General features: G+C 66.8%; 46 protein-coding genes and 5 tRNA genes (1 of these 51 only partly in view). 31 read left to right on the forward strand and 20 right to left on the reverse strand.

Annotated features, from left to right (window positions below):
* Positions 1–111: 111 nt before the first annotated feature.
* Positions 112–1149 (reverse strand): aldo/keto reductase, encoded by a 1038-nt coding sequence (locus ACYQ2W_RS04920; protein ID WP_459863821.1) that lies wholly within the window; start codon positions 1147–1149, stop codon positions 112–114.
* Positions 1150–1450: 301 nt separating this feature from the next.
* Positions 1451–3649, reverse strand: a complete 2199-nt coding sequence (locus ACYQ2W_RS04925; RefSeq protein WP_459863823.1) for a cyclic nucleotide-binding domain-containing protein — start codon at positions 3647–3649, stop codon at positions 1451–1453.
* A gap of 275 nt (positions 3650–3924) precedes the next feature.
* Here ACYQ2W_RS04925 and mgtE point away from each other — a divergent pair, with 275 nt between their 5' ends.
* Positions 3925–5325 (forward strand): magnesium transporter, encoded by a 1401-nt coding sequence (mgtE, locus tag ACYQ2W_RS04930; RefSeq protein ID WP_459863825.1) that lies wholly within the window; start codon positions 3925–3927, stop codon positions 5323–5325.
* 151 nt (positions 5326–5476) lie between these two features.
* Here mgtE and ACYQ2W_RS04935 read toward each other — a convergent pair whose 3' ends face one another.
* From ACYQ2W_RS04935 to ACYQ2W_RS04945, 3 genes are all read right to left on the reverse strand, one after another.
* Positions 5477–5689, reverse strand: a complete 213-nt coding sequence (locus ACYQ2W_RS04935) for a hypothetical protein (RefSeq protein ID WP_459863827.1) — start codon at positions 5687–5689, stop codon at positions 5477–5479.
* Between the two features lie 94 nt (positions 5690–5783).
* Complete coding sequence (locus ACYQ2W_RS04940) at positions 5784–6962, reverse strand: cation:proton antiporter (RefSeq protein WP_459863829.1); 1179 nt, start codon at positions 6960–6962, stop codon at positions 5784–5786.
* A 2-nt stretch (positions 6963–6964) separates the two neighbouring features.
* Positions 6965–8857, reverse strand: a complete 1893-nt coding sequence (locus tag ACYQ2W_RS04945; protein WP_459863831.1) for a hypothetical protein — start codon at positions 8855–8857, stop codon at positions 6965–6967.
* A gap of 137 nt (positions 8858–8994) precedes the next feature.
* Here ACYQ2W_RS04945 and ACYQ2W_RS04950 point away from each other — a divergent pair, with 137 nt between their 5' ends.
* Both ACYQ2W_RS04950 and ACYQ2W_RS04955 read left to right on the forward strand, forming a co-directional pair.
* Positions 8995–10143, forward strand: a complete 1149-nt coding sequence (locus ACYQ2W_RS04950) for a serine protease (protein WP_459863833.1) — start codon at positions 8995–8997, stop codon at positions 10141–10143.
* A gap of 168 nt (positions 10144–10311) precedes the next feature.
* Positions 10312–11175, forward strand: a complete 864-nt coding sequence (locus tag ACYQ2W_RS04955) for a phosphate/phosphite/phosphonate ABC transporter substrate-binding protein (protein WP_459863835.1) — start codon at positions 10312–10314, stop codon at positions 11173–11175.
* 42 nt (positions 11176–11217) lie between these two features.
* Here ACYQ2W_RS04955 and ACYQ2W_RS04960 read toward each other — a convergent pair whose 3' ends face one another.
* The 3 genes from ACYQ2W_RS04960 to mfd all read right to left on the reverse strand — a co-directional run bounded on the left by ACYQ2W_RS04960 (position 11218) and on the right by mfd (position 16944).
* Entirely contained in the window at positions 11218–12081 is an 864-nt protein-coding gene (locus ACYQ2W_RS04960) for a DUF4231 domain-containing protein (protein WP_459863837.1), read from the reverse strand.
* 8 nt (positions 12082–12089) lie between these two features.
* On the reverse strand, positions 12090–13415 hold the full coding sequence (locus ACYQ2W_RS04965; RefSeq protein ID WP_459863839.1) for a TIR domain-containing protein: 1326 nt from the start codon (positions 13413–13415) through the stop codon (positions 12090–12092).
* Between the two features lie 82 nt (positions 13416–13497).
* Positions 13498–16944, reverse strand: coding sequence for a transcription-repair coupling factor (gene mfd / locus ACYQ2W_RS04970; RefSeq protein WP_459863841.1), 3447 nt, complete (start codon positions 16942–16944; stop codon positions 13498–13500).
* A 626-nt stretch (positions 16945–17570) separates the two neighbouring features.
* Between mfd and ACYQ2W_RS04975 the strand changes: the two genes are divergently transcribed.
* A complete protein-coding gene (locus tag ACYQ2W_RS04975) occupies positions 17571–18170 on the forward strand; it encodes a hypothetical protein (RefSeq protein WP_459863843.1) in 600 nt (199 codons plus the stop codon).
* A gap of 136 nt (positions 18171–18306) precedes the next feature.
* Positions 18307–18501: a hypothetical protein gene (locus ACYQ2W_RS04980; RefSeq protein ID WP_459863845.1), complete on the forward strand. Its 195-nt coding sequence runs from the start codon at positions 18307–18309 to the stop codon at positions 18499–18501.
* A gap of 14 nt (positions 18502–18515) precedes the next feature.
* Here ACYQ2W_RS04980 and ACYQ2W_RS04985 read toward each other — a convergent pair whose 3' ends face one another.
* From ACYQ2W_RS04985 to ACYQ2W_RS05000, 4 genes are all read right to left on the reverse strand, one after another.
* Positions 18516–19793 carry a protein kinase domain-containing protein gene (locus ACYQ2W_RS04985; protein WP_459863847.1) on the reverse strand — a complete coding sequence of 426 codons (1278 nt, stop codon included), beginning with the start codon at positions 19791–19793 and terminating at the stop codon, positions 18516–18518.
* Complete coding sequence (locus tag ACYQ2W_RS04990; protein WP_459863849.1) at positions 19790–22492, reverse strand: class I adenylate cyclase domain-containing protein; 2703 nt, start codon at positions 22490–22492, stop codon at positions 19790–19792. Before ACYQ2W_RS04990 ends, ACYQ2W_RS04985 begins: the two co-directional genes overlap by 4 nt.
* Before the next feature lies 1 nt (position 22493).
* On the reverse strand, positions 22494–22883 hold the full coding sequence (locus ACYQ2W_RS04995; protein WP_459863850.1) for a hypothetical protein: 390 nt from the start codon (positions 22881–22883) through the stop codon (positions 22494–22496).
* 464 nt (positions 22884–23347) lie between these two features.
* Positions 23348–23434, reverse strand: a tRNA-Leu gene (locus tag ACYQ2W_RS05000).
* 117 nt (positions 23435–23551) lie between these two features.
* On the opposite strand from ACYQ2W_RS05000, the gene queA reads away from it, so the two are divergent.
* From queA to cysC, 5 genes are all read left to right on the forward strand, one after another.
* The gene (queA, locus tag ACYQ2W_RS05005; RefSeq protein WP_459863852.1) at positions 23552–24604 is read left to right on the forward strand and encodes a tRNA preQ1(34) S-adenosylmethionine ribosyltransferase-isomerase QueA; all 1053 of its coding nucleotides are present in this window, start codon (positions 23552–23554) and stop codon (positions 24602–24604) included.
* Positions 24605–25149: 545 nt separating this feature from the next.
* Positions 25150–26253, forward strand: a complete 1104-nt coding sequence (tgt, locus tag ACYQ2W_RS05010) for a tRNA guanosine(34) transglycosylase Tgt (RefSeq protein ID WP_459863854.1) — start codon at positions 25150–25152, stop codon at positions 26251–26253.
* A gap of 238 nt (positions 26254–26491) precedes the next feature.
* Entirely contained in the window at positions 26492–26830 is a 339-nt protein-coding gene (gene yajC / locus ACYQ2W_RS05015; RefSeq protein WP_459863856.1) for a preprotein translocase subunit YajC, read from the forward strand.
* A 70-nt stretch (positions 26831–26900) separates the two neighbouring features.
* Positions 26901–28760 carry a protein translocase subunit SecD gene (gene secD / locus ACYQ2W_RS05020; protein ID WP_459863858.1) on the forward strand — a complete coding sequence of 620 codons (1860 nt, stop codon included), beginning with the start codon at positions 26901–26903 and terminating at the stop codon, positions 28758–28760.
* Positions 28761–28868: 108 nt separating this feature from the next.
* Positions 28869–29444 carry an adenylyl-sulfate kinase gene (gene cysC, locus ACYQ2W_RS05025; protein WP_459863861.1) on the forward strand — a complete coding sequence of 192 codons (576 nt, stop codon included), beginning with the start codon at positions 28869–28871 and terminating at the stop codon, positions 29442–29444.
* A 28-nt stretch (positions 29445–29472) separates the two neighbouring features.
* Here the strand turns inward: cysC and ACYQ2W_RS05030 are convergent, their stop codons facing one another.
* The gene (locus ACYQ2W_RS05030) at positions 29473–30732 is read right to left on the reverse strand and encodes a thioredoxin family protein (protein ID WP_459863863.1); all 1260 of its coding nucleotides are present in this window, start codon (positions 30730–30732) and stop codon (positions 29473–29475) included.
* 133 nt (positions 30733–30865) lie between these two features.
* On the opposite strand from ACYQ2W_RS05030, the gene ACYQ2W_RS05035 reads away from it, so the two are divergent.
* Positions 30866–31606 carry an S-methyl-5'-thioinosine phosphorylase gene (locus tag ACYQ2W_RS05035; RefSeq protein ID WP_459863865.1) on the forward strand — a complete coding sequence of 247 codons (741 nt, stop codon included), beginning with the start codon at positions 30866–30868 and terminating at the stop codon, positions 31604–31606.
* Between the two features lie 210 nt (positions 31607–31816).
* Here ACYQ2W_RS05035 and ACYQ2W_RS05040 read toward each other — a convergent pair whose 3' ends face one another.
* Positions 31817–32746, reverse strand: a complete 930-nt coding sequence (locus ACYQ2W_RS05040) for an AEC family transporter (RefSeq protein WP_459863948.1) — start codon at positions 32744–32746, stop codon at positions 31817–31819.
* A 275-nt stretch (positions 32747–33021) separates the two neighbouring features.
* On the opposite strand from ACYQ2W_RS05040, the gene ACYQ2W_RS05045 reads away from it, so the two are divergent.
* From ACYQ2W_RS05045 to ACYQ2W_RS05085, 9 genes are all read left to right on the forward strand, one after another.
* Entirely contained in the window at positions 33022–33231 is a 210-nt protein-coding gene (locus tag ACYQ2W_RS05045; RefSeq protein ID WP_459863867.1) for a hypothetical protein, read from the forward strand.
* Positions 33232–33342: 111 nt separating this feature from the next.
* Entirely contained in the window at positions 33343–34116 is a 774-nt protein-coding gene (locus ACYQ2W_RS05050) for a 23S rRNA (adenine(2030)-N(6))-methyltransferase RlmJ (protein WP_459863869.1), read from the forward strand.
* A 315-nt stretch (positions 34117–34431) separates the two neighbouring features.
* Positions 34432–35082 carry a UvrY/SirA/GacA family response regulator transcription factor gene (uvrY, locus tag ACYQ2W_RS05055; protein ID WP_459863871.1) on the forward strand — a complete coding sequence of 217 codons (651 nt, stop codon included), beginning with the start codon at positions 34432–34434 and terminating at the stop codon, positions 35080–35082.
* 102 nt (positions 35083–35184) lie between these two features.
* A complete protein-coding gene (locus ACYQ2W_RS05060) occupies positions 35185–35823 on the forward strand; it encodes a uracil-DNA glycosylase (RefSeq protein ID WP_459863873.1) in 639 nt (212 codons plus the stop codon).
* Positions 35824–35871: 48 nt separating this feature from the next.
* On the forward strand, positions 35872–37716 hold the full coding sequence (uvrC, locus tag ACYQ2W_RS05065) for an excinuclease ABC subunit UvrC (RefSeq protein WP_459863875.1): 1845 nt from the start codon (positions 35872–35874) through the stop codon (positions 37714–37716).
* Positions 37716–38273, forward strand: coding sequence for a CDP-diacylglycerol--glycerol-3-phosphate 3-phosphatidyltransferase (pgsA, locus tag ACYQ2W_RS05070; protein WP_459863877.1), 558 nt, complete (start codon positions 37716–37718; stop codon positions 38271–38273). Before uvrC ends, pgsA begins: the two co-directional genes overlap by 1 nt.
* A 64-nt stretch (positions 38274–38337) precedes the next feature.
* Positions 38338–38413, forward strand: a tRNA-Gly gene (locus tag ACYQ2W_RS05075).
* Between the two features lie 91 nt (positions 38414–38504).
* Positions 38505–38578, forward strand: a tRNA-Cys gene (locus ACYQ2W_RS05080).
* A gap of 6 nt (positions 38579–38584) precedes the next feature.
* Positions 38585–38660: transfer RNA gene (locus tag ACYQ2W_RS05085), tRNA-Gly, on the forward strand.
* A gap of 175 nt (positions 38661–38835) precedes the next feature.
* Here ACYQ2W_RS05085 and ACYQ2W_RS05090 read toward each other — a convergent pair.
* The 6 genes from ACYQ2W_RS05090 to ACYQ2W_RS05115 all read right to left on the reverse strand — a co-directional run bounded on the left by ACYQ2W_RS05090 (position 38836) and on the right by ACYQ2W_RS05115 (position 44770).
* Positions 38836–38920: transfer RNA gene (locus ACYQ2W_RS05090), tRNA-Leu, on the reverse strand.
* A 119-nt stretch (positions 38921–39039) separates the two neighbouring features.
* Positions 39040–39540 (reverse strand): thiol peroxidase, encoded by a 501-nt coding sequence (gene tpx, locus ACYQ2W_RS05095; protein ID WP_459863879.1) that lies wholly within the window; start codon positions 39538–39540, stop codon positions 39040–39042.
* Between the two features lie 107 nt (positions 39541–39647).
* The gene (locus tag ACYQ2W_RS05100) at positions 39648–41072 is read right to left on the reverse strand and encodes a TrkH family potassium uptake protein (protein ID WP_459863881.1); all 1425 of its coding nucleotides are present in this window, start codon (positions 41070–41072) and stop codon (positions 39648–39650) included.
* Between the two features lie 58 nt (positions 41073–41130).
* Positions 41131–41484, reverse strand: a complete 354-nt coding sequence (locus ACYQ2W_RS05105) for a nuclear transport factor 2 family protein (protein WP_459863883.1) — start codon at positions 41482–41484, stop codon at positions 41131–41133.
* 314 nt (positions 41485–41798) lie between these two features.
* The gene (locus ACYQ2W_RS05110) at positions 41799–43490 is read right to left on the reverse strand and encodes a hypothetical protein (protein WP_459863885.1); all 1692 of its coding nucleotides are present in this window, start codon (positions 43488–43490) and stop codon (positions 41799–41801) included.
* A gap of 359 nt (positions 43491–43849) precedes the next feature.
* A complete protein-coding gene (locus tag ACYQ2W_RS05115; RefSeq protein ID WP_459863887.1) occupies positions 43850–44770 on the reverse strand; it encodes a LysR family transcriptional regulator in 921 nt (306 codons plus the stop codon).
* A gap of 242 nt (positions 44771–45012) precedes the next feature.
* Here ACYQ2W_RS05115 and ACYQ2W_RS05120 point away from each other — a divergent pair, with 242 nt between their 5' ends.
* The 11 genes from ACYQ2W_RS05120 to ACYQ2W_RS05170 all read left to right on the forward strand — a co-directional run.
* Entirely contained in the window at positions 45013–46431 is a 1419-nt protein-coding gene (locus ACYQ2W_RS05120) for a form I ribulose bisphosphate carboxylase large subunit (RefSeq protein ID WP_459863889.1), read from the forward strand.
* Positions 46432–46616: 185 nt separating this feature from the next.
* Positions 46617–46973 carry a ribulose bisphosphate carboxylase small subunit gene (locus tag ACYQ2W_RS05125; protein ID WP_459863891.1) on the forward strand — a complete coding sequence of 119 codons (357 nt, stop codon included), beginning with the start codon at positions 46617–46619 and terminating at the stop codon, positions 46971–46973.
* 224 nt (positions 46974–47197) lie between these two features.
* Positions 47198–48004, forward strand: a complete 807-nt coding sequence (locus tag ACYQ2W_RS05130; RefSeq protein ID WP_459863893.1) for a CbbQ/NirQ/NorQ/GpvN family protein — start codon at positions 47198–47200, stop codon at positions 48002–48004.
* A gap of 359 nt (positions 48005–48363) precedes the next feature.
* A complete protein-coding gene (locus ACYQ2W_RS05135; RefSeq protein ID WP_459863895.1) occupies positions 48364–50754 on the forward strand; it encodes a nitric oxide reductase activation protein NorD in 2391 nt (796 codons plus the stop codon).
* Positions 50755–50758: 4 nt separating this feature from the next.
* Complete coding sequence (locus tag ACYQ2W_RS05140; RefSeq protein WP_459863897.1) at positions 50759–51118, forward strand: hypothetical protein; 360 nt, start codon at positions 50759–50761, stop codon at positions 51116–51118.
* Positions 51115–51420: a hypothetical protein gene (locus tag ACYQ2W_RS05145; protein ID WP_459863899.1), complete on the forward strand. Its 306-nt coding sequence runs from the start codon at positions 51115–51117 to the stop codon at positions 51418–51420. The genes ACYQ2W_RS05140 and ACYQ2W_RS05145 overlap by 4 nt, the downstream gene beginning before the upstream one ends.
* 350 nt (positions 51421–51770) lie before the next feature.
* The gene (locus ACYQ2W_RS05150) at positions 51771–52205 is read left to right on the forward strand and encodes a Dabb family protein (RefSeq protein ID WP_459863950.1); all 435 of its coding nucleotides are present in this window, start codon (positions 51771–51773) and stop codon (positions 52203–52205) included.
* A gap of 409 nt (positions 52206–52614) precedes the next feature.
* Complete coding sequence (locus ACYQ2W_RS05155; RefSeq protein WP_459863901.1) at positions 52615–53460, forward strand: pirin family protein; 846 nt, start codon at positions 52615–52617, stop codon at positions 53458–53460.
* A gap of 196 nt (positions 53461–53656) precedes the next feature.
* Positions 53657–56344, forward strand: coding sequence for a hypothetical protein (locus ACYQ2W_RS05160; protein ID WP_459863903.1), 2688 nt, complete (start codon positions 53657–53659; stop codon positions 56342–56344).
* A 96-nt stretch (positions 56345–56440) separates the two neighbouring features.
* Positions 56441–56698: a hypothetical protein gene (locus tag ACYQ2W_RS05165; protein WP_459863905.1), complete on the forward strand. Its 258-nt coding sequence runs from the start codon at positions 56441–56443 to the stop codon at positions 56696–56698.
* A 68-nt stretch (positions 56699–56766) separates the two neighbouring features.
* Positions 56767–57501 carry the 5' end (the start) of an O-antigen ligase family protein gene (locus tag ACYQ2W_RS05170; RefSeq protein ID WP_459863907.1) on the forward strand. 1098 nt of this gene lie beyond the right edge of the window, so only the first 735 of its 1833 coding nucleotides appear in the window; the start codon lies at positions 56767–56769; the stop codon falls past the right edge of the window.

A 57501-nucleotide genomic window follows, 5' to 3' on the forward strand; every position in this document is an offset into this window, starting at 1 on the left:
ACTAGGCCTGCCTCTGGCATGCGGGCGATCTCCTGCAGCGCTGCAGGAGATCGTTGGGGCTTGCGGTATGTATCCGAGCGGACGGCGGCTTCGTTTCAGAGGGGCGAGTCGTTACGGTGCCGGATTGAAATAGCGCAGATGGAGTGCCTGGACATCCGCCTCCAGCTCCGATGTCCATGCCACCTCGTACGCATCGATGTCTTCGCACAACTGCTCCATGGTGGTGGCGCCGAGGATGGTGGAGGCGACGAACCAGCGGGAGTAGACGAAGGCCAGCGCCAGTTGGGTCGGGGTGAGACCGTGGGCGGCGGCCAGTTCGGCGTAGGCGGCCACCGCCGGTTGCACCGACGGCTTTTCGTAGCGCTGGGCGAAACCCTTGAACAGGGTCACCCGGCCCTTCGCTTCGGGATCGCGCAGGTATTTCGCGGAGAGCAGGCCGAAGGCGAGGGGGGAGTAGGCGAGCAGCGAGACCTGTTCGCGGTAGCCCACCTCCAGCAGGGCGGTCTCGTAGGTGCGGTTGAGCAGGCTGTAGGCGTTCTGCACCGTCGCCACCCGCGGCAGGCCGTGTTCCTCGGCCAGGCGCAGCGCCTGCATCACCCCCCAGGGCCACTCGTTGGAGAGGCCGACGTAGCGGATCTTGCCCTCCTGCACCAGCTCGGAAAGCGCCTCGAAGGTCTCGCGCAGTGGCGTGGCGTCGCGCTCCTTGGCCGGGTCGAAGAGGTAGCCGCCGAACATCGGTACGTTGCGCGCCGGCCAGTGGAGTTGGTAGAGGTCGACGTAGTCGGTCTGCAACCGTTTCAGGGAGTCTTCGATGGCGGCGCGCAGGTTGGTGCGGTCGAAGTCGAGGTTACCGCCGCGGATCCACGGCATGCCGCGGCCGGGGCCGGCGGCCTTGGTGGCGAGGATCACCGAGTCGCGGGGACGATCTTTCAGCCAGTGGCCGATGATGGTCTCGGTGCGGCCGTAGCTCTCGGCGCGCGGCGGGACCGAGTACATCTCGGCGGTATCGATGAAATTGATGCCGCGCTCCACGGCGTGGTCGAGCTGGGCGTGGGCCTCGGCCCGGTCGTTCTGGGTGCCGAAGGTCATGGTGCCGAGGCAGACGGCGGAGACGTTGAGGTCGGTGTGGGGGAGGGTGAGGTAGCGCATGGGGTGGGGCTCCCGGTGGGTGAGTGCAACCGAGGGAGGATAGCAGAGGTGGCGGGTCGGTCGGCGCTGCCGCGCCGACGGGAACGGAGGCACGGCGTTTCGGTTTTTCAGCGCCCTTTCCAAGTGCCGTAGGGCGGATTAGCGCAGCGTAATCCGCCAGGAGCGAAGGCACCTTCGCCGGAATCGGCTTCGATCCGGCGGATTACGCTGCGCTAATCCGCCCTACGTCCAACTTGTTCGGCGTGGTTTGTGGTGGCGTGGGGGCTGCTGCTTCCGTTCGCGTCGGCGCGGTAGCGCCGACCTACTCCTTCGGCAGTCTTCGGGAGAGGCTTTCGAGCATCTTCCACAGCACCACCGGGATCTCGTCGAGGGGGTAGTCGGTGACCTGGAGCAGGCGGGCGGGGGTGACGGCGCGGGCGTGGAGGGTGGGGACGCGGTTGGGAAAGAGGCTCTCTTCGCCGAACCAGTCGCCGGCGGTGAGGGCCTCCACTTCGCTGCCGTCGGGCCGCTCCAGGTGCAGTTCGCCCTCTTCCACCAGGTAGATGGCGCGACGTGGGGCGGGGCCGGCGGTGTCGCCGGGATTCATCTCCAGCGCGGTGGCCTGGGCGGCGATGCGGTTCAGCTGGGCGAAGGCGGTGCGTTCGCCCACCAGACGGTTGCGGCGCAGTGCGGCGACCCGTTCGACCCGGTGGCATAGCGTCTCCACCAGCCCCTCCTTCTCCACCACGAAGCGGAACAGCGCCAGCGGCATGCGCAGCACCACTACCGGGGAGAGGGCGCGCAGGGTGGCCACCGAGGGGGCGTCGTGGATCAGCGCGTACTCGCCGATCAGCGCGCCGGTGGAGAGTTCGTGGCGGATCCCGTCGTCGGCGCGCAGGTATTCGACGGTGCCGGAGATGATCATCTCGGCGTGCTGCGGCTGGCGACCGCGGCGCAGCAGGATGGCGCCGGCGTTGACCTCGGCCAGCGGGGCGTTGAGCAGGGTGTGCAGGTGGTGGTCGGGGACCTCCGGCAGCAGGGAACGCAGATGGTGGAAGGCGTGGCGGCGGCGGTAGTCCTGCTGGCTGGTGATCAGTGCCTCTTCGGTGCCGAAGGTGGCGCTGGAGCCGATCTCCCGCTCGCCGTCGGTGAGCGGGCGGCCGAGGTGGGCGAGCACCAGCCGTTGCGACGGGTCGTCGTAGAAGTCCTCGGCGCGGCCGTGGATCAGGCCGCCGCCGATGTCGAGCTTCTTCAGGTCGGCGTGGCGCTGGTAGTCGGCGAGGATGCGTTCGATGAAGGCGCGGGAGAGCGGTTCGGCGGTGCGCGCCGGATCGCCCATGCGTTCGAGGACCGGTTCGGCGGTGAGGTCCGCCCAGTGGGCGTAGCTGCGGTAGCCGTCGGGGCCCATGGCGTGGAACAGGAACAGGTTGTCCTCCACCGGGTGGGGGCCGTAGAGCGGCATCACCTCCAGGCCGTCGCAGTCGTTCCACTCGTCGAAGGCGAGGTCGCGCACCTCGAAGAACCGTTCGAACAGTCCCTCGTCGAAGCCGGTCAACGCGGCCAGCTTGCGGCTCACCGAGGCGCGCACCAGCGGGGTGGCGAAGTATTTGAGGCGGTGGCCGGCGCGCATCAGGGCGGCCAGTCCCGCGAAGTGGTCGTCGTGGGCGTGGGTGTGGAAGAGTCCCTCCACTTCGCTCAGGTCGATGCCGAGATGGAGCAGGATCTGGTCGATGTTGGGCGGGGCGTCGACCAGATAGCAGTGGCCCTGGAAGTAGAGCACGCTGGACATGCTCGGGCGGTGCATGTCCCAGCCGTCCCCTTCGCCGGTATGGACCACCGAGAAGTAGGCGCGCTCCACCTGGTGATGCTGGAGCGGGTAGGGGAGCTCGTAGCCGACCCCGGGGGGGAGGGTGAGGTCCACTTCGGCCTGTTCGCCGCCGAGGCGGAAGCGGAAGCGGTTGCGGCCGGTGCGTTCGACGCTCAGCCCCTCGCCGAGGTCGGCGGGGGCGCCGTCCTCGACCACCACGGTGTCGAGGAATTCGGCGGGTTCGCGGATCCGGCCGAAGGCGAAGGCGAGTTTGACGCGCATCATCTCGCGGGCGTCCTCCGGCGGGATGCCGGCGGCGCGGATCTCCTCCTCGTCGAGCAGCCCGTAGTTGCCGCGGTGGATGTAGGCGAGCTGGCGTCCGACCTGTTCGCGGGAGCCGATCAGCAGCGGCTTGTGGCCGCGGTTGTTGGGGTGGCCGGGGATCATCATTCCCTGGCGGTAGAGCATCTGCAGCACCGGGAATTCGGCGAGGTTGCCGAGCACGCCGTTCTGGATCGCCAGGTCGGAGAGCAGGATGGCGTTGGGGCCGGTCTCGGTGAGGGTCTCGCCGCGTCGCTCGGGGAGGATCAGGCCGCGCTTGCCGAGGTGTTTCACCACCTCCGCCGGGCAGCCGCAAAGGATCCGCAGATGGGGGCTCTCCAGCCAGTAGACCCCGGTGGTCACCTGGAGCAGGCGTAGCGGATGGTCGCTCATGTCAAGGGGCCTTTCCTCGCTGGAGGCCCGGATCGGACCGTTACGCACACTATAATCAAACTTCCCGGCGAGGACAGGAGCACCGGACTCGACAGCCGCCACGCGACGAGTAATTATCCTGCCCCGTACGGGGCCCGTCCCGGTTTGAAAATCTGTATGAACCGCAGATTTCGCAGATCGACGTCTTCCTGAATCTGCGTCGATCCGCGAATCTGCGGTTGAATCGATTTTTTGGACCCCTTCCCTATCTCCATCCCCATCAGAAGGAGCCGGCCATGGCCGCCGAGGAACCGACCCCGCTCGCCGAGGAGCCGACCCCCGCCGCGCCGGTGGAGGCGCCGAACATTCCCGAGCTGCTGGGCCAGGTGCTGGCCGACCTGAAGAGCGGCGAGGCGGAGGCGATCGCCGAGCGGGTGGAGGAGCTGCACCCGGCGGAGGTGGCCGACCTGCTGGAGTCGCTGCCGCCGAAGGAGCGCCTGGCGGTGTGGGAGGAGATCCCCGAGGCGCGCGATGGCGAGGTGCTGCCCCACCTCGGCGAGGAGGCGCGCGCGGCGATCCTCGACGAGATGGAGCAGGAGGAGCTGGTGGCCGCCGCCGGGATGATGGCGGAGGGGGACCTGGCGCTGGTCCTCGACACCCTGCCGGAGGCGCAGACCGAGCGGCTGTTGCAGGCCCTCGACGAGGATCACCGGGCGCGGGTCGAGCGGGTGCTCAGCTTCGAGGAGGGGAGCGCCGGGCGGTTGATGGTGAGCGACGTGGTCAGTGTGCGTGGCGACGTCACCCTGGCGGTGGTGCTGCGCTGGCTGCGCCGCCACCGCGAACTGCCGCCGCACACCGACGGGCTGATGGTGATCGACGAGGCGGGGCGCTACCTGGGGCGGCTGGCGATGGCCGACGTGGTCACCGGGGATGCCGATTCGCTGGTGGCCGAGGCGATGCAGGCGGGGGCCGACGTGGTGGCCGCCGATCTCGACTGGCGCGAGGTGTCGCGGTTGTTCGAGCGGCGCGACCTGGTGTCGGTGGCGGTGGTCGACGGTGACGGGATGCTGATCGGGCGGATCACCGTCGACGAGGTGGTGGACCTGATCCGCCAGGAGGCCGACGAGCAGATCATGAAGGGGGCCGGCCTGAGCGAGGAGGAGGACCTGTTCGCGCCGATCGTGCCGAGTGCCCGGCGCCGCGCGGTGTGGCTGGGGGTGAACCTGGCGACGGTGTTCCTCGCCTCGTGGGTGATCGGGCGCTTCGAGCATGCGCTGGAGCAGATCGTCGCGCTGGCGGTGTTGCTGCCGGTGGTGGCGAGCATGGGCGGCATCGCCGGCAGCCAGACCCTGGCGCTGACCCTGCGTGGCATGACGTTGGAGCGGATCGCCCGCTCCAACGTCGGCTGGCTGGCGCGCAAGGAGGTGGCGGTGGGGCTGCTCAACGGGGTGGCCTGGGCGGTGGTGGTGGGGCTGGTCGCCTGGGCCTGGTTCGGCGAGCGGGGGATCGGCCTGGTGATCGCCGCGGCGATGGTGCTCAATCTGGTGGCGGCGACCGCCTCCGGGGTGGTGGTGCCATTGACGCTGAAGCGGCTGGGGGTGGATCCGGCGCTGTCGGCGGCGGTGGTGTTGACCACGGTGACCGATGTGGTGGGGTTTCTCAGCTTCCTCGGGCTGGCGACGCTGTTTCTGTTGTGAGGCGGGTGGGGGCGTCGGGCGAGACCGCTCCCGGGCCTTGGTGGCGGTGGGTCTCGGAACGGGCGTCGGCGCGCGCGGCGCGCCCTATAGGGCGGTCTGCGGCCGCTGCGGCGTGTCGGTCGGCACCTGCGTTCGATTCAGCGGTGGGCGCTCAGCCCTCTTCGTCCTTCTTCTTTCCCTTGTCCGGATTACGGTCGGCCTCTTCGAGGGATTCGATGCAGCGGGCGACGTGCGCCTCCTGTTCGGCGGCGGGGACCTGTTCGACGCTGGCCGAGCGGGCGCACCAGCCGGCGTAGGGGGAGTCGGAGTCGGCCGCCTGGGCGGCGACGGCGACCAGCAGCAGGGTCAGGGGAAGCGCTCTCATCGGGGTCGGGCCTCGTGCGGAAAAGCCCCGTTTGTACGGTGACCGTCGCCCCCGTGGACAGCGAATCTTTTTCATTGACTCGAACGAAAACGCTTTACTCCGCCGGGCTGGCGTCGAGCCGCCCTTCGCGGGTCAGCGCGCGGGCCATGCGGATCCAAAGCGGACTGACCAGCAGCGACAGCGAGATCACCGCCAGTGCCAACTGGTAGCCGTTGTCGGTGATCAGCCCGCTCTGGTGGCCCACCGCGGCGAGGACGAAGCTGAACTCGCCGATCTGCGAGAGCACCGCGCCGGCATACAGCCCCTGGCGCCAGGTGTAGCCCAGGAGCCGCAGCAGCAGGGCGTTGATGAAGGTGTTGGTGAGCAGCACCGCGATCACCACCAGCCCCACCTGGAACCAGTGGCCGGCGAGGTAGTGGAGGTTCACCAGCATCCCCACCGAGAGGAAGAAGAGCGCCAGGAACAGTACCCGGAAGGGGTCGAGGGCGTGGTGCACCCAGCGGGTCTCGCGGGCGGCGGCCACCAGCATGCCGGCGGCGAAGGCGCCGAGCGCGGTGGAGAGGCCGAGCAGTCCGCTGATCAGGGCGAAGCCGAAGCAGATGCCGAGCGCGGCGAAGATCTGGATCTCGTGGTCGAGGCGCAGCCATCGGGCGAAGGGCAGGTGGACCGTCTCGCGGCGCACGATCCAGCCGAGCAGGGCGAGGAACAGGGCGCCGCCGATCAGCTGCATCGCCACCTCGCCGGGGTGGATCTCGCCGCCGCCCATCAGCGCGATGACGATCAGCATCGGGATCACGATCAGGTCCTGGGCGAGCAGGATGCCGATGATGTCCTGCCCCTCGCGGCTCTCCACCTCGCCGCTCTCCTGCAGCAGTTTGATCACCACCGCGGTGCTGCTCAGGCTGATCACGAAACCGATCAGTACGATGCGCCCGGCGCTCCAGTCGAGCCAGCTGCCGATCAGCGCCACGCTGGCGACGCTCAACACCACTTGCAGCAGGGTGCCGCCGACGGCGATCCGCCAGCCGGCGATGAGGCGCTTGGGCACCACCTCCATGCCGACGAAGAAGAGCAGCAGCACCACGCCGAGGGCGCCGATGCGGGCGACCAGATCGGCGTCCTCGATCAGCGCCAGGCCGAAGGGTCCGAGGATCACGCCGGCCAGCAGGTAGCCGACGACGTGGGGCTGGCGCAGCCGGCGCAGGATCAGCCCGACCAGGAACAGTCCCAGCAGGGTGGCGACGGCGGCGGGCATGGCGGGGTCCATGTGCATGGTTATTCGAGCAGCGCCTCGTAGCGCCGCAGCAGCTGGCGCGAGCGCTCCAGCTCGGCGTGCCAGCGCGGGTCGTCGGGCAGGGTCAGCGGCGGGCGGGTCTGCAGCGAGCTGACCGGGGCGGCGGTCGGGGTCGCGGTCGTGAGCATGCGCAGGCGTTCGGGGCGGGCGCCGTAGGCGCGGTGCAGGAAGTCGATCGCCCCCTCGCTCAGCTCCACCCGGTAGACGGTGACCAGGGTGGCGGCGAGCCGCTCGGCGGCGGCGGCGAGGTCGTCCTCCACCTCCGCCGCGGCGGCGGCGCCCCAGGCGGCCTTGGTCCGCGCGCTCAGGGTGGTCTCCAGGCCGAGCAGGTTGCTGGCGCTGCTGGCGTCGATGGCGCGCTGGATCTCCGGCCGGCTGATGTCGACGAACGGCTGCAGCGCGGAGGCCACCTCCATCGCCAAACCCTTGGCGATGGAGGGGGTGAGGGGGCGGTCGTGATCGCCGTGGCGGTAGACGATGCGGTCTCCGCGGCTGCGGATGCCGCGGGCGCGGAACAGGGCGACGATCGCCCGGGCCAGCTCCAGGCGCGCCTCGTCGTCCAGTCCGATCCGCCGCTCCACCACCTGGAGGCCGCGCCGTCGCGGGGCGGGGGCCACCACCTCGCGGGAGGTGTGGGGCTCCAGGGTGCGTCCCCACTTGTCGATGGTGTGGAGGAACACCGCGTGGCGCCGGCCGGCCTGCTTGGCGGCGCGCAGCATCGCCTCGTAGAGTTCGAGGGCGTCGCGCAGGGTGGCCAGCGAGCGGCGCAGCCGCGCCCGCTCGTCGCCGCCGCTGAAGGAGAGGCGCAGGCCGAGCCGGCGGACGGTGGCGTTGAGCTCGCCGATTCCCGCCTGGGCGCGCAGCAGCAGGGCGGTGGCGTCGAGGCCGCGGGCCGCCGCCTCGACCTCCGCCTCGTCGCTGTCGCCGAGCAGTGCCACCAGCGCCTTCAGCCGGCTGAGCACGGTGGCGTTGGCGATGCGGTAGAGGTTGCGCCGCCGCTCCAACTGGTCGGTGGCTTGGGCCAGCTCCCAGCGGCCGCGGTAGGTGAAGAGCAGCATCGGGATGTGCCGGCCGTTGATCAGCTCGCAGGCGAGCACCAGCATCTCTTCGGCGTCGAGCAGGGTCATCAGCCGCTCCTCCTCCTGCTCCATGGCGGAGAGGGTGCGCTCGATGAAGTTGCTGTCGCGGGGGACCCCTTCGTTGAAGGAAGGGGCGTGGCCGTTGAGCCGCTGGCGCAGCAGGGCGGCCACCTGGGGGGCCCACTCGGCGAGTGCGGCGATCACCGGCTGGGCCGCCTCGCGCGCCTCCTCGGCCAGCTCCCGCACCCGGCTGTGGAGGCCGGCCTGGCGGTAGATGTCGATCTTCGCCGCCTGTTCGGCCAGCGCGCGGCCCGCCCCCAGGTCCTCCACGGCGAGCGCCAGCGCCTCGCTGTCCAGATCCACCCGCTGGAGCAGCAGCCCCACTGCCTCCAGCCGGCGCACCTGCGGCTCCAGGCTCTCCAGGTGGAGGTCGCGCACCGCGGCGATCAGGTCGGGGAGACGGTCGACCACCTCCAGCAGCGCCTCCTCGGCCGCCTTGCGTCGCTCGCCGTAGGTGGCGCGGGTGAAGATGCCGGCGGCCAGGCCGACCACCCCGGAGACCACGGTGTAGTAGAAGAAGAACTGGAGGTTCTCGAAGGGGGCGAACCGGCCGTAGCCCAGGTAGTAGCCGAGGGAGGCGGCGAGGAAGGTGGCGGGGCCGGCGGTCCAGGCGAGTTTCAGCAGGGTGACCTGCCACGGCTCGGCGCGGGCGGCGCCGGCGATTCGGTCGAGCCACTCCGGGCCGTCGCGGTGGAGGGAGACCGAGGAGTCGGGGGTGGGCGAGGGGCGGCGCATCGGGGGGATTGTAGGGGGCGATCGGCGGGTTTTCACCCCACCGGCGATAGGGTGGGCGGAGGAGCCGCTTTTCGTAGATAATCGCCCGCCACTGGGAATCGTTTCCAGTCCATCCCTTATTCAGGAGTCCTCACCCCATGAAAAGCGTCCGTATCCTCGTTGCTGCGCTGTTCTCCGCCTCGCTGCTCGCCGCGCCGGCCCATGCCGACCGCCGCGTCGTCAATGGCCAGCCCGCCTCCACCACCACCTATCCGTGGATGGTCTCGCTGACCATCGGCGGCGCCGAGGGGGTGGGCTCCTTCGGCTGCGGCGGCAGCCTGATCTCCTCCACCTGGGTGCTCACCGCCGCCCACTGCTTCCTCAATGCCGACAACACCGCCGTGGATACCGCGCTCGCCGCCACCACCACGGCGCTGCTGAAGAGCGACGACATCGCGACCGTGGCCGCGGACGCGATTCAGCGCAGCGCCAGCCGGGTGGTGGTCCATCCCCAGTACGACCACGCCACCAACGACTACGACATCGCCCTGGTGGAGCTGAGCGCCGCGGTGGACGGGGTGATCCCGGTGACCCTGCACGGCGACGGCCAGCCGGCGCTGAGTGCCGGCACCGCCGCCATCGTCATGGGCTGGGGACTGACCAGCGACGGCGGAGAGGGTTCCGATACCCTGCTCCAGGCGAGCCAGCAGATCGTCGACAGCGACAGCTGCTCCACCGCCTATGGGGGCGGCATCACCGGCAACATGGTCTGCGCCAACGGCCTCAACGCCACCGACACCTCCGACACCTGTCAGGGGGACAGCGGCGGGCCGATGGTGATCGTCCATCAGGGTGACTACGTCCAGGTGGGGATCAGCAGCTTCGGCGCCTCCTGTGGCGACCCCGCCACCCCGGGGGTCTATGCGCGGGTCTCCGCGCTGGCCGACTTCATCCGCCAGTACGTGAGCGACGCCCGCTTCTCCAGCGGCGTCGAGGCGACCACCTCCGCCTGCGCCGCGCCGACCCTCGACGGGTCGCTGAACCTGACCATCCCCTGCCTGCAGTACGGCGACAACCAGTACCAGGCGACCCTCAGCGCTTCCACCTCGCCGTCGCTGCAGTGGCAGCTGAGCGCTGTTTCCGCCTCCAGTTGCACGCCGTCGTCGGCGGTCTGCGCCAGCGCCGACAGCCAGCTCAACCTGACCATCCCGGGCGTGCTCATCGGGGGGGCCGCATACCGGGCGGAGCTCGGCTACGCCGGTGCCGAACCCCTCCGTTGGAACTACCGCAGCCATACGGCGGAGTAGACGGCGCGCAGAAGGCGCTATCGGAGGCGTTCCGCGGCGGCTATGGTGTAGGTATCCGCATGCGGACGGGGGCCTCCGATGGAGCCTGCATTTTCCCGGGTGACGGACGGGCGGGCGTCGGTTTCAGGTGACGGATGGATGGGTTGAATGTCGGGTGTGACGAGACGGATGGTTCTGGCCGCGGTGCTGATGGTTCCGCTGGTTGGCTTGTGCGTTGGGGATGAGCCATACCGGGTCGGTGTCATCCCGCAGTTCAACCACGATGAGACCGTCGCCACCTGGGAACCGGTGCTGGAGGAGTTGGCGCGGCGCACCGGCCTCGCCTTCACCCTGGCGCCGAGCACGGGGATCCCGCAGTTCGACCGTCAGGTAGTGGAGGGGCGGTTCGACTTCGCCTACATGAACCCCTATCAGTTCATCACCGTGATGGATCGCGACGGCTACCACGCGCTGGTGCGCGACGGCGGGCGCGAACTCCACGGCATCCTGGTGGTGCCCACCAACAGTCCGATCCGCTCGGTCGAGGAGCTGGAGGGGAAGACCGTCGCCTTCCCGTCGCGGCGGGCGCTGGCCGCCTCGCTGTTGATGCGCGCAGACCTCGACAACCTCCTCAACGTCCACGTCCGCCCGGTCTACGTGCGCAGCCATTCCGCGGTCTACGACAGCGTGCTGCTCGGCTACGCCGCCGCGGGCAGTGGGGTGCTCTCCACCCTGCGTCGGCAGGGGCCGCGCGCCCAGCAGGTGCTGCGGGTGCTCTACGAGACCCGCGGCCTGCCGCCGCACCCGTTCGCCGCCCACCCGCGCGTGCCGGAAGCGGATCGCGAGGCGGTGCGCAGGGCCCTGGTGGCGATGGCGATGACCCGGGAGGGGAAGGCGCTGTTGGCGCGGATCCCCATCGAGCAGGCGATCAGCGCCTCCAACGACGACTACCGGCCGCTGGTGGAGTGGGGGTTGCGGCGCTATTTCCGTGAGGAAGAGGTTCCGAGCCGGGAGATGGATGAGGAGGGGGCGGGGGATGTCGCCGGCCAGTGAACTCCGCGAGAATGGAGGCCGCGCCGAGTCAGTGGGACGTGATCAGTGGGACGTCTGGCCCAGCTTCGCGTGCCAGTCCTGGTTCTGGTTGGAGATCACCACCTCGCAGGCATCGACCAGTTTGCAGATCTCTTCAGCCTTGGGTTCGTCCTCCCCGTGGTGGTCGAGCCATTCGTCTCGCAGATTCTGCAACTGGTCGGCGGTGGCGCGGTAGGCGATCTCCAGGTATTCGTGCCGCCCCGCGGCGAGGTGCGCCAGCAGGGCGGCGGCGATGGTCGACGCCACGGCGATCCACGGGCCCAAGGTGGGGATGTCGAGTACCGCGTTGGCGCTGCCGCAGGCGGTTCCAACCAGCATCAGCACGAGATGCGCCAGTTTGAACCGCTTGGCGGTTTCTCGGTGATCGCTGGCCTTTGGCCGGTAGTAGCGTTCGATCTGCTGACTTACCCGCTGGTTCAGGTAGTCGGTGGGGGTGAGGTCGTGGAGGATCGCTCGTGCCGGGAGTTCATCCGTTCGCGGTTCAACCGAAATATCCTTCACGGAATCCAGGACTGCCTTTTGTCTCTTACTGAGATGTTCCTCTCTCCCTTCTCCCCTGCAGGTCAGAAAACGGAAGATTTCCGACTTGATTGCTTCCGAGGCGGAGCGTGCGCGCAACCATGCGTGGAGGTGTTGGCTGTCCAGTTTGAGGCCGGCGACCACCGGCGATAGCGCGGCGGCCACTGCGGCGGCTACGCTCAGGGCCGCGGTGGTGAACTGCGCGCTCAGCACGCCCAGTGCCGCGGCGACCACGGTCAGCACCAGCACCACCAGGCGCCAGCGGTCGTACTCCCGCTTCAGTCCGTTGGCGGTCTCCGACCACTGCATCTGCAGCTTCCAGGCGGTCTTCAAGGTTTCGGGGGTCATCTCTGTGTTCACCCCAAAATGCTCATCAGTTCAGTGACGTCCGGTTTGTCGGGTAGCGCTTCGGCGATACTCGACAGGCCACGCAGGATGGATTCCTTCTCTCCCGCCGAAGGGTGGGCATGGCGAACCGCATCGAGCGCTTGGCGGGTTTGGTCGGTGATGCCGTGCACCGCCAGCAGCGCATTGGCTTTGGTAGCCAGTGCCCAGACGTTCTTTTCGTTGAGCCGGGAGACGATGTCGGCGGCCTGCTGAAAATACTCCCGCGCCGACTCATGTTCGCCGGCGGCGAGAAAGGCCTCGCCGGCCAGGTTGGCGAGATAATAGGAGTCCGGGTTGAAGCGGAGGGCACCCTTGAAGACCTCACCCGCATCGCGGTGGAGTCCGTTCTCCCGAAGCCATCGCCCCTCCAGTGCCGCGCATTCCGAGTTTCTCGATTTGGCCTGGGGGTCCAGTTCGTTGATCCGCTTGATGATGTTCCACGCCTCGTCCGAGTCACGGTCGTCCAGGTAGGCCTTGCCGAGCATCCGCAACACGTAGATGTCCCGGGGGGCCAGCCGACGAGCGAGCTTCAATTGGGCAATGGCCTGTTTGGTGTTGCGGGCCTTGAGGTAGATCTCGCCGAGACGGGCGTGGATGCGCAGGTCGATGGCCTGCGGTTCTCCCTCTTCCAAGCCGAAGGTGATGTCCATCCAGCGGTGGAGCTGTTCCACCTCGGACATCCGGTCGGCCTCGGCGATCTGGTCCAGGCGGTGGCGCCACTCCTCGACCACGTTGCCGGTAGGTAGTGCGGGGGCATTGAGCAGGGAGTGATCGACCGCTTTGAGATAGTTTGCGACGGCGGTGTCCAGATTGGATGTGGCGGCCCACATGGCATCACCCGCCAATGCACCGCTTTGGATAAGGCTGGTAGTCGTCTCTCGCAGCAGACGGGTGATGTCGTTTCTGTCGTCGCCGTTGAGGTATTGCGTCTTGGAGTCCCGGATTGGAGAAGGAATTTCGTCCGTGCGCAGTTGGTAGACCAGAGGTCGGACCTTGTTGACCCCTTTCTCTCCCTGCGCCACGGCGGCGCCGTAGACCGCGCCAGACTCCCACATGATCCAGGGCTTTTGTACCGAGTTGGGCGTGACCAGGATCAGGGCGATATCACAGCTATTTACTTGATTGACGATCCATTGGAACCAGTCGGCGCCGCTGGGGATGCCTCCCTCCATCGTGTTGCTGGTGGAGTAGTTGACACTGAGCAGCCCACCAAACACATCGCGAATGGCCTCACTCAGCGCGTCCGCAATGGGGGTGTCTCGGTGGGTAAGGCTGATGAATATCTGGTGTGCCATGGCGTCCATGCCCGGAGAAGAGGCCGGCAGGCAGTATATCCCATAGTACGTGAGCTGTGGAAAGAGGGGACGTTGTAACGGGTCAGGAAGCGGCGATCGTGTCGAGCAGCCAGTCGATCGCCCGCAGACGATCCTCGCGCCCCTCCATCGGGCCGAAGAAGCGCAGCTTCTCCTGGCCATCCAGCTTGTACTGCGCCGGCTGCGACTGGATCAAGCGGATCAGCTTCGCCGGGTCGATGGCCGGCTCGGCCTCGAACAGCAGCCGCCCCCCCTGCGGCCCTGCATCGATCTTCGTGATCCCCATCGGGGTCGCCTTCAGCTTCAGCTCGGTCACCGCGAAGAGGTTCTTGGTCTGCTCGGGGAGCAGGCCGAAGCGGTCGATCATCTCCACCTGCAACTCCTTCAGCGCCTCCAGGCTCTCGGCGTTGGCGATGCGCTTGTAGAGGATCAGCCGGGTGTGCACATCGGGCAGGTAGTCGTCGGGGATCAGCGCGGGGATGCCGAGATCGATCTCGGTGCCGTGGTGCAGCGGCTTCTCCAGCTCCGGGGTCCGGCCCGATTTGAGCGCCTTCACCGCCCGCTCCAGCAGTTCGGTGTAGAGAGAGAAGCCGATCTCGTGAATCTGGCCGCTCTGCTCGTCGCCGAGCAGCTCGCCGGCGCCGCGGATCTCCAGGTCGTGGGAGGCGAGCATGAAGCCGGCGCCGAGGTCCTCCAGGGACTCGATCGCCTCCAGCCTTTTGGCCGCATCGGCGGTGATCGAGCGCTTGTCGGGCACCACCAGGTAGGCGTAGGCGCGGTGGTGGGAGCGGCCGACGCGGCCGCGCATCTGGTGCAGCTGGGCCAGGCCGAAGCGGTCGGCGCGGTTGATGATGATGGTGTTGGCGGTGGGCACGTCGATGCCCGACTCGATGATCGTGGTGGCCACCAGGATGTTGAAACGCTGGTGGTAGAAGTCGAGCATTACCCGTTCGAGTTCCTGCTCACGCATCTGGCCGTGGGCGATGCGGATCGAGGCGTCGGGGACGATCTCGCCCAGCTCGCGGGCCACCTTCTCGATGTCCTCCACCTTGTTGTGGACGAAGTAGACCTGGCCGCCGCGCTTGATCTCGCGCAGACACGCCTCGTTGATCAGCGCCCTGTTCCACTCGCCGATGAAGGTCTTCACCGCCAGCCGCTTGGCCGGCGGGGTGGCGATGATCGAGAGATCGCGCATACCGGCCATCGCCATGTTCAGCGTGCGCGGGATCGGCGTGGCGGTCAGCGTGAGGATGTCCACCTCGGCGCGCAGCTTCTTCAACTCCTCCTTCTGACGCACGCCGAAGCGGTGCTCCTCGTCGATGATCACCAGCCCGAGGTTCTTGAACTTGACCTCCTTGCTGAGCAGCTTGTGGGTGCCGATCACCACGTCGACGGTGCCGTCGGCGAGCCCGGCGATCGCTTTGTCCTGGGACTTCTTGCCGCCGAAGCGGGAGAGGGATTCGATGCGGATCGGCCAGTCGGCGAAGCGGTCGCTGAAGTTCTGGAAGTGCTGGTTGGCGAGCAGCGTGGTGGGCACCAGCATCGCCACCTGCTTGCCGGAGTTGGCGGCGGCGAAGGCCGCGCGCATCGCCACCTCGGTCTTGCCGAAACCGACGTCGCCGCAGACCACCCGGTCCATCGGTTTCGGTGCGGCCAGATCGGCGAGCACCGCCTCGATGGCGCTGCCCTGGTCCTCGGTCTCCTCGAAGGGGAAGGCGGCCGCGAACTGGGCCAGCTCGTCGGCGGCCGGTTCCATCGATGTGCCGACGCGGGCGGCGCGGCGGGCGTAGAGGTCGAGCAGTTCGGCGGCGACGTCGCGGATTCGCTCGGCGGCCTTCTTCTTGGCCTTCGCCCACTGCTCGGTGCCCAGCTTGTGCAGCGGCGCCTGCTCCGGGTCGGCGCCGGTGTAGCGGCTGATCAGGTGGAGCGAGGAGACCGGCACGTAGAGCTTGTCGCTGCCGGCGTACTCCAGGGTGAGGTACTCGTTGACCATGCCGCCGGCGTCGATGGTCTGTAGCCCCAGGTAGCGGCCGACGCCGTGGTCCTCGTGGACCACCGGGGCGCCGACGGCCAGCTCGGTGAGGTCGCGCACCACCGCCTCGCCGTCGCGCCCGCGCGCCTTGCGCCGGCGGCGCTGCATCGCCCGCTCGCCGAACAGCTGCGACTCGGCGATCACCGCCAGCTCCTCGGTGACCAGCCCGCGCTCCAGCGGGGCGATGGTGATCGCCAGCCGCGCCTGGCCCGCGGCGAAGGCCGCCCAGTCCTCCACCGCCGTCGGCTTCAGCCCGTTGCTCCCCAGCAGCTCCAGCAGCGCTTCGCGCCGCCCGGCCGACTCGGCGGCGAACAGCACCCGCCCCGCGAACCCCTCGATGAAGTCGAGCAGCGCCCCCGCCGGCCGCGTCGCCCGCGCCTGCAAGGTCAGCTCCGTCGGTGCGCGGGTGGCGTAGTTCTCCCCGTCGCGCTCGATCTCCGGCCCCTGCCACTCCACCGCCGGAAAGCCGTTCCACCGCTCCACCAGCTCGTCCGCCCCGAGATAGAGCTTCGCCGGCTCCAACAACGGCCGCTCCAGGTCGTAGCGGTGTTGTTCAAATCGAGACTCGACCTGTTTCAGAAATTCCTCCGCAGCACGAATGACCTGCTCGGAACGCGCCACCAGCGCGTTCCGAGGAAGATAGTCGTAGAGGGTGTCGGTGGTCTCGAAGAAGAGCGGCAGGTAGTACTCGATGCCGGCCGGGGCGCGCGCCTCGCTCACCTCGCGGTAGATCGGCGACCGCTTCGGGTCCCCCTCGAAGGCGGTGCGGTAGGCGGTGCGGAAGCGGGTGGTGCCCGCCTCGTCGAGGGGGAACTCGCGCGCCGGCAGCAGGCGGATGGAGTCCACCGCCTCCAGGGTGCGCTGGTTCTCCGGATCGAAGGTGCGGATCGACTCCACCTCCTCGTCGAACAGGTCGACCCGGAAGGGCAGCGGCGAGCCCATCGGGTAGAGGTCGAGCAGCGAGCCGCGCACCGCGAACTCGCCGTGCTCCACCACCTGGGAGACGCACTGATAGCCGGCCCGCTCCAACCGCGCGCGCATCTCGTCGAGGTCGATCCGGTCGCCCCGGTCGAGGAGCAGACTGTGGGCCTCCAGGAAGCTGCGCGGGGCGACCCGCTGCATCAGCGTCGCCACCGGCACGATGAGGATGCCGCGCTCCAGCGACGGCAGCCGGTAGAGGGCGGCGAGGCGTTGGGAGATGATGTCCTGGTGGGGGGAGAAGTGGTCGTAGGGCAGCGTCTCCCAGTCGGGGAAGATCAGCACCGGCAGCCGCTCGCCGAGGTAGAAGCGCAGTTCGCTCTCCAGCCGATAGGCCTGCGCCATGTCGGCGGTGACCGCCACCAGCGGCCCGCCGTGGGCACGTGCCGCCTCGGCCAGCACCAGCCCCGGCGAGGAGCCGTAGAGCCGTCCCCAGCGTTTCAGGGTTCCGGCGGTGTTGGGGAGTGAAGGGTGGAACGGGTTGCGGTAGTCCGTGGTCATGGCGTGGCGGGTGGGTCGGTTGGCGGAGGGGCGCTATTGTACGGGGTTCGGAAGGCGTTTTTTACTCGCTCGTGATCGCTTCATTCGGAGTGGAGGAATTCACCATGAAGGGGAGAAAGGGTGGCACTGTGGGTTGTTTTCGTTGTTTTGTTCTCGTTCCTACGCTCCGCGTGGGAACGTCTTCTCTGACGCTCCGCGTGGGAACGTCTTCTTCGACGCTCTGCGTCGTGCCCAACGGGGGCACCGTTCCTGCAGTGCCCCGTCACCACCGGGACGCAGAGCGCCCAAGACGAGCGGTCGCGACGCGGAGCGTTGCAATCAGGGAGGAGGGTGGGCCTCGATCGGTGCGCCGTGGTGGCCGGAAGGGTAGGGCGATGCCGGGGTTGATCGTTCCCACCGAGCTCTCGTCGGATGCGTTGATAGCGGGTCTGGAAGGTGGTGAAGTGTCTCAATGCGCTGGCGGAGCCGGCTCAAAAGGCCGTTTGAGGGGAGTGCCCGGAGAGCGGAGTGAATTTGTTGGGGTCTGGCATCAATCGAGTGTTTGCTGTAGCATCTGCCGGTTCCGCAGGGTTGCTTCATAACACCCGTTTTGCACTTCCATTCCTTTCACTTATCCAGGAGAAAATATGTCCGAAATTGATGCGGAAATCCAGCTCAAAGTTTGGAAAGAACTCGCGATTAGCAAGCAAGTATTGATGAACGCGGCGACTGAGGCCTTGAAGCTCGAGAAAGACTGTACTGCGGAAGAGCTCAAGCAGGCGATCGAGGCGACCATCAAGCGCTGCTCCGAGGCCGAGCTCGAAGTCGGCAAGATCAAGGAGCAGGCCCGGCTCGAACTCGCGGCCGTGGAACAGAAGTTGGCGGAGAGCCGGCGAGCACTGGACGAGGTTCAGGCCAGCCTCTCCGAGGCGCGGGCGAACGAGCAGAAACTCGAGCAGCAGGTCATCAACGTGCGCGCCGACAATGAACGGCAACTGAAAAACCTCAAAGAGAGCTTGGCCGAGAAGGAGCGCGCGATCAAAGCGATCAACACGACGCTCTCTGACACGCCCGAGAACGTGGTGAAGAAGCTCAAGACGCTGCGGAAGCAGAAGATGGATGAGGCCGAAGCGCGCAAAAAGGCTACAGAGGCGCTGTCTGCCCTGCGTAAGGACAAGCAACAACTGGAAAAGAGCCTGAAGGAACTCCAGGCGCAGGATAAGTCCGAGGAACAGCAGGCCGCATAGACTTCAGTCGGTCAGATGGCTATGTCTCGTTGCAACGAACCCCGTTTTCGTGCCTTTTGAATTAGAGGATTGCACTCCTCAAGGGCCCGCGAAAGAATAACTTCCTGGCGTGCCATCTTTGGCAAAGATTAAGGGGTTGGCCGTCATCGACGGCCAACCCCCTTCTTTTTCCGTTCTGATCTCGGATCCGGAGAGTGGCGCGGTGAGCGTCAGGCTGAAGGATGCCGTGATCAAGGTGCTTGCCGCCTTGGATCTGGGCTTGTCCGTCATTGCCCGCCGCAAGGATGGGTTTGATCCGACAGCCTCCTGCGTCCCTTCGCGCCCCTCATGACTTGGTGGTGAAAATCAACCGCGGGCGATCTGCTCGGTGGAGCGGGAGAGGCGTTCGATGAGGGTCTCCAGGAAGACCCGCTGAAAACGGAACTGGGCGTTCATGGAGGCCTGCTCCATCAGCGAGGCGTTGACCTTGAGCAGCAGGGTGGAGCTGCGCGAGACCACGGTGGCGGTTCGCTTGGCCTTGGTCAGGTAGCCCATCTCGCCGAAACAGTCGCCGTGGCTCAGCACGCTGACCACGGTCTTTCCCTTGATCACCACCGCCTCGCCGACGGCGATGATGTAGAAGGCGTTCTCCACCTCTCCCTCGCTGATGATCCGCGCGTTGGGCTGGAAGGTGAGCCAGATGCCGGCGCGGATCACCTCTTCGATCTCCCCGTCGTTGAACTCCTGGAAGAAGCGCAGCGTCTTGAGGATGTTGAACTTCTCGCGGTCGGCGATGCTCGCCTCCTGCTGGCGCAGCGAGGTGAAGGCGCGGCTGAGGTCGGTGGAGAACTCCAGGGCGGTCTGGTAGCGCTCCTTCGGATCCTTCTCCATGGCCCGGTCGACGATGTTGATCAGCACCCCGGGGATCTCCCGGCGCAGGCTCTTCAGCGGGGCGTAGTCTTCGTTGACGATCTGGTAGAGCGTGGCGTGGATGCTCTCGGCAAGATAGGGGCGGTGTCCCGACAGCAGTTCGTACATTACCGCGCCGAGGGAGTAGAGGTCGCTTCGGGGGCTGGCCGGTTCACCCTTGATGGTCTCCGGCGCCATGTAGGCGGGGGTCCCCTGCATTCCCTCCTCCGGGGTGGGGTCGACGGAGAGGCGCGCGATGCCGAAGTCGAGCAGTTTCGGCACTTCCTCCTCGCTGAGGATCAGGTTGGCGGGCTTGATGTCGCGGTGGATCACCCCCTTGCCGTGGGCGTAGTGCAGTGCCCGGCAGCACTTGAAGATGGTGTCCACCACCTTCTCCATGGGCAACAGGGTATCGGGCTGGGCGAAGCGGTCGAGGGTCTTGCCCTGCACGTACTCCATGACGATGTAGCGCATCTGCCCCTCGATTCCGGCGTCGTGAATACCGACGATGTGGGGGTGGATCAGCTGGCCGGCGATGTGCGCCTCGTTGAAGAAGGCGGTGAGGTAGCGACGTGCCTGTTCACGGTCCTTGGAGAGTTCGAGACGGGCAATCTTGATCGCCACCCGCCGCTGCAGAAAGGGGTCGAATCCCTCGTAGACCACTCCGGCGGCACCCCGTCCGAGCATCTCTCGCAACTCGTATTTGGCGATCTTGCGCGGGGGCGCCTCGCTCACCCGACAGCCTCCGCCAGCTTGCGGTCGAAGGCGCGTTTGAAACGCAGGTAGTGGAGGCTTTGCAGCGCATCGGCGCTCTCGGCGCCCAGCAGCGAGGGGGGGGCGTCGACACTCTCCAGCCGAGGGTGCGCGGGAAGGTGCGGCAGCGACGGCAGGGTTTGGGTGAGCGCGTTCAAGGTGGGGCCTTCGATGATCTGTTCACCGCAGTATAACGTATAGGCGTACCCCTCCTCGGTCGCCTGGACCATCAGCTGCACGCCATTCCCTTCGCCTTCGCCGCCGGCACCGGCGTCCTCGGGACGGGCGGAGAAACCGCCTGCCACCCCGGTCAGCCGGTAACACTCCAGCTCGCCGGTGAAGGGGCGGTGGGATTGATCGCTCCAATGGAGCTCGTCGTCGTCCAATTCGCCATGGGCGAGGGGGCGCCAGAGGAAGAGTCGGCGCAAGGTGTCGGTGAGAAAGCGGTGGTAGCCGCGGTATTCGCCCGCGTCTGCCGCCGCGGTCTGGAACAGGCTACCCCGCTCGTCGAGGATGTAGAGCAGCGCCTTGCCGTCGTCACCCTGCCGATAGAGCTGTACCACCCCCGGTTTGACGTTGCGCAGGATGGTGGGGAGTGGGGTGCCGCGCAGGGCCTGGGGGTCCACCGCCCAGCGCACGTGACGCTCGCGGGGAGCGCCGAGGGTCTGCATCAGTTTGGGGACGCCCTCGACATGGCGGCTGACCGCGCGCGTCTGCTCGATGCTGATCAAGGCGTGGCCGCGGCCGAGACCGAGAATGTAGCCGGGGAGGGTGGTCAGGGGGCGGCCGGAGGCCTGCTCGCTCACCGCGTTGAACAGCTCCTCCATGCGCCGGCTGATCAGCGTGCCCTGGGCTGCGGAGAAGCAGAAGGCGGCTACCGTCGGGGGGGCGGGTAGGGCGGCGTTGGCGATGCCGTTGAGGAAGTGTTTCAGCGTGGCGAGCAGTGCCGAGCGTCCGTCGAATCGGTGGATGAATACCTCGCCCCAGGTGGTGACGGTGACCAGGTCGACGGTGGCGATGAGATTCTCCTGCAAGGCACCGAAGCGTAACGGGTCCGCCTGGTCGCTGATGACCTGCTGGTCGCCGCGGGAGAGCAGTGAGGCGCTGGTGGTGCCGAAATTGACGAACAGCGCGTGGATCGACGGTAGGCTGGGGTTGCTCAGCTCGGCCGGTTCCGGTGTGGCGGGGCGGCCGCCGGGGAAGAGGCGTTGCAGTGCGGTCAGCGCCCCCTGCATCTCTCGCGGACCCAGCTGGGTGCGGCCGGGGTGGAGGGCAAGGGTGGTGGTACCGTCCACCAGACCGTTGAAATAGGCCCAGGCCAACAGCTCCAGGGCGCCGCTTCCCTCTTTCAGGGGCGGGAGTTCGGCGTCGGGTTTGGCCAGGCCCTGATGGAGTCGCCATGGCTGGTGGCCGTGGTCGCGGTTGCAGAAGGAGAGGGCGCCCTGGGTGAGGTCGCCGGCCAGCCCCGGGTTGATCCACTCCACCCGTCCTCCGCGGGGGTCGAAGGCGGCGTAGAGGCGGCGGCCGAGGATGATCAGCTCCATCGGATCGATCCGCGCCCGCTCCGCTTCCCGCTGGGCCGCTTCGGTGATCACGCCATAGGCTCGGCTCACCGATGCGGCCACCCGGCGCGCCTGGTCGCGAATCGCGGTGAGCGGCGACTCCGGCCCGTTGGTCCGTTGCGGATCGAGGCGCTGGTGCAGGCAGCGCTTCAGCACCTCCAGTCGAGCCGTCTCCTCCTCGCCCGCCAAATGGTCGCGCAGCCGGCCGGCCATGATCGCCAGGGTGTCGAGCTGGGCGTAGCGCATGTTGCCGCGGTAGACGGCCTGCTTGTAGCGGCGGCTCATGCGTTGTGGGGTGGGGTGCTCGGTGGTGTAGACCTCCATCAGCAGCAGTTCCGGCAGCGACTGGCAGGGGGTGGCCAGTTCGGCGTAGAAGCGCCACAGTACGGCACGAAAAAATGTCTCGGGGGAGAGTCCCTCCAGGCCGCCGAAGTCGATGGTTTCCGAGGCGATGGTGTCGTCCGCCAGCAGCCGCTCCGTCTCGGTGCGGTAGTGCTCTTCCATCTCCGGAGGTACCAGCCACCACAGCGGGTAGCGCCCGGCAAGATGGATGGCGGAGAGGTAGAACGCCTCGGTCAGCAGGTGGTCGCGGCTGGTGGTCCGGCCTGGCCAACCCACCCCCAGGCAGCGACCGTCGCGGAATGCCCGAGCCTCGATCAGGCCGGTCTCCAGGGTAAGGTCGATCTCCTGTGCCCGGCGGCGCAGCCGCTCCACCTTGCGTTCCAGGGCGCCGTTGCGCGCCTCCTCCAGCCCGTCGCGGAGACAGAGCCATAGTTCCAGCCGACGGAGGCCGGTGGCGCTCTTGCCGTGGTCGATGAGGAACAGCGCGTCGATCGCGTAGTGGCTGAGCGGGGCCGGCTTGAATTCAAAGAGCGGGGCGAGGGATTTTGCCGCCCGCAGGGTCGGTTCGTCGGGGGTGTAGCCGCTGATCCCTTTGGGCATCGCCTCGACGTCGAGGTATCCCGGCAGACGCGGGTGGTGGAGGTGGTAGAGCAGCGGCAGTGCGTCGACCAAGGTCTGCTGCTTGGGCGACAGCGAGTTGACCAGCCGAAGCAGCCGCTGCCGGTTGATCGCCTGAAACCGCCGCAGGGCGGCACGGGTCTCGGTACTAAGTGTCACGTCACCGGTTGCCCGTCTCCGCCTTCCATTCCGCGAGCCGTCGGTGGGCCTGGTCGACGGCTTGGTCGAGGGTGTTGGCGAACTGGTAGCGGGGGTACATCTTGCAGAACCAGTGGAGGGTGCTGCGGGTGGCGGAGTCGGGGATGACCGAGATCAGTTCGATGACCTCGTCGATGCCGGTGATCTCCTGGGCGGCATCGAAGGCGATGGAGTAGGAGGCGCGCTTGTTGGAAATGGCGATATAGGGGAGCTCGCAATGTTCGCGGCAGGCCTGCTGCAGTTCGGAGACCATCTTCCGGCTCAGCTCTTCGACACCTTCGCGAATTTCGATAATGACGATTCGTTGATCGATGAAGTCCAGTTTGGCGAAAGGTAGCGTTACAGTGGTCATGGTCGGCAAAGGATCGACGGTCCCGTCTGACAGGTCTAATTGCTCAATGGGTCGATGGTAGTCAATGGAACCGGTCAAATCGGTAAAATCGGGGTCATTTGTGGTTTCCCCGTAGGAAAACGCCCGTTGTTTGTTTTTTGTGATTCAGTGATTTACTCAACGGGAATACGCCAAATACGTATATTCCGATTTGCTCATATTCGTTATGATTCGCGCCCTTTTCAGCTTCGAGTATGGGATTTCACGATGGATACCCAGGCATCTGCCAATTGTACCGGTCCTTTCGCCAGCTACTGCCGTATTCGCATCGCCTTGGGGGTGACCATGGTATTTCTCGCCGCGAGCATCGGAGCCACCCTGCTCCTCGCCAGATGAGGGCGACGCCGACGCGGGCTGTCGGAGGTGTCCTCGCTTGGAACGGCAAAAAAAAGGGGGAAGGCCGTCGGCCTTCCCCCTTTTCTATGTGGTACCGGGGAGGGGACTTGAACCCCTAAGTGCTTTCGCACGGCGGATTTTGAATCCGCTGCGTCTACCAATTCCGCCACCCCGGCACAGGCCGCGTAGTATATCGGTTTGTCGTGCCGGGGCAAGAGCGTCGCCGTTTCACTCCCGCGAACGGTTTCGCGTATCATTTCCGCCCTTTTTTCTCCCCGGGTGACTCCAACTCGATGCTGAGACGCGATTTCCACTATGACCTCCCCGAGTCACTGATCGCCCAGGCCCCGCTGCCGGAAAGGGGGGCCAGCCGTCTCCTTTGTCTCGATGGTCTGCCCGGAGAGGTGGCCGACCGCCGGTTCGACGACCTTCCTTCGCTGCTCCGGTCCGGAGACCTGCTGGTTTTCAACGATACGCGGGTGATCCCGGCGCGGCTGCTCGGCGAGAAGGATAGCGGTGGACGGGTGGAGGTGCTGGTGGAGCGGGTGACCGGTCGTCACCACGCGCTGGCCCACGTGCGGGCGTCCAAGTCGCCGAAGCCGGGGCGACGCCTGATCCTCGAAGGGGGCGCGCTGGATGCCGAGGTGACCGGCCGCGAGGGGGATCTGTTCTCCCTGCACTTCCGCGGCGATGGGACGCTGATGGAGTTGTTGGAGCGCCACGGGCGGGTGCCGCTGCCGCCCTACATCGAACGTGCCCCCGCGGGGGAGGACCGGCAGCGCTACCAGACCGTCTACGCCCGCGAGCCGGGGGCGGTGGCGGCGCCTACCGCCGGTCTCCACTTCGACGAATCGATGCTCGCACGGCTGCGGGCGATGGGGGTGGCGCAGGGGTTCGTCACGCTCCACGTGGGGGCGGGCACCTTCCAGCCGATGCGTGCCGAGCGGGTGGAGGATCACCACATGCACCCGGAGCGGGTGGAGGTGAGCGATGCGCTCTGCACCCAAGTGGCGGAGGCCCGGCGGCGCGGCGGGCGGGTGGTGGCGGTGGGGACCACCGCGGTGCGCAGTCTGGAGGCCGCCTCCCGCGGCGACGAGGGATTGGCGCCCATGCGTGGGGATACCGAGCTCTTCATCACGCCGGGATTCCGTTTTCGCACGGTGGACGCCATGGTGACCAATTTCCACCTGCCGGAGTCGACCCTGTTGATGCTGGTCTGCGCCTTCGCCGGCTACGAGACGGTGATGGCGGCCTATCGGCATGCGGTGGCCGAGCGGTATCGCTTTTTCAGCTATGGGGATGCCATGTGGCTCACCCGGGGCGACGGTAGGTGGGTCGGCCGGTGAGCTTCAGTGGATTTTTCACATATCGCCGGCTGTCTCTTCGTGAGCCCGAATAAAAAACGGGACCTCGTCGAATCACTCGGCGGGCCCCGAAAGGGAAGGAGAACTTCGTGCAGACGTGTTGTTATCAGTGGGGGAGGGGGAGTCTGCGGTCCCACTCTTTCAGGTCGATCACCTGTGTCCCACCATGCCGATAGGATATCACAACCCTATCCCAACATACTGTCAACACAGTGAAAATATGTCCGAGGCGATCCTTGAACGCGCGTCCGGCCACCGGCGTGGTGGCGTGGGCTTGGCTGGGCATCGTCGGCCTCCTCCTTCGCTGAGGTTGCGGGAATCGGGTCTTGTCGCTCAGTCTCGTGGTTGCATTCTGTTTAGGCGTCGATGGCTGCAGTGTCAAGAACTGAAACGAATGTTTCTTGCAAATCCCCCGCCCGGCGGGCTGGAATTCGTGGTGTCGGGGTGGGAAATGGTGGGCAATATGGGGGATTTTCCGAAAATGTGTTGTTTTTTCAGATTGGCCGTTGTTTGGATGGTGCGTCGAGATGCGATTTGAGCTGATCACCCGGGATGGGGCCGCCCGTCGGGGACGCCTCCATTTCGACCGTGGAACGGTGGAGACGCCCGCCTTCATGCCGGTGGGAACCTACGCCACGGTAAAGGCGATGACCCCGGAGGAGCTGCATGCCACCGGTGCGGAGATCGTCCTCGGCAATACCTATCACCTGATGCTGCGTCCCGGCACCGAGGTGATCCGCGCTCACGGCGATCTGCACGACTTCATGCATTGGACGGGGCCGATCCTCACCGACTCGGGGGGGTTTCAGGTATTCAGCCTGGGGCCACGGCGAAAAATCAGTGAACGGGGGGTGGAGTTCCGGTCGACGGTGGATGGCTCCCGGGTCTTCCTCAGTCCGGAGCGCTCGATGCAGGTGCAGCGGGAACTGGGCTCCGACATCGTGATGATCTTCGACGAATGCACCCCCTACCCTGCTACCGAGCAGGAGGCGCGCGACTCGATGGAGCTCTCCTTGCGCTGGGCGAAACGCTCCAAGGAGGCCCACGGCGATAATCCGGCAGCACTCTTCGGCATCGTTCAGGGCGGGATGTATCCGGAGTTGCGGGCTCGCTCCCTGGCGGGGCTGGCCGACATCGGCTTCGACGGCTACGCGGTGGGGGGGCTTTCGGTGGGAGAACCGAAGGCGGAGCGCGAGGCGGTCCTCGACGCCCTCCAGCCACTGTTGCCGGTGGATCGTCCCCACTATCTGATGGGGGTGGGGACGCCGCAGGACATCGTCGAGGCGGTGTGTCGCGGCATCGACATGTTCGATTGCGTGATGCCCACCCGCAACGCCCGCAATGCCCACCTGTTTACCCGCCGTGGCACCTTGCGCATCCGCAACAGCCGTTTCCGCAACGACACCCGACCGGTGGATGATCGGTGCGATTGCTATACCTGCCGCCACTACTCCCGCGCCTACCTCCGTCACCTGGAGAAATGCGGAGAGATCCTCGGGGCACGGCTCAATACCATCCACAACCTGCACTACTACCAGGAGCTGATGGCGGGACTGCGCAGCGCCATTGCGGCCCATCGGCTGGAAGCGTTCGTCGAAGAGTTCTACGCCCTTCAGGCGACAGGCTCCTAGGAGGCTGTCGGACTTAGGGGGATCGAGCTGCGGGAGGGCAGGAGAGTGGTCCCAATTTTTCGGAAATTTGAGGAGAATAGTGAGCTATTTGACGAGGATTTCCGGAAAAGTGGGGCCGCTATCCCGCTTCCGCGGCCGATTCATCCTGAGTCCGACAGCCTCCTAGGTGCCGCCACTCCCGAGTGTGATAGAATCCCGCGGATATTTCGTACCAATTGCACAACCCAGAGACATATTCATGGATTTTTTCATTGCGACCGCCCAAGCCCAGGAGGCCGCCGCCGGTGCGGCGGCCCAGCCCGGAGCCCTTGAGACCTTCCTGCCGCTGATCGTCCTCTTCGTCATCTTCTATTTCATGCTCATCCGGCCGCAGTCCAAGCGCGCCAAGGAGCACAAGGCGATGGTCGAGGCATTGGCCAAGGGCGACGAGGTGGTGACCAGCGGCGGCCTGCTCGGCAAGGTGACCAAAGTGAGCGAGGATTTCCTCACCGTCGAGGTGGCCGAGGGAACCGAAGTGAAGGTGCAGCGTCAAATGGTCGCCAGCGTGATGCCTAAGGGCACCATCAAGGGCGCCTGATTCCCACGTACCCAACGAACCGTCGCAACGCCCCGTCGCCACTGTGCCGGGCGTGAAGTGAGCCTTGTCGATGATCAACCAGTACCCCCTTTGGAAGTACCTCCTGCTCGCCGCAATCCTGGTGGTGGGGGGGCTCTACGCGCTGCCCAACCTCTATGGCGAGGACCCGGCCATTCAGGTTTCGCCTGCTCGTGGCGCGACCCTCGACGAGACGGTTCGTGACCGGATCGACCGGACCCTGGAGATGGCGGGGGTTGCGGTCAAGGCCGTGGAGGTGGGAGAGGAGGGCAAGTTGCTCTACCGCTTCCACGATACCGAGAGCCAGTTGAAGGCCGCTGACGTGGTGGGCAGCGATCTGGGTACCGGGTATACCGTGGCGCTCAATCTGGCGCCCAGCACCCCGCAATGGCTGCGCAGCCTCGATGCGGCGCCGATGTTCCTCGGTCTCGACCTGCGTGGCGGCGTCCACTTCCTGATGGAGGTGGATATGGACGCGGCGGTGAAGCAGGCCGAGGAGCGTTACGTGGGTGACGTGCGCACCCTGCTGCGCAACGAGAAGGTGCGCTATCTCGGGGTCAGCCGCGGTAAGGGCGGGGTGGTGGTCACGTTCCGCAATGCCGAGGATCTGGCGGCCGGGCGTTCGCTGATCTCCCGCGAACTCGGCGATCTGGAGCTCACCGAGGGGAGCATCGACGGGAGCTTCGAGGTAGTGGGGCGGATCAAGGAGGCGGAGCAGAAGGCGATCCGCAAGTTCGCCCTGGAGCAGAACATCACCACCCTGCGCAACCGCGTCAACGAGCTGGGCGTCTCCGAGCCGGTGATCCAGCAGCAGGGACAGAGCCGTATCGTGGTGCAGCTCCCCGGCGTTCAGGACACCGCCCGCGCCAAGGAGATCCTCGGCGCCACGGCGACCCTGGAGTTCCGTCTGGTCAGCGATGATCACAGCCCCGCCGAAGCGGCGGGCGGACGGGCGCCGGCGGGCACCCGGCTCTACCACGATCGCCAGGGGCGGCCGGTGCTGCTGGAGAAGCGGGTGCTGCTGACCGGTGACTACATCACTGACGCGGCCTCCGGAATCGAGCAACAATCCGGTGGTCCGGCGGTCTTCATCACCCTTGACGGCAAGGGCGCGCGGTTGATGACCAACGGCACCAAGGACAACGTGGGCCGGATGATGGCGGTGGTGTTCATCGAGAACAAGGTGGACACCAAGATGGTCGATGGCAAGCCGGTGAAGGTAAAGCGGGTAGTCGAGGAGGTGATCAATCAGGCGGTGATCCGCGAACGCCTCGGCAAGCGCTTCCAGATCTCCGGTCTCGACTCCACCCGGGAGGCGCGCGATCTGGCGCTGCTGCTGCGCGCCGGTTCCCTGGCCGCGCCGATCGAGATCGTCGAGGAGCGCACCGTCGGTCCGAGCCTCGGCAAGGAGAACATCGAGCAGGGCTTCCTGTCGGTGGTCGTCGGAATGCTGGCGGTGCTGGTCTTCATGGCGATCTACTACAAGGCCTTCGGTCTGGTGGCGGACCTCGCCCTGGTAGTCAATTTGGTGCTGATCGTTGCCGTCCTGTCGATCTTCCAGGCGACCCTGACGCTGCCGGGCATCGCCGGTATCGTACTGACCGTCGGTATGGCGGTGGATGCCAACGTGCTGATCTTCGAACGTATCCGTGAGGAGTTGAAGATCGGCAACAGCCCCCAGGCGGCGATCCACGCCGGCTACGAGAAGGCGTTTTCGACCATCGCCGATGCCAACATCACCACGCTGATCGCGGCACTGGTGCTGTTCAGTTTCGGCACCGGTCCGATCAAGGGGTTTGCGGTGACCCTGTCGATCGGTATCGCCACCTCGATGTTCACCGCCATCATGGGTACGCGGGCGGTGGTGAATCTGCTCTACGGCGGTCGCCGCGTCCAACGCCTGGCCATCTGATTCCTGAGTTAACGGGGCTCCCCCCGGGCGGAAGCCCCCCATGCGCAAGGGACTGCGAACGTGATCAAAAACAGCGACACTCCTTTCTGGGAAAACGGTATCTTTTCGGTGGATCCACATCCGGCAGGCGAGGCGGTCCGCAGCGCGGTCCTCTGGTTTACCGGGCTTTCGGGCTCGGGCAAGTCGACCATCGCCCATGCCCTGGAGACCCGCCTCCACCAGTTGGGATCGCCGAGTTACGTCCTCGATTGCGAGAACGTGCGTGAGGGGCTCTGCCGGGACCTCGGCTATTCGCCGGAGGATCGCCACGAGAACATCCGCCGCATCGGCGAGATGTCGCGGCTGCTCCTCGATACCGGCACCACGGTGTTGGCCGCCTTCATCTCCCCGTTCCGCGAGGACCGCGCCAAGCTGCGCCGGTTGTTCGGTCGCGGCAATTTCGTCGAGATCTACTGCCGCTGCCCCCTGGATGTGTGCGAGCAGCGCGATCCGAAGGGAATCTATGCCCAGGCGCGGGCGGGCGAGGTGAGCGACTACACCGGTGTCACCTCTCCGTACGAGGAGCCGGAGGAGCCGGAGTTGATCCTCGACACCGGTCTCTTCAGCGCGGAAGAGAGCGTCGAGCGGATCGTCCTGTTCCTGGAGGAGCACGGCTACCTGCCGCGCAAGCGCCTATCGTCCTGATCGGATCGGGCGGCAGGCGGGAACCCTCCTATCTGCCGTCTCCATGCTCTCCGGCAACCCTCCTCGTGCGCCGCTCCACCAGGGCCAGCAGCGCGGTGAACCCCAGCGCCGCGGCGATCAGTCCCATCGCGCCGAGCGGGCCGCTCAGCAGTTCAGGGGCCAGCAACAGCGCCCCGCCCAACGTCCCCATCATGCTTCCCGCGGCCAGCTTCAGCAGCCTCCCTTCCCGTTCGCTCAATTTGCGTGAACCCATCTTCCAGGTGAATGCCGCGGTGATCGCCGCCAGCGGTACCACGTAGATCAGATTGTAGAGCGCCAGATAGCCGTAGTAGGCGGCCGGCTCCAGCCCCTGCAGGGTGAGGATGCGGGTGTAGGCCATGGGGAAGCCGGCGGTGCAGAGCAGCTCGTAGCTGTTGGCGGCGACCGCCAGGAGCATGGTGGCGGCGATCAGGGCGGGCCAGCGGCTGTGTCCAACCAATCGGCGAATGCGCTGGAAGAGTCGCCCCTTGTGCGTCTCGTCCATGGATAGGGAAGGGCCGAGCGCCGGGGTGTAGAAGTCCTTGATGTTGAGGGCGGCGATGAGCAAGGCGAGCACGCCGGCCGCGAGGGTCGCCCAGCGCAGCTCGCCGGCCCACAGGAAGAGGTTGAGCCAGGCGGCCATGAAGAGGAAGTAGAGCAGTCCCGAGGTGGCGACGAAGAGTCCGCCCACCAGGGCCATGCGCCGGCGGCTCTTGAGGTGGATCAGCAGGCTGAGCAGAAACAGCAGCACGAAAAAGGCGCAGGGGTTGAAGGCGTCGAGGGCGGCGATGGTGATGGTGAGTAGCGGCAACGACCAGTGGGCGGGATCGATCCGGCCGACGCCGGGCAGTTGCAACGGCCCCGCGGTCGGGCGATAGCCGTCCCTGCACTGCTCCAGCGCTTCCAGCAGCCCCCGTTCTCCGGTTGGTCCGTCGGTATAGCCGACCTGCATGGCGCCGCAGAAGAGGAACGCCGGCACCGAACGGGCATCCTCTCCCAGCGCGCCGGCCATCTCCACGTAGCGGCGGATGTTGGCGGCATTGCCGTCGACCTGGTAAGCGCGCAGTTCCAGCCAGTCGCGATGGGATTGCGCGATCCGTTCCACCACGGGTTTCGCCGCCTGGCAGTGGGGGCAACGGGAGGACCAGAAGAAGTGGAGGATCACCCGCCCCTCCGCGGAGAACCAGAGGGGGGTGTCGGCCGCAGGGGGGGCCGCCGACGCCAGCAGCGGTAGGAGTAGCCAAACCAGTTGGAGCAGGCGTCGGGTCATGAAGAGCTGCCAAAGGATCTGTCCACAGTATTGCCGGATGACGCGGGGGCGACAAGGCGAAGAGAGGGATCGGATCTCGTCGCCCTGTTGGTATATCCTTCCTCCAGGTTTTTGGCGCTAGCGGAGCGATTCGATGAGTAAAGTGGCGATTATCGGCGGGACCGGCTTGACCCGATTGGAGGGGTTGGAGATCGAAGGAGAGGAGATGGTTACCACGCCCTTCGGCGAGCCGTCCTCCCCGCTGGTGCGCGGGCGCCTGGAGGGGCGGGAGGTGCTCTTTCTGGCCCGTCACGGCAATCCCCATCGCATCCCTCCCCACCGGGTGAACTACCGCGCCAACCTGTGGGCGCTCTATCAGGCGGACGTGCGCGCGATCTTCGCTGCCGCCGCGGTGGGCGGGATCAGCGAGTTCATGGGGCCGGCGATGGTCTGCGTGCCCGACCAGATCATCGATTACACCTACGGGCGGAGCCACACCTATTATGAGGAGGGGCTCGACCACGTCACCCACGTCGACTTTACCGAACCCTACGACGCAACCCTGCGTGGCGTGCTCGGCGCGGCGGCGGCGGCGGCGGGGGTGGAGGCCCATGACGGCGGTTGTTACGGTGCCACCCAGGGGCCGCGGCTGGAGAGCGCCGCGGAGGTCCGCAAGCTGCGGCGCGACGGTTGCGACATGGTGGGCATGACCGGCATGCCGGAGGCGGCGTTGGCCCGCGAACTGGGCATCCGCTACGCCTGCTGCGCGGTCTCCGCCAATTGGGGGGCCGGGCTTTCCGAGGGCGAGATCACCATGGAGGAGATCGAACGCTGTCTGGAGGCGGGGATGGCGAAGGTGCGGCGGATCCTGCGAGGGGCGATCGTACGGGTCTAGTGTGAGGTGACAGGTGACAGGACGGAGCAGCTTGGGAAAAGCCGGTAAATCGGAAAAGTTTCGGGAAAATGAGAAAAATATCAGATAGGGATTGACGGGAAATCAAACAGCGACATCCTCTTGCTGTCACCTGTCACCTGTCACCTGTCACCTGTCACCTGTCACCTGTCACCTGTCACCTGTCACCTGTCACCTGTCACCTGTCACCTGTCACCCTCCGGCCAGCCCGAACCAGAACGGCAGCGTGAACAGGCTCAGCGCTGTCGAGATCGTCACCGCCATGGCGTAGAGCGCGGTGTCGAGGTGGTAGCGGTCGCAGAGCACGATGCCGAGCACCATGCTCGGCATTGCCGCCTCCAGCACCACCGCGGTGAGGGTTTGTCCCTCGACACCGGCAAATCCCGCCATCTGCCACACCAGTAGCGGGATCAGCAGCAGTCGGATGGTGAGCGTCGGCAACAGCACCGGCAGCAGCACCGGCAGGCGCTCCGGGAGCAGGCTCTCCCAACGTAGCCCCATGCCGACGGCGATCAGCATCAACGGTACCACCGCTCCGCCCATCATCTTCAGCAGGTCGACGAGCAGCGGCGGCATCGGCACCCCGCCGAGGTTGAGTAGCGGGGCCGCCGCCGCTGCCCACAGCGGCGGGACCTTGGCCAGGGCGCGCAGCGGATTTTCTCCATCTCCCCCGTTGCCGTGGGCTCGCGCCAGCAGGATGCCCACGGTGAGTAACAGCGGCGTGCAAGCGAACAGATCGAATTGGATTGCCACCCCCTTGCCCCAGTCGCCGAAGGTGGTGGAGAGTACCGGCAGCCCCATATAAGTGGCATTGGGGAAGGCCGCGGCGAGGATCAGCGCGCCCCGCCGGTGGGCGTCGAGCGGGGTGAGGCGATAGATTCCCCAGGCAGCCGCCAGGGCGACCAACACCCCGCCTGCCGCGGCGAGGGCAATCAGCGCGCTCTCCGCGCCGATCGGTGTCTGCCACAACACCGACAATACCAGCGCAGGCAGCAGCAGGACGTAGACCAGCCCGGTAAGCGCCCGTCGCATGGTGTCCGCATCCAGGCCCAGGGGGTGGAAGCGGCGCCAGAGGGAGCCGCAGGCGATCAGCGCGGCCATCTGCAGGAGTACGTCGATCAAGGGGGTGCCGGGGTGTCGTGGATCGGATGGAAGCATTCTATCTCCCTTTCCCTTCAATCCGCCGCCGATTCGCCGATAGCGACCGCTATCGGCGAATCGGCGGCGGATTGGCGGGTGGGGAAAATTACCTAGGCAGCCAGATAAGAGTTAATTAAAATACTGATCCACAAGATATTGGGGAGCGGCCCGTGATCGAACTGATCGTGCTGGCAGTCGTGGTCGGGATTGTGTTGTACGCGATCCGCGGCGGTATGGGGTGACGCGGGTCGTTCTCGATGAATCGTAGTGAGCAGTTGGATGACCTGATGCGGCAGGCGGGCCTGTCTGTCCCGCGGCTGGCTGCGCTGATCGACGTCCCCGAGTCGGAGGTGGATGGGTGGCTCGCTGGGGGCGAGCGGATTCCGGATTCGCTGTTTTCCTTCCTGCACACCTATCTCGAACTGAAGTCGATCTCCAGGGATGTCTCCTGTCCGCTGTATCGCTGAAAGGGCCATCGATTGCGGGGCTGTACACCCTGCGGGAGTCCTCCCCGATGCGCTCATGCGGCGTTGCCGTCCTTGGAAAGGGCCCGCCATTCCCGGCGCTATGCTGTCCCCATGAACGCCACGACCGACTACGATCATCGTCTCAAGGTCGGCAATCCCGGCGATCTCTTCAAGCACGCGCTTCTCGCCCATGTCGTTCGATGGAAGGCGGCGAAGGGAGGCGGTTTCTCCTACGCCGAGACTCATACCGGTTACCCCATCTACCAGCTTGCGGTGGGAGGCGAATGGCGTCTCGGTGCGGGAGTGATGAGCCATCCCCCGCCCGCCGCATCTCCCCTGACGTCCTATTGGGTGCATGCCCTGGGGGAGTGTCCGCCGATCCCCGGTTCTCTCTATCCCGGTTCGAGTCTGCTGGTCCATCGAATCGTTTCCGCCGCCGGCGGCGTTCCGGTGATGCGTTTGTGGGAGCGTTCCCCACCGGTCGTCGACGCGCTACAGGCCCATTTTTCCGCGATGGACGGTGTGGAGGTGCTGGAAGGTGACGGCTATTGCGGCATCCAGGACGGCGCGGGAGAGGATCTCGTTCTGGTGGATCCGGTTCAGTTGGAGTTGTCGCCCATCGTTGAGGTGCTCAGTCGGTTGAGCCGCCGCGGGGCACCGTTTCTCTGCTGGGTGCCCCGGCGAGGGACCGCGGCGGGGCAGGAGGGGGAGGCCTCCAGGCGATTGCTCGACGAGACGAGCCGGTGGTACGGTGCGGAGTCTGCGCAGTGGATCCCGTGGCGGGATGGGATCTGCGGTTGTCGGATCATCTGCTCTCTCGATATTCTTCCCCTGGTTTCCGAGGCGGCGGTCGAGTTGCGGCGGATTGTGGGGTGGAAGGGGTAGGCAATTTCCTGCAAAGGGAATAGGCGATATTCTACAAAGCGTTGATGGCGGGTGTTTTTACGTAGGCTTTAGGCTGTCGTCTGTGTAAGAAAAAGATTACATCGTCTGTAAGCATTTGTTGATGAGGGGGGTGGGATTCTAACTGCCGGATTTCAAATGGAAATTAGGGGTTGCCGTGATCGGCGCGAAAGTGAATAATCGCCGATGCTCCTTGTGTGCGGAAAGCCATGATTAATTTTTTGACCTGTGGCACGGCTGTTGTCGGTCAGCGCTTTTCGGGAGCAGATGCTGAGTTTCGGTGCCTTAGGGGGAAGGATGATTAACGTTCTGGTGGTCGATGATCACGAACTGGTAAGAACCGGCATATTACGCATCCTCGATGACGCCTCCGGGATCAAGGTGGTGGGCGAGGCAAACAGTGGTGAAGAGGCGCTGGAACTGGTCAAGAAGCGTCAGCCCGACGTGATCCTGATGGATGTCACCATGCCCGGAATGGGGGGATTGGAGGCGACCCGCAAGCTGCTCGGCCTCTACCCCGCATTGAAGATCATCATCCTATCGGTGCATGACGAGGAGCCCTATCCCAGCCGCCTGCTCCAGGCCGGCGCCTCCGGTTACCTGACCAAGGGGTGTGCGGTGGAGGAGATGGTTGACGCGATTCGATCGGTCTGCCTGGGGGAGCGCTACATCGGCACCGACATCGCCCAGCGCCTGGCACTCTCCACCATCGCGGGCAAGAGCGGTTCTCCCTTCGATAAGCTCTCCCAGCGCGAGATGCAGGTGCTGCTGATGGTCACGCAGGGGCAGAAGACCCAGGAGATCTCCGACAAGCTCTGTCTCAGTCCGAAGACCGTCAGCACCTACCGATATCGCCTCTACGACAAGCTGGCGGTGGCCAACGACGTGGAACTCACCCATTTGGCGATTCGTCACGGCATCATCGAAGGCCCGAAAGAGGTCAAGTAGGCGGGTGCGCCGCCGGCTGTTCGTTTTTCCGTTTGCCGCTGGCCGGTTTGGCTGCTGTGGTAAACTCCCGTCCCTATCTGACTCTCCCTGGCCGACTCCGTCATGAGCAAACGCGACTGGTTTGACGGCGACTGCCGCGCCTGTCCCCGTCTCGCCGCCTTCCTCGATGAGGTGCAGGGCGAACATCCCGGTTACCACGCCCGTCCGGTGGCCCCCTTCGGTGACGATCGGGCACGGCTGTTGGTGGTCGGCCTCGCCCCGGGGATGCACGGTGCCAACCGCACCGGTCGTCCATTCACCGGCGACTACGCCGGCGTGCTGCTCTACGACACCCTCCACCGTTTCGGTTTCGGCAATCATCCGCACTCCACCGCACTCGGTGACGGTCTCGAATTGACCGGCTGCCGGATTACCAACGCGGTCAAGTGCCTGCCGCCGCAGAACAAGCCCACGGGACCGGAGGTGCGCCAATGCAACCCGTTCCTGCGGGCGGAGCTGGCCGATCTGCCGGCGGGGGCGGTGATCCTCGCCCTCGGTTCACTTGCCCACAACGCGGTGCTGCGTTCCCTCGGGTTGAAGGCGGCCGCCTACAAGTTCGGCCACAATGTGCTGCACGCCCTGCCGGACGGTCGGCACCTGCTCGACTCCTACCACTGCAGCCGCTACAACACGCAGACGAAGCGCTTGACCGAGGTGATGTTTCATCAGGTGTTCGAACGTGCGCGCGGGTTGCTGGCGTAGCTGGTTCGTTCTATTTCGGCTCGTTGCGAGTCCCCGACGCCCAAACCGATGTCCGAGCCCATCCCCTCCTTCGATCCCCAGCCTTTCCTCAAGACCCTTACCCACCGCCCCGGCGTCTATCGCATGCTCGGCGAAGGGGGGGAGATCCTCTATGTGGGCAAGGCGAAGGACCTGAAGAAGCGGGTCTCCAGCTACTTCCGCAAGAGCGGCCTGACCATCAAGACCCACGCCCTGGTCTCCCATGTCCGGGACATGGCGATCACCGTCACCAACACCGAGACCGAGGCGCTGATCCTCGAACAGTCGCTGATCAAGGAGCATCGGCCGCGCTACAACGTGCTGCTGCGCGACGACAAGAGCTACCCCTACATTTACCTCTCCGACGGCGAATATCCGCGTCTCACGGTCCATCGCGGCGCGCGGCGCGGCAAGGGGCGCTACTTCGGCCCCTTCCCCTCGGCGCTGGCGGTGCGCGACAGCCTCAACCTGCTGCAGAAGCTGTTCCGTGTCCGCCAATGCGAGGACAGCTTCTTCCGCAACCGCTCCCGCCCCTGTCTCCAGTACCAGATCAAGCGCTGTACCGCACCGTGTGTGCGCAAGATCACCCCACAGGGCTACGCCGACGACGTGCGCCACACCGTGCTCTTTCTGGAGGGGAAGAACAACCGGGTGATCGACGAGCTGGTGAAGCGGATGGAGGCGGCATCCCAGCGATTGGAATTCGAGGAGGCGGCGGAGTATCGCGACCAGATCGTCAGCCTGCGCCGGGTGCAGGAGCGCCAGTACGTGGAGGGGGAGGGTGGGGATCTCGACATCGTCGCGGTCACCGCCGGGGGTGGCGTCGGCTGCGTCCAGCTCTTTTTCGTCCGCGCCGGGCGCAACCTCGGCAACAAGGCGTTCTTCCCGAAGATGCCCGAGGGGAGCGACACCGCCGAGGTACTCTCCGCCTTCCTCTCCCAGTACTACCTGGGCCACCCGCCGCCGGCGGAGATTCTGGTCAACGTCGCCCTGGACGAGCGGGAGTTGCTGGAGCACGCCCTCGGCGAGCAGGCACGGCGCAAGGTGGCGATCACCCATCGCCTGCGCGGCGACCGCGCCCGCTGGCTGAAGATGGCGGTGAGCAACGCCGAGAATGCCCTGCAGGCCCACCTCGCCAGCCGTGCCGGGATCAACCGCCGCTACCAGTTGCTGCAGCAGATCCTCGGCCTGGACGAGCCGATCGTCCGGATGGAGTGTTTCGACATCAGCCACACCATGGGCGAGTCCACCGTCGCCTCCTGCGTGGTGTTCAACGGCGAGGGGCCGCTCAAGTCCGACTACCGCCGCTTCAATATTAATGACATCACGCCGGGCGATGATTATGCCGCCATGCGCCAGGCGCTGACCCGTCGCTACACCAAGATCAAGGCGGGCGAGGGCAGGGTCCCCGACATCCTCTTCATCGATGGCGGAAAGGGGCAGATGGGGGTGGCCGAAGAGGTCCTGGAGGAGTTGCAGATGCTCGATATCGCCCTGGTGGGGGTGGCCAAGGGGGAGGCGCGCAGGCCCGGTGAGGAGACGCTGTTCCTCTCCGGTTCCTTGTCCGGCCGCAGGAGCCCCCTTATACTGCCGGCCGACTCCCCGGCCCTCCACCTGATCCAGCAGATCCGCGACGAGGCGCACCGCTTCGCCATCACCGGCCACCGCCAGCGTCGCGCCAAGACGCGCCGCAGCTCGCCCCTTGAGGGGATCCCCGGTATGGGACCGAAGCGGCGCCAGCAGCTGCTCAGGCAGTTCGGCGGCCTGCAGGAGATCGCCCGTGCCGGGGTCGAAGACCTGGCCAAGGCGCCGGGGATCAGCCGCGCCCTGGCGCAGAAGGTCTACGACGCCTTCCACGAAGACCCCGACCACTGATGCAGCTCCACCTCCCCAACCAGCTTACCCTTCTGCGCCTCGCGCTGATCCCGCTGTTCGTTCTCTTCTTCTATCTGCCCTATCCGTGGGCCAATGAGGCGGTGGCGCTGACCTTCATGACCGCCGGCTTCACCGACTGGCTCGACGGTTATCTGGCGCGCAGGATGGGACTCACCAGCCGCTTTGGCGCCTTTCTCGATCCGGTCGCCGACAAGGTGATGGTGGCCGTCGCCCTGGTGCTGATCGTCCAGGCCGACCCCTCGCCGTGGGTGGCGCTGCCGGCGCTGGTGATCGTCAGCCGCGAGATCGTCATCTCCGCGCTCCGTGAGTGGATGGCCGAGATCGGCAAGCGGGCGGCGGTGGCGGTCTCCTACGTCGGCAAGGTGAAGACCGCCGCGCAGATGCTGGCGCTGCTGCTGCTGCTCTACCGCGAACCGCTCCTCGGCCTGCCGGTGCAGCCCGCCGGGGTGCTCCTGCTCCAGGTGGCGGCGGGCCTCACTTTGTGGTCGATGATGATCTACCTGCGTGCCGCCTGGCCGGAGCTGAAGAAGGGCTGAAGAATTCTCTGTTGCAAACGCTTGACATCGAAGTCCGCGTGCATAAAATATGCAGCCTCTTCGGGCGGGAATAGCTCAGTTGGTAGAGCACAACCTTGCCAAGGTTGGGGTCGCGAGTTCGAGTCTCGTTTCCCGCTCCAGGATTCCGAAGACCCCGGTTGAACGGCCGGGGTTTTCAATTTTCAGAGGCGTCGCCCCGGTTCGAAACGGGGTGGCGGTTCGGAAAACTTAGGCTGAGTGGCAGAGTGGCTATGCAGCGGCCTGCAAAGCCGTGTACCTCGGTTCGATTCCGGGCTCAGCCTCCATACAATGCGGGAATAGCTCAGTTGGTAGAGCACAACCTTGCCAAGGTTGGGGTCGCGAGTTCGAGTCTCGTTTCCCGCTCCAAATAAAAACGCGAAAGCCCCCCTCGGCCACAGGCCGAGGGGGGCTTTCGCGTTTTTATTTCGAGAAATTGGGAATGCGAACGCGGGGAGGCTTGTTGGCCGCTGTAGGAGCGGCCCCGAGGCCGCGATGGATGTGGCACGGCGTGGAGGACGGGTCGTGCAAAGAGGGAAGAAGATGGTGCCCCGGGCCGGAATCGAACCGGCACGACTTGCGTCGAGCGATTTTAAGTCGCTTGCGTCTACCAGTTTCGCCACCGGGGCGCGGCGGGCATTCTAACAGCGCGATTCCCGGAGTTGGAGACGCAACCATCAAAAAAAGGCCCGGTCCTGCGACCGGGCCTTCTGCGTTCACCGCCGCGCGTCGCGTGCGGTCACCGTTTTCAGCCGAGGGCGGCGAGGGCGGCGTCGTAGTCCGGCTCCTCGCCGATCTCCGGCACCAACTGGGTGTAAACCACCCGGTTGTCCGCATCGGTCACCACCACGCCGCGGGCGCACAGCCCGGCCAGCGGGCCGTCGGTGATCAGCACGCCGTAGTCCCGGGCGAAGTTGCGGTCGCGCATCATCGACAGGGTGACCACGTTGTCGATCCCCTCGGCGCCGCAGAAGCGTTTCTGGGCGAATACCAGGTCGGCGGAGACCACCAGCGCCACCGCGTCCTCCTTGCCGGCCATGGCGGCATTGAACTTCTGGGTGGAGGTGGCGCAGACCGGGGTGTCGAGGCTGGGGACGATGTTGAGCAGCTTCTTCTTGCCGGCATAGCTGGCCAGTGAGACATCGCTCAGATCGGCGGCAACGAGGGTGAAGTCGGGGGCGGCGGTGCCGACGGCGGGCAGCTCGCCGTTGGTGTTGCAAGGGTTCCCTTTGAGGGTGATGGCGGCCATGGGGCGACTCCTTCTTCTTCATGCTGGGTGGGTTGTAGCCCGCGCGGGGCCCGTTGCCGAAGGAGTATGGGGGGCGGTTTCCGGGTATTCAATAGTGAATTGGTAAACTATTGGCCGGGTCTGATCCAGGAGCCAGGCGCGAGGAGCACCAGCAGCGCCAGGATCTCCACCCTGCCGGCCAGCATGTCGAAGATCAGCACGCCCTTGAGCAGCGGGTCCAGGTCGGGGGCGCTGATGCCGGTGGAGAGGCCGACGGTGGCGGTGGCGGAGACCACCTCGAACAGCGCGTCCAGGGGGGGCAGGCCGGCGGCGAGGAAGGGGAGCCAGGAGAGGAAGACGAGCACCGCAAACAGCGCGATGATCAGCAGTGCGCGGGTGATCTGGGTCTCCTCCAGGCGGTGGCCGCCGACCGACGGCGGGAGCACGGTGTGGCGCGGCAGGCGGGTGCGCAGCAGCATCAGCTGGAACATCCGCAGCAGGATCAGCAGCCGCAGCAGCTTGATCCCGCCGGCGGTGGAGCCGACCCCGGCGCCGATGAACATGGAGAGGATCAGCACCCCCTTGGCATCCGCCGGCAGGGCGGCGATCGACACCGTCGAGAAGCCGGTGCCGGTCTGCGCCGAGATGGCCTGGAACAGCGCGGCGAACGGGGTGAGATCCGAGCACCACCAGAGCAGCGCGGCGACGCCGAGGGAAGCCACGGCGAGCGCGCGGAACTCGACGTTGCGCCACGGCGCCCAGCCCGGCGAGGGGTGGAGCAGGGTCAGCGGCAACGCGCCGCAGAACATCAGCACCATCACCCCGCTCACCGCGCGCGGCGTCATCCCGCCGAGGCTCGCGTCAAAGGGCGAGAAGCCGCCGGTGGAGACCGCGGTAAGGGTGTGCAGCAGCGCCTCGAACGGCGAGAGGCCGAGCGCGGCGAGGAGCAGCACGCCGGCGGCGGTGAGGGTCGCGTAGACGGTGAGCACCCGCCGGGCGTGGGCGCGGGTGCTCCCCGCCAGGTCGTCTTCCTCCCACGTCGCTCCGGCGAGCCGCCTGGTTTCCGGGCCGGGGCCGGCGAGCAGCGCCAGGGTGAGCACCACCACGCCGAGGCCGCCGAACCACTGCAGCCAGGCGCGGGTGAAGAGCAGCGCGGGGTCGAGCCCCTGCAGGCTGCCGAGGGTGGTCAGCCCGGTGGTGGTCACCCCGGAGACCGCCTCGAACAGGGCGTCGAGCGGTGCGATCCCCTGGGCGGACAGCGGGTAGACCAGGGACAGGGGGGCGAGCAGGAAGCTGATCGCCGACAGCGCCAGCGCCTCGTTGGGCTGGATCGGCGCGGTGGGCGAGGGGAGGCGCCCGGCCAGCGAGAGCAGCGCGGTGGGCAACAGCGCGCCGAGGGTGAGGCGCAGGGCGAAGGCCTCCTCGCCGCAGAGCAGGGCGACCGCCACCGGCACCGCCAGCAGCACGCTGAGGGGGAGCGCCAATTGGCCGAGGTACTTGAGCAGGACCGTCGGCCGGATCGGCAGCAGCAGGGGGCGCAGGGTGGAGGTCATGGGGGTATCGGGGCGTTCCCGGGATCACGGATGGATCGGTGCGGTGGGCGCGGGAGCGTCAGAGATCATAGTGGGCGTAGGCGCGGATGACCTTTCCATCCTCTCCGAAGTGAAACACCTCGTTTGAAAGGCCCAGAACCCCCTCGTAGATGAGGGCCACGCTGTTCGCGCCGCAAAGGGTGTGCCGCAGCGTAAACTTCAGATCCGGGAATTTCTTCAACGCAGCCGACCAGTATTCACCGACGGCGGCCTTTCCCCGAAGTACGCCGCTGGCCTCCCCGGTGAGTTGGATGATCGCCGGGGACGACATCTCGAAATCGTCGCTGTAGTGGGACAGGATCTCGTCGAGATCATGGGAATTCCAGGCGTCAATCCACTCTTCGGCGAACGTTTGCGCTTGTTCTTTGTTCATATGGATTGCCTCCCCAATTTTCGCCCGTCCTTTTGCCGTCACCGCACGGATTCTACCGGGGTCGTCTCATCCGGGGAAACGATGGTCGGCATTTGTCGGCGACACCGACCTGCCGTGAGCGGGAGAGCACCCGCCGGGCGGTACGGACGGTTCGACACTTCGCACCCTGAGTGAGACGTAGGGTGGGTTAGGCGCGCAACGGTTCGACGGTTGGGGTTGCCCCGATGTCGGTGCGCGCCGTAACCCACCGGGCCTTTCGGTCGGCAACGGCGTGTCGATTGGCGCGGGTGCCGGCGTTGAGATCCGGTGGCACCCTACGGGGCATCCGGTCGGGGGAGCAGGCCGCGTTCGTGGAGCGGATTGCGTGCCTTTTCGACGAAGCGTTCGCCGAAGCGCGGCAGGCCGTCGGTGGCGATCCGTTCGCGCATCCCCTGCGGGATCAGAAAGCGCGGCACCTCCAGCACCAGGCGGCGGCTGTGGCGGTCGCATAGCGCCACCGCCTGCTCCTTGGAGAGCCGCTTGCGGGTGGTGAAGCGCCCCCCTTTGTCGCGCACCGACCAGTAGGCGCCGCTGCGCCAGGCGCTGATCCACGGCTCGCGGGTGGCGATGCGGGTGGTGCCGATGCGCCCCTCCCAGGGGCGCGCGAGGCGCGCCAGGTAACGGGGGATGTCGCGGTCGTAGAGCCGCGCGAGCGCCGGCGCGTCGCTCTGGAAACGCAGCTGCTGGATCGCTCCCGGGGTCCACGAGAGCCCGGCGCAGCCCCGCTCCACGGCGTGGATCAGGATCAGCTTGAGGGCCAGCAGCGGCCACTCGCGGGTGAACGGCGCGCGCGGGATCGAGGTGCGCCAGGGGTGGCCGCGGGCGGCGCGGGCGGCCTGCTGGTGCCAGTCGCTCTGGATCTCCTCGATGTGCAGCAGCCGCTTTCCGTCCAGATCGCGCCGCTCCTTGGTGCGGAAGTGGAGCAGCACGTTGCGTTCGGTGAAGTGCGGGGTGAAGTGCGACGGTGCGTACTCCGGCAGGGTGAGCAGCCATTCGCGGTAGGCCTCGCCGCCGTGCAGGGTCATGAAGGCGTACTTGTCGCTGGGGTGCATGCCGTTGCGCAGGCCGTAGTGGTGGCGGGCGTGGCGGGCGGCGGCGGCCATGGCGCCGGCGGCATCGGGGTAGTCGGCCTGCGCCGGGTCGCCGGGTTCGCTCACCGCGCGGCCGTAGGGGTCGAGGGCGAACCAGCGGCACGGGGCGGCGGCGGCGGGGGCCTTGAGGTAGCCGACCCGGTAGTGCAGGGGGAGGGCGAGGTGGCGCACCACCGCCACCTCGCCGGCCTTGCCGCGCAGTCCGCTGCCGGCGAGCTCGCGGCAATCGAGCAGCGCGGCGGTCTCGTTGAAGGGGAGGCGGGGCTGGAGGTCGCGGATCAGCTCGGTGGTCAGCTCCAGGCGCAGCGGCGAGAAGTCGATGCGCGAGATCACCTCCTCGCGGTTGATCTTGTCGGTTCGCTCGGCGGCTTCACCGTCGAGGAAGTCGAGCACCCCGGACCAACGCAGCTCCTCCTCGCGCAGCCCCTCGCGGGTGAGGTTGAGCAGCGTGTTGCGCCACTGCGCGGCGGGGGCGGCGGCGGTCTCCATCGCCATCACCCGGCGGCGCAGCACGCTGAACAGGCGCTCCGGCGCGGGGTGGCTGAGCACCCCCTGGGGCAGCGTGTCGTAGATGATCTTGCGCCGCGCGCCCTCGATCTCGCGCCGTTGCTCGCTGCGTTGCAGCCAGTCGCGGAAGGCGGCGCGGTCGGCGGCCTTCCAGCGCGCCAGCCACCCCCCCTCGGCGAGGGTGTGGCCGGTGAAGCGGTGGCGGCGCGAGGGGCCCTCGGGGTCGCCGTCGAGGTAGACGACGTCGACCAGCCGCCACAGCGTCTCCACCGGCGTCTCGGCGCTGACCCGGATGCCCTGGCGGGTGGCGTGGTAGCGGGCCCGTTCGCTGGTGATGCCGACGACCAGCCCGCTCGGCAGTACGATCATCTGGTTACCTCTGCGGGGGGATGCCCTCCGTGGACCGAATCTCCCCCTCGAAGCGAATACGTAGGGTAGGAAGACCCCCCGCAGGCGACGGTTCCTTCCCCCGCCGGTAGGAGCGGCCCCCAAGGCCGCGATGCTGCGGAGCGCCGTGCCCGGGAGAGACCCGCGGAGGTCGGCGGAAAGGGCGCCATCGCGGCCTCGGGGCCGCTCCTACGCGGCCTCAAGCCTGCTCCCGAGACCCGTCGGCTTCCCGCCGCCGCCGAGCATTACGTAGGGTGGTTCCCAACGAGCCTAGTGGAAAGCGGCGACACTCCAAAGTTAATTGTTCTTATCGCCAGTATTTGCATTTGTAAATCCACCCGTCACGCGGATCGATCGGTCGCCTCCAGCAGCCCCTCGCCGCGGTTGAGCAGGAAATCGAGAAAGGTCCGCGCGGTCTTCGACAGCCGTTTCCCCTTGGGATGGACGCAGTGCCACGGGCGCACCAGCGGAAACCCCTCCACCTTGAGCACCGCGAGCAGCCCCGAGGCCTGCTCCAGGCGGAAGCTGAGGGTCGACAGCACCGACACGCCGAGCCCGGCCATCACCCCCTGTTTGATCGCCTCGCCGCTGCCCAGCTCCATGTAGGGGGTGATACGCAGCCCCTTCCCGGCGAACAGCCGGTCGACCGCGGAGCGGGTCCCCGAACCCGCCTCGCGGACCAGGAAACGCTCCTCCAGCATCCGTTCCAACGGGATCGCCCGCTTGCGTTTGCACAGCGGGTGGTCGGGGTGGGCCACCACCGCCAGATCGTTGTCGAGGAAGCGGCTGGCGTTCAGCTCCAGCTCGTCGGGCACCTGTCCCATGACCACCAGGTCGTCGAGGTTCTCGCGCAGCCGATCGAGCACCTTGGCGCGGTTGGTGACGGTCAAGCTCGGCTCGACGTCGGGGTGCTCGCGCAGGAACGCCCCGAGCAGGTGGGGCATGAAGTATTTGGCGGTGGTCACCACCGAGATGCGCAGCGGCCCGCGCACCTTGGCGTGGCGCTCGTCGAGGTTCCCCTCCAGCTCGATCAGCCGGTCGAGGATCTCGCGGGCGGCGCGGTGCAGCTCCTCGCCGGCGGTGGTGAGAAAGAGCCGCTTGCCCACCTGCTCGATCAGCGGGTGGCCGACGTTCTCCTCCAGCCGCTTGATCTGGATCGAGACCGCCGGCTGGGTGAGGAAGAGCTCCTGCGAGGCGCGGGTGAAGCTGCGGTGGCGCGCCACCGAGTCGAAGATGCGCAACTGCTGAAAGGTGAAATGCATGGTGGTTTTGGGGTCTTTGGGGGATTGGATTGACTATAAACAAAAGTTAATGTTTAGAATATTTATAATCAATTTTATTTGTCGTCAAGCGCTCACCATACTCCTCTCGCAGGCGATCGAACGGGCCCCATTCGTCGCGCAAGCGACCCGTCGATCACGAACCACAGCGAAGGCTTTCCGGTAGCGGGCGGCGAGCGCGGTCCGGCCGGGGAAAGCCTCCACCAATCCAGAGAGGATGAGCAATGGCCAAGACCTATGACGCGGGCGTAAAAGAGTACCGCGAAACGTACTGGATGCCCGACTACACCCCGAAGGACACCGATTTCCTCGCCTGCTTCAAGGTGATCCCGCAGGCCGGCGTGCCGCGCGAGGAGGCCGCCGCGGCGGTCGCCGCCGAGTCCTCCACCGGCACCTGGACCACGGTGTGGACCGACCTCCTGACCGACCTCGACTACTACAAGGGCCGCGCCTACGCGATCGAGGACGTGCCGGGCAACGACGACGCCTTCTACGCCTTCATCGCCTATCCGCTCGACCTGTTCGAGGAGGGTTCGGTGGTCAACGTCCTCACCTCCCTGGTGGGCAACGTCTTCGGCTTCAAGGCGGTGCGTTCGCTGCGTCTGGAGGACGTGCGCATCCCGCTGGCCTACGTCACCACCTGCAACGGGCCGCCCCACGGCATCCAGGTGGAGCGCGACAAGATGAACAAGTACGGCCGTCCGCTGCTCGGCTGCACCATCAAGCCGAAGCTCGGCCTCTCCGCCAAGAACTACGGCCGTGCGGTCTACGAGTGTCTGCGCGGCGGACTGGATTTCACCAAGGACGACGAGAACGTCAACTCCCAGCCCTTCATGCGCTGGCGCCAGCGTTTCGAGTTCGTCATGGAGGCGATCCACAAGGCCGAGGCGGAGACCGGCGAGCGCAAGGGGCACTACCTCAACGTCACCGCGCCGACCCCCGAGGAGATGTACAAGCGCGCCGAATTCGCCAAGGAGCTGGGCGCGCCGATCATCATGCACGACTACCTCACCGGCGGCTTCACCGCCAACACCGGGCTGGCCCAGTGGTGCCGCGACAACGGCCTGCTGCTGCACATCCACCGCGCGATGCACGCGGTGCTCGACCGCAACCCCAACCACGGCATCCACTTCCGCGTGCTGGCCAAGATGCTGCGCCTCTCCGGCGGCGACCACCTTCACTCCGGCACCGTGGTCGGCAAGCTGGAGGGCGACCGCGAGGCGACCCTCGGCTGGATCGATCTGATGCGCGACGCCTTCGTCAAGGAGGACCGTTCGCGCGGGATCATGTTCGACCAGGATTGGGGTCACATGCCCGGCGTGCTGCCGGTGGCCTCCGGCGGCATCCACGTCTGGCACATGCCGGCGCTGGTGTCGATCTTCGGCGACGACTCGGTGCTGCAGTTCGGCGGCGGCACCCTCGGCCACCCGTGGGGCAACGCCGCGGGAGCCGCGGCCAACCGGGTCGCCCTGGAGTGCTGCGTCGAGGCGCGCAACCAGGGGGTGGAGCTGGAGAAGAACGGCAAGGAGGTGCTCACCGCGGCGGCGGAGAACAGCCCCGAGCTGAAGGCCGCGATGGAGACCTGGAAGGAGATCAAGTTCGAGTTCGACACCGTCGACAAGCTCGACGTCGCCCACAGATAACCGCGCACCGCACCCCCCTGTAGGAGCGGCCCCCAGGCCGCGATCGGGCGAAGTGCCGAATCATCGTCCGGCACAACGGTCGGCGGGCTGCCCATCGACCCTCGCGGGAGCATCGTGAAGGGCGCCATCGCGGCCTGGGGCCGCTCCTACAGGAATTCGAAACCGAATTTAAAGAGGAAAGACCCATGAGCGAAATGCAGGACTACCAGTCGAGCCTTGGCGATGTGACCAGCCGCAAGTTCGAGACCTTCTCCTACCTCACCGAGATGGATGCCGGGCGCATCCGCAAGCAGGTGGAGTACATCGTCGGCAAGGGCTGGAACCCGGCCATCGAACACACCGAGCCGGCCAACGCCTTCGGCCACTACTGGTACATGTGGAAGCTGCCGATGTTCGGCGAGACCGACGTCGACCGCATCCTCGCCGAGGCCGAGGCGTGCCACCAGGCGCACCCCGAAAACCACGTACGGCTGGTCGGCTACGACAACTACGCCCAGTCCAAGGGCGCCGAGATGGTGATCTACCGCGGTAAGCCGGTGTAACGACCGCTAACCGCCTCTCGTGGGAGGACTCCGCCGCGATGGCGGGCCTTCCCCGAGGGGAGGGGGTAGGGCGGATTAGCGTCAGCGTAATCCGCCGAGATCGGAGGCTCCTTCGCCGAAGGCAGCTCCGAAGCGGCGGATTACGCTGGCGCTAATCCGCCCTACGGCACCCCGATACCTCCGCGTTGAACTTTTCGATCAAAGAATTTCAGAAGGTGACGGTCATGAGCGAGATCGACTGCGATCAGTACCTGATCAAGGACGAGCCCTACTACCGGGCGGTGGGCAACGAGGTGGCGAAGTACGAGGCCGCCTATGCGGCGCGCATGCCGGTGATGCTCAAGGGGCCCACCGGCTGCGGCAAGTCGCGCTTCGTCGAGTACATGGCGTGGAAGCTGAACAAGCCGCTGATCACCGTGGCCTGCAACGAGGACATGACCGCCTCCGATCTGGTCGGGCGCTTCCTGCTCGACATCAACGGCACCCAGTGGCAGGACGGCCCCCTTACCGTGGCCGCGCGGATCGGCGCGATCTGCTATCTCGACGAGGTGGTGGAGGCGCGTCAGGACACCACCGTGGTGATCCACCCGCTCACCGACCACCGCCGGGTGCTGCCGCTGGAGAAGAAGGGCGAGCTGGTCCAGGCCCACCCCGACTTCCAGATCGTCATCTCCTACAACCCCGGCTACCAGTCGCTGATGAAGGACCTCAAGCAGTCCACCAAGCAGCGCTTCGGCGGCTTGGACTTCGACTACCCGAGCGGCGAGATCGAGACCGACATCGTCGCCCACGAGGGCGGGGTGGACCAGGCGCTCGCCGACAAGCTGGTGCAGATCGCCCAGCGCTCGCGCAACCTCAAGGGCCACGGCCTGGACGAGGGGATGTCGACCCGTCTGCTGGTCTACGCCGCGCAGCTGGTGGCCAAGGGGATCGACGCCGAGTCGGCCTGCGAGATGGCGCTGGTGACCCCGCTCACCGACGACCCGGATATGCGCGACACCCTGACCGCGGCGGTCAATACCTATTTCTGATTGGGCGGAACGTAGGTCGCCGCTACCGCGGCGACGCGAACGAGGGCACGTTCCTGTCCGGTTGCCGAGGGACTTTCCGAATACCGCGGCGGCGTGCCTCCGGTCGGGCCGGTGCCGACGGGACGTTGGGTGCCCTCGTTCACGTCGCCGAAGTATCGGCGACCTACGTGTCGGCTTCCGGTAGGTCGCCGATACCTCGGCGACGCAAACGGAGGCACCTCCCTTCCAGGTTGGCGAGAGACCTTCCGAAAGCCACGCCGGCGTGCCTCCGGTAGGGTCGGTGCCGACGAGGCCTTGGGTGCCCTCGCTCGCGTCGCCGAAGTATCGGCGACCTACGCATCGACGGGATGGAGAGAGTCATGAGCATCGATTTTTCGGAGTACGTCAGCTGTCTCCGCGAGGAGGAGCACGAGCACCGCGAGGTGCTGGAGTCCTCCTACCACGAGGCGGCGCGGGTGATGTCGCCGCGTGGCCTGCAGAACTACCTGGAGGGGATGCGCGCGATGTGCACCCTGGGGCGCGGCGAGGACCTGGTGCTCGCCTACGTGCAGGAGATGCCGGGGGTCGCCAAGGAGGTGGGCGAGGACATCGTCCCCGATATCGTCGAGGCGCTGATGAAACTCGCCTCGCACACCTCCGGCACGGTGATCGCGCTGATGATGGGCAACATGCCGCTGGCCGCCCGGCGGCTCGGCGATGCGGAGGTGATGCGCAGCTACCTGAAGCTGCTCCACCAGCTGGCGGCGAAGGCGCCGCGCGGCCTGCGGCCGATGATGGAGGTGCTCGACGAGCTGCTCTCCAAATTGACCCTGGGCGGTCTGCGCCGCTGGGCGATGTGGGGCGCGCAGGCGCACCAGCGCGACCTCGACGGCCAGATGGCCTACTTCGGCCTGCAGACCGAGCCTTCCCGTTCGGTGTTGCAGCGCGAGCGGCGCGGCACGCTCTTTATCGACAACCAGCGCAAGCTCAACTTCTACCTGCGGGCGCTGTGGGCGCGCGCCTTCCTGATGCGCCCCACCGCCGGCGACTACGAGACCCGCCGCGGGCTGAAGCCGTTCATCGAGGATTTCCAGATCCACATCCCCGACGCCTTCGATCCGTTCCGCGGCATCGACGGCATGGAGATCTACCGCGCCGCGGCGGCCCACGCCGCCGCGCATATGGTCTACACCCGCGATCCGATCTCGGCGGAGCAGCTGTCGCAGGCGCAGATGCGCTTCATCGAGCTGTTCGAGGATGCCCGCATCGAGTATCTCGCCTATCGCGATTTTCCGGGGCTGCGCAAGCTGTGGCTCCGTTTCTTCACCGCCGAGCCGGGCCGCGAAGACGACTACGGCCGGCCCCACGAGATGATGGACTACATGCTGCGGGTGACCCGCGCGATCATGGACCCGGCGTATCGCGATCCCGAGCCGGTGGTGGCGGAGAGCGCCGACGAATTTCGCGCGAAGCTGGAGGCGGACCCCTACGCCCCCAACCTGAGCTGGCTGGCCGGCGTCGGCTTCTACAACCGGATCACCGGCATCGCTCCACTGCCCGGCGTGCGGGTGCTCTCCGAGTGGCCGATCCCCTATCGCGACGACAACCGCTACCTCTGGGCGTTCGCGGAGAATATGTTCGTCACCCGGGGTGTCGACTACCTGCCGGCGACCCGGCAGCAGCTGCGCAAGTACGTCTCGGCGATCGAGATGGCCAACGAGGTGGATTGCGAACTGGCCGGCGACGATGCACAGGAGATCTGGGTCTGCGCCACCGAGTTCATGCCCTACGAGGACGCCGGCGAGGCTACCGTCAGCTTCAACGAGCTGTGGGGCCGGGAGCCGGTCTCCGATCCCTACCACTACGACGAGTGGGACTACCACGTGCAGCTCGCCCGCCCCGACTGGGCCACCGTGGTGGAGCGGCGCCAGGGGCGCGGCGACCCGGAGGTGATGGACGCCATCCTCACCAAGCACAAGCCGATCGCCTCGCGCATCCGCCACCTGATCGACGCGCTGCAACCGCAGGGCATCGTGCGCCGCCGCGGCTACGAGGAGGGCGAGGAGCTGGACCTCAACGCGGCGGTGCGGGCGATGATCGACATCCGCCGCGGGATCATGCCCGATCCGCGCATCAGCATCCGCATCACCCGCCACATCCGCGACCTCTCCATCGTGCTGCTGCTCGATCTCTCGGAGTCGACCAACGAGCGGATCGGCGGGCTCGCCGAGGGGGAGGAGGGTTTCGCCGAACAGCCCTCGATCCTCGACCTCACCCGTGAGTCGGCCGGCCTGCTGGCCTGGGCGATCGACTCCATCGGCGATAACTTCGCGGTCCACGGCTTCGCCTCCGACGGCCGCCACGACGTGCAGTACTACCGCTTCAAGGATTTCGAGGAGCGCTACGACGACGAGGCCAAGTCGAGGATGGCCGGCATGAAGGGGGGGCTCTCCACCCGCATGGGGGCGGCGCTGCGCCACGCAGGCCGGCACCTCACCCGGCAGAGCGCGCAGAAGCGGCTGGTGCTGCTGGTCACCGACGGCGAGCCGGCGGACATCGACGAGCGCGACCCGCAGTACCTGCGTCACGATGCGAAGAAGGCGGTGGAGGATCTGGCCATGCAGGGGATCCACACCTACTGCCTGACCCTCGACCCCGAGGCCGACCGCTACGTGGCGCGGATCTTCGGCGAGAACCACTACTCCATCGTCGACAACGTCGCGCGGCTGCCGGAGCGGCTGCCCAACGTCTTCGCGGCGCTGACCGGGTGAGGCGATGTATCGGCGTCTGCTCGAAGTGCCGGTGCTGGATCGTTTCCCGTCGCGCATTCCGGCGGCGCTGTGGAACGCCTGGCGGCGCTACCGCGGGCGGCTGCACGGCCTGATCCGCATCGAGCTGGAGGGGCTGGCGCCACTGGCGCTGCTGATCGACGAGGACGCGTGGGCGGTGGTCGACACCAGCCTCTACGACCTGCCGGTGGTCGCCTGGGTCGACTTTCGCGACGACGCCGAGCGGGCGCTCCACGAGCCGGTGCCGTGTACCGTCCAGCACTATCACCAGGGGGCGGCGAAGATCCGCAATCTTGCCCTTGAACAACTGCAACAGGAACTGGAGAGGAGGCTGAAAGGCCCATGAACAAGCGCTATCCCGGATTGAACGAAGACCAGAACGGCGGCCTGACCCCCCTCGGCAAGGTGGTGATGGACGCCCAGGTGTTCGAGCTGCTGCCCGAGGGGCAGGCGTGCGCCGGCTGGGACCTCGGGCGCATGCAGGCGCTCTATGATCAGGTCCACGAGGCGTGGGTCCCTTACGGCCATCTGCCCAGCCGGCTTCCCGAGGCGCTTGGCGAACGCCACCGGCGGATCTACGACGCCGCGGTGGCGAGGGCCAGGGCGGCCGGCTGGGACCCGGAGAACGAATACAGCGAAAACGAATGATCGGCTTTTCCACCGGTGTCGGACGTAGGGCGGATTAGCGTCAGCGTAATCCGCCGGGAACGAAGGCACCTTCGCCGAAATCCGCTTCGATTCGGCGGATTACGCTGCGCCGGTCCGCCCTACGGGAGTGGCCATTGGCGATTCGTGAGCGGTTGATGCGATGCCGCTGGCGAACATCAAGGACCTGTTGGGCCACGTCCACCGCCATCGCTATGCAGTGGCGGCCTTCGAGGTGTGCGGCGTGGAGTTCCTCTCCGTCTACCTGGAGGCGGCGGAGCGCAGCCGCGCGCCGGTGTCCTCAACGTTCCCGTCCACGGCCGCAGCGGCATCGAGCTGGAGGGGTGGTGGCGATGGCCGAGGAGGCGGAGAACGACATCCGTCTTTGCTCCGCCGCGGGACGCGCCGCCGAGGTGCTGACGCAGTGCTGCCCGAGCGAGCCGGTGGAGCATCTGATCATCTACGACCTGTCGTCGGGCGCCGAGGGGCGGGCCGACGAGTTGATGGCGATCGGTCGCGAGGTGTTGGGAAAGATCCCCGGCGTGCGGCGGGTGTTTACCGGACGGGCGATGCGTGAGGGGGATCGCTACCGACTCTGCTGGCTGGTGCGCTTCGCCGCCCCGGCGGTGATCGACAGCTACCGGGAACACCCGGAGCACGTGGCCTTTGCCGATCAGCGCTTCCGCCCGGTTGCCGATGATCGGATCAGCAGGATTCGCACAAAGACCCAGTCGCTAATGTCCCGAGAATTCGTTCTTATGAAGGTGCGAATCATGCGTTGCGGTTGAGGGGCAGCGCCTCGGTGCGTTGTAGGAACGGCCCCCAGGCCGCGATCACGGCGGAGTGGGGCGCTTGATTTGGCATGTGGTAGGAACGGACGCGGCGCCATCGCGGCCTCGGGGCCGCTCCTACCGTTGGGGGCGTTGCAACGGATAACTCAGACGGGACTTTCTATCACCAAGGAGGCGGAATGGAAGGCGGCAGACGTCATTCGGTGTGCCGCCTCGGCTCTGTCGGAACCGGCTTCGGGGCTGGTTTTTGTGGCGTACCTCCCAGGGACGGTTGTGGGATATTCGGGGGAAAACGGCGTTCGTTGTTGCATTTGTGGAACACTGTTTTCGGTTTCCGCCCCTTTATTGCCCTGCCATCGCCCATAGACTTCCCCTTATCGAAAACGCTTCGTTGAGGAGAGCCGTCATGGACCAACCTGTGAATACCTTCCGTCCCGTCATTCGGGTGATCCCCGGGCGCGTTACCTCCGACGGTGACGGCGTGCAGCTGACCCGTCTGATCGGCGGCCCCGGGCTGCCCCAGCTCGATCCCTTCCTGCTGCTCGACGCGATCCGCTCCGATGAGCCCGACGCCTACATCGGCGGCTTCCCGCCGCACCCCCACCGCGGCTTCGAGACGGTGATGTATCTGCTCGCCGGGCGGGTGCGCCATCGGGACAGCGCCGGCCACGCCGGGGTGATCGAGGCGGGCGGGGTGCAGTGGATGACTGCCGGGCGCGGGGTGGTCCACTCGGAGATGCCGGAGCAGGAGGAGGGGCTGCTCGCCGGCTTCCAGTTGTGGGTCAACCTGCCGGCGGCGGAGAAGATGCGCCCGCCGCGCTACCAGGAGTTCGCCCGCGAGGCGCTGCCGGTGGAGCGGCGTGAGGGGGGCGTGGAGGTGCGGGTGGTGGCGGGGAAGACCTCCCGCGGCAGCGTCGGGCCGGTGACGGAGCTGATCGTGCCGGTCACCTATCTGGACGTGACGATGCCCGCCGGCAGCCGCTTCGAGGAGGCGTTGCCGGCGGGGTTCAACGCCTTTCTCCAGCCCTTCGAGGGGCGGCTGGAGGTGGCGGGCGAAGCGGTGGAGGCGGGCAGTCTGGCGCTGCTCGGCGCGGGTGACGCGGTGGCGGTGGAGGCGCCGCAGGCGTCGCGCCTGCTGCTGGTGGCCGGTCGCCCGCTCGGCGAGCCGATCGCCCGCGGCGGCCCGTTCGTGATGAACACCGAGGCGGAGCTGCGCCAAGCCTACGCCGATTTCCAGGCCGGCCGCTTCTGACTCGAACGGGCGGGTGTGGCGATGTAGGAGAGGCGCCGGTTTTCGAAGGGTGCGCCTCGGTCCTCGGCACACCCCGCATCCACCCCCCATTTCCAGAACAAGAACCACTAGGTGTGGTGTCTCGTTGCTCCCCTTGACCCGAAATAGTGTACTCTAAGGCCCTCCTTTGCGCACCGGAATCGTCGAGGGCCATCCTATGAAGTCGTATCGAGGGAAGCGTCTGGCGTTGTGGGGGCTGTTGTGGGTGGCGAGCGCGCTGCCGCTGGCCCAGGCCTACGCCTATCGGGTGATCGTCAGCCCCACCAGCGGTCTGATGACCGACGAGGATGGGCGCAGCGACACCTTCGTGATGATGCTCGATGCCGCCCCCAACAACGACGTGACGATGACCGTCAGCTCCTCCGACCCCTCCGAGGGCGAGGCGCTGCCGGTGCGCCTCACCTTCACCCCCGACAACTGGAACCAGCCGCAGACGGTGACCGTCACCGGCCAGGGGGACTCCCTCGGCGACGGCGACCAGTCCTACGTCGTCTTCACCCGCGAGACGGTGAGCGACGACCCGCGCTTCGACGGCCTCGACCCCGACGACGTGACCGTCACCAACATCGACACCACCCGGCACTTCGTCGTCTCGACGATCAGCGGCAGCACCACCGAGGCGGGTGGCACCGCCACCTTCACCGTCGCCCTCGGGGTGCCGCCGAGCGCGGATGTGACCATCCCGCTGAGCTCCTCCAACACCGCCGAGGGGCTGCTCTCGATCCAAGAACTCACCTTCACCGCGGCCAACTGGTCGGTGCCGCAGACCGTGACGGTGACCGGCGTGGGGGACGAGCTGCAGGACGGCGACCAGTCCTACACCATCCAGTTGGAGGCGGCGACCAGCGCGGATCCCGCCTTCTCCGGCCGCGACCCCGACGACGTGGCGGTGGTCAACCTCGACACCACCCACCTGCGGATCGTCACCTCGACGATCAGCGGGGAGACCACCGAGGCGGGCGGCTCGGCCACCTTCACCGTGGTGTTGACGGTGGCGCCCACCGCCGATGTGACCATCCCGCTCAGCTCCTCCAACATCGAGGAGGGGATGGTCTCCGAGGCGTCGGTTACCTTCACCACGGCCGATTGGGACATCCCCCAGACGGTGACGGTGATCGGCGTCTCCGATGCGACGGCCGACGGCGATCGGACCTACGAGGTCATCCTCGGTCCGGCGGTGAGCGACGATCCGGACTACAGCGGGGTCGACGCCGGCGACGTGACGGTGGTCAACACCGAGCAGGCCACCTCGCGCATCGTCGTCTCGGCGATCAGCGGCGCCACCGACGAGGGGGGCGCCCAGGCCACCTTCACCGTGGTGCTCAACCGCGAGCCGCTCTCCGAGGTGGTGATGATCCTCGGCTCCTCCGATCCCGGCGAAGGGACGGTCTCCCCCTCGCGGCTCACCTTCAGCCCGGTCAACTGGTCGGTCCCGCAGACGGTAACGGTGACCGGCGCCCTCGACCTCCTGGAGGACGGCGATCAGGCCTACATCGTGGAGTTCTCCTCGGTGACCAGCAGCGATCCCGCCTACGACGGCCAGAGCCTGGCCGGGGTGGCGGTGATCAACCGCGACCGGGCGGTACTCTCCGGCCGGACCGTCGCCGGCGGCGAGCTCCTCGACGGGGTGCTGCTGCGCGGCACCATCGTCAACCACGGCACGCTCAACGACGTCCGCGTGCTTGGCGGCGGGGTGGTCGAGGGTGGCACCCTCTCCGGCACGATCTCCAACAGCGGCACGGTGCGCAACGTCACCCTCGCCGCCGGCACCCGGGTGGAGGGGGGGACCATCGGCGGCACGGTGACCGGCGTGGACGAGGTGGGTACCGACCTGCCGGTGGTCGACGGCGCGGTGGAGGAGGGGGCGTCGCTCAGCTACGTCACCCTCGGCGAGAATGCCACCCTCGGCGAAGGGGCGGTGCTCGGCCGCGGTGTCCATTTCGCCACCAACGACATGGTCCCGGAGGGGCTCGACGTGGCGGCGCTGCTTCCTGCCCTCGGCGGCGGTGGCCTGTATGCCGATACGGTGCCCGATCTCTCCACCGACGTGGTGGCCCGTGGCGCCAGCGGTGCCGACCCGATCATCCACAGCCTCAACAACCTGGCCGGTATCTCCGACTCCGGACTCCTGTTGAGTCAGGACGTGGATAGCGGGCTGCTCTCCCTCGGTGTCGGCAGTGGCTATATCGTGTTGCGGCCGGTAACGGTGGTGCAGGCGGCGCCGGGGACTCCGGAGGGGATTACGATCGATGAGCGGGGGCGCTATCTGGCGGTCACCGCCGACGGTCGCCGGGTGACCCTGGAGCCGACGCTGAAGTCGCCGGCGGCGTTCACCGCGGCGGTGGCGGCGATGTGGCCGGCGGCGCCGGTGGCGGGGGAGGCCGGGGTGCTGAGCGTGGCCCTCGATGAGCAGAGCCATATGGCGCTGCTGCCGGGTCTGGTCGTCTCGCCGGCGCCGGCCACCGATCCCACCGGCGTGTTCGAGGAGGAGCACCCCGCGGTGATCGGTAGCACGGTGCTGCTCCACCGCTTCAACGACAGCCTGGGGCGGCACTGGGAGCAGCGGCTCTATCCGGCGGCGCTGCCGGGGATGGCGACGGCGGTGGCGGAGCTGTCGTCGGTCTCCAGCGCGGCGGTCGACTATCAGGGGGTGCTGCATGTCTCCCTGGAGAACGGCGACGAGTTGCGCGCCCTTCCCTCCATGGCGGTGAGCGACGGCGAGCCGACGCCGAATGGGGCGTTTGCCTTCGAGTCGGCCGGCGACGTCGACGGGGACGGCATCGACGATTTCCTCCTCACCGCCGGCGACGGCTCGCGGCAGGAGGTGCGGCTGCTTTTGCAGTAGGGGAAGGCGCCGTGGCGCTCCTTGGACAATCCGGGTGGGCACGGATCTTGAAACCCTGTTGGGCAGGTTCATTTTTTTGACGCGACAGGTGTCCCCATGGAGATCAGCGGTTCCCACGCCCTCAGCTCGGTGCTTTCGCAGATCGCCGCCCACAATGCGGTGTCCAACGTCCAGCAGACCGCCGCGCCGGTGCGCAGCAGCCCGGTCCAGACGGTGATGCGCGCCGCGCCCGCCGCGGAGCCCGATGCCAATGAGGCCCTCACCTACACCATGGAGCAGTTGCGCAATGCGCGCCGTACCGCCATGCAGGGCGGTGGTGCGATCAAGGGGTCGATCATCAGCGTCTACGCCTGATCGCCGGGCCCCGACGGGGTTCGCCGTCGGTGCGGCGGTCGACTTCCGGCGCCGCGGGCGGTGAATCGATGCATCCGCCCCATCTCCTCTTTCTCCTCCTCCTCGCACTCGCCACCTCCTCCCTGATGCTCCTCGGCAAGGGGAACGGGGGGCACCTGATCGCCCTCGATCAGGAGGTGAAGTGGGGGGCGCTGCTGCTGTTCGGCGCTCCCCTCTGTGCCCTGGCTACGTTTCTCCTCTGGCGCCGCGGATGGCGTCTTCCTCCGCGCTGGGCGTTGACGGCCTCGGCGGTGGTGGTGGTCGCCTGGCTGCTCTCCAGCCTCTTCGCCTTCGATCCCGGTCACTCTCTCTTCGCCGGCTATCGCCTCTATCTGATCCCGCTGGGGCTGATGCTGCTGGCCGCCGCCTCCCGCCCGAGCGCGCGGCAGCTGCTGTGGCTGTTCGGTGGGCTGGCGCTGCTCGCCCTGCTCTTCGCGCTAGTGGGACTCGCCCAGCACTTCTCCTGGAACGGCTGGTTGACGGGGCTGCCGCGGGTGGGGGCCGGCTCGCTGCTCTACTCCCAGAACTTTGCCGGCGAGTGGCTGGTCCTGCTGCTGCCGGCGGTCGTCGCCTTCGGAGTGTGGCTGCGGCCGGGGTGGCCGCGGCGGCTCTATGCAGCGGCGGCGCTGCTGATACTGGCCCACTTGGTGCTGACCGAGGGACGTGCGGCGTGGGTGGCGCTGCTGCTGGGCTTTGCGGTCGCCGGCGGAAGCGCCCTCTACCTGGGGTGGCGGCGGCGGACGGTGGACGCCGCTCCCTCCGTT

The organism is Endothiovibrio diazotrophicus (assembly GCF_054657215.1).

Coding starts and splice junctions, on each gene's coding strand:
- ACYQ2W_RS04920 (WP_459863821.1), bottom strand. CDS start 1,149: ATGCGCTACCTCACCCTCCCCCACACCGACCTCAACGTCTCCGCCGTC.
- ACYQ2W_RS04925 (WP_459863823.1), bottom strand. CDS start 3,649: ATGAGCGACCATCCGCTACGCCTGCTCCAGGTGACCACCGGGGTCTAC.
- mgtE (WP_459863825.1), top strand. CDS start 3,925: ATGGCCGCCGAGGAACCGACCCCGCTCGCCGAGGAGCCGACCCCCGCC.
- ACYQ2W_RS04935 (WP_459863827.1), bottom strand. CDS start 5,689: ATGAGAGCGCTTCCCCTGACCCTGCTGCTGGTCGCCGTCGCCGCCCAG.
- ACYQ2W_RS04940 (WP_459863829.1), bottom strand. CDS start 6,962: ATGCACATGGACCCCGCCATGCCCGCCGCCGTCGCCACCCTGCTGGGA.
- ACYQ2W_RS04945 (WP_459863831.1), bottom strand. CDS start 8,857: ATGCGCCGCCCCTCGCCCACCCCCGACTCCTCGGTCTCCCTCCACCGC.
- ACYQ2W_RS04950 (WP_459863833.1), top strand. CDS start 8,995: ATGAAAAGCGTCCGTATCCTCGTTGCTGCGCTGTTCTCCGCCTCGCTG.
- ACYQ2W_RS04955 (WP_459863835.1), top strand. CDS start 10,312: ATGGTTCTGGCCGCGGTGCTGATGGTTCCGCTGGTTGGCTTGTGCGTT.
- ACYQ2W_RS04960 (WP_459863837.1), bottom strand. CDS start 12,081: ATGACCCCCGAAACCTTGAAGACCGCCTGGAAGCTGCAGATGCAGTGG.
- ACYQ2W_RS04965 (WP_459863839.1), bottom strand. CDS start 13,415: ATGGCACACCAGATATTCATCAGCCTTACCCACCGAGACACCCCCATT.
- mfd (WP_459863841.1), bottom strand. CDS start 16,944: ATGACCACGGACTACCGCAACCCGTTCCACCCTTCACTCCCCAACACC.
- ACYQ2W_RS04975 (WP_459863843.1), top strand. CDS start 17,571: ATGTCCGAAATTGATGCGGAAATCCAGCTCAAAGTTTGGAAAGAACTC.
- ACYQ2W_RS04995 (WP_459863850.1), bottom strand. CDS start 22,883: ATGACCACTGTAACGCTACCTTTCGCCAAACTGGACTTCATCGATCAA.
- queA (WP_459863852.1), top strand. CDS start 23,552: ATGCTGAGACGCGATTTCCACTATGACCTCCCCGAGTCACTGATCGCC.
- tgt (WP_459863854.1), top strand. CDS start 25,150: ATGCGATTTGAGCTGATCACCCGGGATGGGGCCGCCCGTCGGGGACGC.
- yajC (WP_459863856.1), top strand. CDS start 26,492: ATGGATTTTTTCATTGCGACCGCCCAAGCCCAGGAGGCCGCCGCCGGT.
- secD (WP_459863858.1), top strand. CDS start 26,901: ATGATCAACCAGTACCCCCTTTGGAAGTACCTCCTGCTCGCCGCAATC.
- ACYQ2W_RS05030 (WP_459863863.1), bottom strand. CDS start 30,732: ATGACCCGACGCCTGCTCCAACTGGTTTGGCTACTCCTACCGCTGCTG.
- ACYQ2W_RS05035 (WP_459863865.1), top strand. CDS start 30,866: ATGAGTAAAGTGGCGATTATCGGCGGGACCGGCTTGACCCGATTGGAG.
- ACYQ2W_RS05045 (WP_459863867.1), top strand. CDS start 33,022: ATGAATCGTAGTGAGCAGTTGGATGACCTGATGCGGCAGGCGGGCCTG.
- ACYQ2W_RS05050 (WP_459863869.1), top strand. CDS start 33,343: ATGAACGCCACGACCGACTACGATCATCGTCTCAAGGTCGGCAATCCC.
- uvrY (WP_459863871.1), top strand. CDS start 34,432: ATGATTAACGTTCTGGTGGTCGATGATCACGAACTGGTAAGAACCGGC.
- ACYQ2W_RS05060 (WP_459863873.1), top strand. CDS start 35,185: ATGAGCAAACGCGACTGGTTTGACGGCGACTGCCGCGCCTGTCCCCGT.
- uvrC (WP_459863875.1), top strand. CDS start 35,872: ATGTCCGAGCCCATCCCCTCCTTCGATCCCCAGCCTTTCCTCAAGACC.
- pgsA (WP_459863877.1), top strand. CDS start 37,716: ATGCAGCTCCACCTCCCCAACCAGCTTACCCTTCTGCGCCTCGCGCTG.
- tpx (WP_459863879.1), bottom strand. CDS start 39,540: ATGGCCGCCATCACCCTCAAAGGGAACCCTTGCAACACCAACGGCGAG.
- ACYQ2W_RS05100 (WP_459863881.1), bottom strand. CDS start 41,072: ATGACCTCCACCCTGCGCCCCCTGCTGCTGCCGATCCGGCCGACGGTC.
- ACYQ2W_RS05105 (WP_459863883.1), bottom strand. CDS start 41,484: ATGAACAAAGAACAAGCGCAAACGTTCGCCGAAGAGTGGATTGACGCC.
- ACYQ2W_RS05110 (WP_459863885.1), bottom strand. CDS start 43,490: ATGATCGTACTGCCGAGCGGGCTGGTCGTCGGCATCACCAGCGAACGG.
- ACYQ2W_RS05115 (WP_459863887.1), bottom strand. CDS start 44,770: ATGCATTTCACCTTTCAGCAGTTGCGCATCTTCGACTCGGTGGCGCGC.
- ACYQ2W_RS05120 (WP_459863889.1), top strand. CDS start 45,013: ATGGCCAAGACCTATGACGCGGGCGTAAAAGAGTACCGCGAAACGTAC.
- ACYQ2W_RS05125 (WP_459863891.1), top strand. CDS start 46,617: ATGAGCGAAATGCAGGACTACCAGTCGAGCCTTGGCGATGTGACCAGC.
- ACYQ2W_RS05130 (WP_459863893.1), top strand. CDS start 47,198: ATGAGCGAGATCGACTGCGATCAGTACCTGATCAAGGACGAGCCCTAC.
- ACYQ2W_RS05135 (WP_459863895.1), top strand. CDS start 48,364: ATGAGCATCGATTTTTCGGAGTACGTCAGCTGTCTCCGCGAGGAGGAG.
- ACYQ2W_RS05140 (WP_459863897.1), top strand. CDS start 50,759: ATGTATCGGCGTCTGCTCGAAGTGCCGGTGCTGGATCGTTTCCCGTCG.
- ACYQ2W_RS05145 (WP_459863899.1), top strand. CDS start 51,115: ATGAACAAGCGCTATCCCGGATTGAACGAAGACCAGAACGGCGGCCTG.
- ACYQ2W_RS05150 (WP_459863950.1), top strand. CDS start 51,771: ATGGCCGAGGAGGCGGAGAACGACATCCGTCTTTGCTCCGCCGCGGGA.
- ACYQ2W_RS05155 (WP_459863901.1), top strand. CDS start 52,615: ATGGACCAACCTGTGAATACCTTCCGTCCCGTCATTCGGGTGATCCCC.
- ACYQ2W_RS05160 (WP_459863903.1), top strand. CDS start 53,657: ATGAAGTCGTATCGAGGGAAGCGTCTGGCGTTGTGGGGGCTGTTGTGG.
- ACYQ2W_RS05165 (WP_459863905.1), top strand. CDS start 56,441: ATGGAGATCAGCGGTTCCCACGCCCTCAGCTCGGTGCTTTCGCAGATC.